Origin of the sequence: Arthrobacter sp. UNC362MFTsu5.1 (assembly GCF_000685965.1) — a bacterium.
Taxonomy (GTDB): Bacteria; Actinomycetota; Actinomycetes; order Actinomycetales; family Micrococcaceae; genus Arthrobacter.
The window spans coordinates 1-56000 of the sequence record NZ_JMLE01000028.1 but is presented as its reverse complement, the minus strand read 5'-3'; the positions used below and the strand labels follow the sequence as shown (position 1 = coordinate 56000).

Below are 56000 nucleotides of genomic sequence, written 5' to 3'. Positions count from 1 at the left end.
CCGCCACCATATTGAGGGTTTCGGACTGGTGCGCCAGGGCGTCGCGGATGTCCGCCACCACGTTTTCGAACACCTGGTTGTGGCTGGCGCGGGCAATGGCTGCGTGGAAGCTGGAGTCGAGGGCCACCCAGGCTTCGGGGTCGTCCTCCGCGGCCATGGCGGCTACGATCTCCCGCAGCCCTTCCAGTTCCTCGGCGGTCCGGCGTTGGGCGGCCAGGCCGGCTGCCGGAACCTCGATGTGCGGGCGGGCCTCGGTGAGGTCCAGCGCGGAGTACTGGCCGAGTACCAGATCTTTGGCAACCCGGCTGGCCACGACAAATGTGCCCCGGCCGGTCTTGGTGGTGGTGAGGCCGAGGGCGTTGCAGGAGCGCAGCGCCTCGCGGACCACGGAGCGGCTCACCCCGTACTGCTGGGCGAGGGTGGCTTCGGAGCTGAGTTTGGCGCCGACCTCGAGTTTGCCGGACTCGATGTCCGCGCGGAGGACGTTGAAGACGGCCTCTGCCGCGCTGAGGCGGGCCAGGGGCTGCGGGTCACGTCGTCCGGCTGTCCGGCTGTCTGACAGGTTCACGCTTCAAATATGGCACGGGTCACATGGGGTGTCAACCTGTGGCTCCAGCCCGGATTCAAGCCCTCGGCACGTTCGTTCCGATTTTCCCTTTACGCTGGCGGGTGTGCGCTCCTAGACTGGTAATCCAGCAAGAAACGGTACGTTCGTGCCTGTCGAGAGGGGTCCGGGATGACCGAAGCGTTCACCGACAGGCTCGCAGCGGAGGTCCGGGCCCGCCGGACCACCCTGCGGCTGACCCAGCACGACCTTGCCCAGCTTGCGGGAGTCTCGGAGCGGTTTGTCCGCTTTGTGGAACAGGGAAAGCGCAGCGTGCAACTGGATTCACTCCTGGCGCTGCTTGAAACGCTCGGCCTGGAGCTTCAGCTGGGCACCCGGACGCGGTCAGCGGCGCGCGCCATCGACGGGCAGCTGCCGGAGGCCCGGCCGTGAGGCACCGCGTCGCGGATGTCTACAAGGCCGGGGTGCTGGCCGCCCGGCTGGAACGGCACGACGGCGGCACCAAGTTCAGCTACCTGCCGGCCTACCTCGCGGCGGGAGGTCCCGCCGTCGCCAGTTCCCTGCCGTTGAGTACCGAGCCGGTGCTGTCCGCGGCGGGGGCGGCACCCCCGTACTTCACGGGGCTCCTGCCGGAGGGCCGGCGGCTGAATGCGCTGCGGCGCTCGGTGAAGACGAGCGTTGACGATGACCTGTCGCTCCTGATCGCGGCCGGCGCCAACCCGGTGGGTGATGTTCAGATTGTCGGCCACGGCGAGCCGCTGGACCCGGATGAGCACGCCGTCGAGCTGAACCCGAAGGCGCCGGTCGATTTCGACGCGCTGCTGGGCGATTCCGGCCTGATCGATCCCGTGGCGCTGGCCGGCGTGCAGGACAAACTGTCCGCCGGGATGATCTCCATGCCCGTTGCCAGCGCGGGCCGGCGCTATATCCTCAAGCTCAATGCGCCCGAGTTCCCGCATGTGGTGGAAAACGAGCTGGTGATGTTCCGTTACGCGGCCAAGCTGCGGATTCCGCTGAGCAGGGTGCGGCTGATCCGGGACGTCGAGGGCCGGCCGGGGCTCCTGGTGGAGCGGTTTGACCGGATCCCGTTGGCCGGCGGTGCGCACGGTGCGGTGCAGCGGCTCGCCGTCGAGGACGGTGCACAGGTGCTGGCGCTGTATCCGGCGGACAAGTACAACGTGGCGTACGGGCGGGTGTGCCATGCCCTGGCAGAGTACTGCGCGGCGCCCTTGCCGGCGTTGCGGAACCTGGCCATCCAGGCTGCCTTCGCATGGTTGAGCGGGAACGGCGATCTGCACGCGAAGAACGTGTCCATGGTGCAGCAGCCGTCGGGTGAGTGGTCCATCGCCCCGGTCTACGACATCCCCTCCACCGTGGTTTACGGGGACAAAACGCTCGCCCTCACGCTGGACGGCAAGCGGACAGGGATCTCGCGGAAGCATTTTCTCGGCTGGGCAACCGGCCTGGGGCTGGCCGAGCGCGCCGCTGTTCAGGTGCTGGAGCTGGGGTTGAAGGCGTCAGGTCCGCTGGTGGCGGACCTGGAGCGGGGCACTGCTTTTGCCGGAACGAACGACGACGGCGCCTCACCATTTTCGGCGATGGTCACCAGGTCATGGCTCAAGGAGCTCAAGCACCGGCGCAGGCTGCTCGAAGGGTAGGGGAAGCGGCGGCTAGAGGTGCTGGATGCCTGCGCGCTGCATCGCGTCCTTGTAGATTTCCACGCTCTTACTCAGCAGCTCTTCCTGCTTGTTCGCCGAGACCGCGAACGCCCGGCCACCGAGGGCGCTGGCCTTGTAGATCTTGATGCCGGAGTTCTTCAGGGACTGGTGATAGGTCTTTTCGAAGAGGGTCAGGAAGGTCTGGGCATCCGTGCCATGCGCGATGATGGCCGAGACACGCTTGTTGATCTTCAGGAACTGGCGGAAGGGACGCAGGCCGTCCGTCTTTTCCTGGACGTTAAGGGCGGAGGGCAGATCGGGGTCGCGCACCCAGGGGTAGGCGTTCCACGGCATGACGTAACGGGGGTCCAGTTCCACGATTTCGTAGATCGAGGTGGCCCTCCGGGCCGCCTCGTCGTCGTTGAAGTGCGACACGAAGCCAGATTCGGTGCCCTTGCCCGGGCTGACGTGGAGACTGACGATTCTGCATTCGTCCTCGTCATGGACGGGGTCGATGTACGGGACTATGGAGCCCGGCTTCTTTTCCATCAATTCGTCGCAAAGCTGGGTTACAGCAGCGATGTTCGGTTCCTGCAGCAGGGCCTTTTTTTCGTCCCAGTCAATCGTCACGATTTCTCCCTCAGCACACGGCGTCCAGAATCAGGCGTCTGGTTCCACTCTACGCTTTTGGCCGGGGTTGATGTTCTGCGGATTTCCAAAAGCACAAGTTACGGCGCCCCGTCCGGGCTCCACGGCAAGAGGCTCCCGGCCTATTTTCTGGCGGACCGAGCGGGCGTACGCTTAAAGCGCCTGCAGGTAACCGTTCAGATAACGCGGGCCGTTCGGGACATGTGAATGTCCGGGCCGTCTCCATAGCGAGATCGCGAAGGTACCTGCAGGTCTTTGTTGTTTAAAGCGTAGCGCCAGTGCCGCGGCGCCTACCTTGTTCACCAGGGGATGGTTATCGGTTATGCGCGGAACCAAGGGCTGTGTTCGAGTGGTTCCGGCTCCAGATGGCTGTTATTTTCGGCCACCCGGTCCGCGCCACGCCCGGTTTCCAATGCCGGACCACCACCTCGCTGGCGGGTTCATGTTCAAGGGATAGCAGTCTTTCGATTCCGCTGCGGAGATGGGATTGAGTGTCGGCGGGGGACACTGCTGGTCCGCACCAATCCTGAGGCGCGGAAGTGGCGCCCGCCTGCCAGGACCGGCGTGTGTGAAGATGTTGGCATGACCGACAATGACCGTGAACTTTCCCTGTACGTCGATGGCAGAGATGCCTTGGTGGCAGGCGACCCGACAGCAATTGCCGAGCTCTTCCGCAAGCTGGACGTCAAAGAAGAGGGCCGGTCGACCTTAGGCTCAGGGGTGGCGGATCTGCTTGCCGGCCTGGCCGGGACGGCTGCCATGGCTATGTCGGCAAATGTCCCGGGCAACTCATTCCACATGACTCCGGAGTCTTACGCTCGATTCCTGGAACTCGTCGGGTCCACCGAGGAAAAGCTTGGGATTGTCAGCGGTGTGATTCGACAGTCGGATGGCAGGATCGACACGATCATCGAATTAGTGAGTTCCTCACCAGTCAACCCTGCCGCAGTCGCGAACGTGCAGATCATGGCCGCAACTTTGGCGATCCGGGTGGCCCTCAAAGAACTCGATGATCTGGTTCAGGCTGTGGACGCGAAACTGGACACGATCGTCCGCGACAACCGTGACGAGGCACTCGGCAACGTGCAGGGCACGACCCACGTCCTGGATAAGGCATTTGGGTACTTCGAGGAAACCGGTTGGCTCAACGACGCCCTCTGGGACCAGGTCTCGGGACAGGCTGCAGCCCTGGCCCAGGCTCACGCCGTTGCCCTAAACCACCTCAACACCATTACCGATGGTCTCGACGTCAAGAACCTGGGCAAGCGAGTGAGCACCGCCGAGGCGGCGGCGAAAGGCGAACTGAAGCATTGGCTGGTCATCGCGGCTGTGGCTCTCACAAACATGGTTCGTATGGACTCCCTGGAGGCTGTCCGGAGCGCGCATGACGGATCGGATTCCACTGCTCACTCCCGACACATAGCCAAGTCGCGGGAGCGGCGCATGGCTAGCACCACCGCGGCACTTCAAAATCTGTCCGACGCCGTGTCGGCGGCAGTGGACGTTGATACGTTTACCCGCGTGACGAATCCCATGGAGATGGCCAGGCTCTACACTGCCGCGGAAGAGCTACAGCGGTTGCTGCGGATCTTTAGTTCGAACTTCGGCATGGCGGAATCCGCTGCCATCAAGCGCACCCAATGGCACGAATCAGTAGTGCGCCTTGGCCAGAAGGCGACCGGGGCCGTGGCGGGTGCAGCCATTGCCGTCGCCGAAGGAGTGGCTGCGGTTCCCAAAGCCAGTGGTGATTCCGTCGAGGACACCATCCTTCATGTTGCTAAGGGGATTGAGGCGCGACGCATTCCCGTCGACCCGCAGACCCCGGAAGTCGAGGCCCGACCGGAGGCGGTCTCGGTGACCGACCCGGAAACGCGGCTAGGCCGCTGACGCATCCCTGATCCGGCCGCGCTTCTGCGCCTTGGCCCGGTGCCGGAGTTCGCGCCGGCGGCGGGATGCTGCTGCTTCGGGAGGCTGGTGTCCGGGCAGCGGCGGGGCGGTGGACTGGTAGCTGTGCCCGGTGGGCGTGGTCAGTTGCAGGGTGTGCCGGGGCCCCGTCTTGGGACGGGACCGCCAGCCGGGGGCTTCCTTGGTGTGGTTGCAGGCTTCGCAGAGCCCAGCCCCGTTGCCCTGACTAGTGGTCCCGCCGCTGCGCCAGGGCAGGACATGGTCCAGGTGCCTGATCGGAGCGTCGCAATATGGCGTGCGGCAGGTGTGGTCGCGGATCTGGATCAAGCGGCCCAATCCGGGCGGGAAGAGTCTCGCCCTGGAGTCCATGCCCACGAGATCCCCGCTGCCAGGGGCGGTGTAGAGCCGCCGCAGCCAAACGTTCAGCGGACGGTCCCGGCCTTGGCCCTGGGCAGCGATCTCCCGGGCCCACCCGGCGGGGACCACTCCGTAACCCGGAAGCCTGGCCGGCTCGCTGTCGCCTTGGAAAAGCGTGCGGTCCGTCATGACCAGCTGGATCTCGACCCCGCTGATGCCTCCCGACGTTCCCGTGACGCGTTCTACCAGCGCATCGGCCATGATCTGGCCGCGGGAACGTGAATCGCCGCCGGATCGCAACGCGTTCGCATTCCTCGTCAGTGCCGCGTGGACGGCCACGCCCTCCGCGACTGGGAGGAATGCCGTCAGATAGCACATGGTGTCGGGCGCGGGGCGGAGGCTGACATGGCGCTCGGCGGCGGCGTGGCCGGCCCGGTCCGCAACGGACCTCGGATCACGCCGATATGCTGCGGACCGTGCCGCGGCAATCACCGCACGATCGCCTGCTCCACTGAACCTCCCGACGTCGGACGCCAATTCCTCGTCAACGGCGCTGCGGTCAGCAGGGGAGAGGCAGGCGGTTTCACGGACCAGGAGCGTTGCGCGCCATTCGCTGAGCCGGCCCGACTGCAGCCCGGCAAGGGTGTGCGGCATCTCCGTGACGAGCGCCTTCGCCAAGCCCAGCAGCCGGCTGCCCCTGGCTGGCGATTCCCGCCGGGCGAGGGCGATCTGCGCAGCGACGCCCGTGCCGAGTTCTTCGGCGGGGACTCCCGCACGAGCCTGGCAACGGCGCTGGCTGAGGTCAAAGGCAACCGCGACGCTGGCCTGCAGCGCGGCCGCCGCGGACTTCAGTTCCTCGAGTTTATGGAGCTGGTCGATCATCCCTGCACCGTCGGCCGCAGGCCGGGCACTAGCCAGGGCGGCGATCATTTCGGTGATCGACACCCCGTCCGCTGTTTTCGAAGCCCGTTCCGGCTCCTGACCGCCGTCCATGCATCAAGTGTCTCCGCGACCACCGACATTCAAGCCGGCACGGAGATGATGCGGGCACAACGAACGGCCGCCGCGCTCATCCGGCTAGAGTTTCCTTGGCGGCCGACGCCGTTCCCACGTTTACACGAGCCAAGGACCCCATCATGCTGGTCAACAAAAGGGCGCTCCGGGAGGACGGTTTCGCCGGCTTCAGGACCTTCGCGGAAGTCGACATCAACCGGATCCCGCAGGCGCCCGGAGTCTTCGCCGTTATCCAGCCTGAAGGATTCCAGGTCCAGTTCCTTGCCAAGAGCACCGCCGGGGTGTTCAAGAAAAAGGACCCCTCGCTCACCGCCGAAAAGCTCGCGGCCGAATGGGTCGACGGCGCGGAGGTCCTCTACGTCGGAAAGGCCGGGCCGGGAAGCAGAGGCAACCGCGGCCTCCGCCGGCAGATCCAGGAATTCCTGGACTTTGGCAACGGCAAGCCTCCCGGACACTGGGACGGGCGGCTCATCTGGCAACTCGCAAACACCAAGTCCCTGCTCATAGCCTGGAAAGAGTTGCCCGCCGGCGGGCTGAACCAGGCGGAGGCCGCATATCACGCAGCCTTCCGTGAGGAATTCGGCCGCCTGCCGTTCGCCAACCTGGTCCAAGCCCGGGTCAAGGGATAAGCGCCGGGCTTACGCAAGGGCCGTAGGTGTCCGTTCGCGCTGTTGTGGCACGACGGCGGGCGGTCCGTAGGGGCCGTAGGTGTCCGTTCGCGCTTGGTCAGGATCCGGACGCAACCGTCCCGCCGCCGTCGTCCGTCAAGCCGTCGGCGAACGTGAACCGGCCGGCAATGAGCGTTGCCGCCACCGGCATCGAGGCGAACACTTCGTCCGGGACGCCGAGCGGATCGGCGTCGAGCACCGCGATGTCAGCCGGGTCGCCCACCCTGATCCGGCTGCGTCCACGGGCAGACGCCGCCAGGGCCTCCTTCCGCGTGATTGCCTGTTCCGGGTGCCACGGTGCGCGTCCGTCGAGGCCTGACCTGGTGGTCGCTGCCGACATCGCGGTCCACGGATCCAGCGGTGCCACCGGGGCGTCCGAACCCAGCGCCAGCGTGGCCCCGGCGGCCAGCAGGGACCGCAACGGAAAGGCTCTGTCGGTGCGGTCACCCCAGTTGGCGTCGGCGGCGTCGCGGTCATCGAGGGCGTGTGCCGGCTGGACGCTGGCGGTCAGGCCGAGCCGGCCAAAACGCGCGAAGTCCTCCTGCCGCACAAACTGGGCATGTTCGATCCGTCCGGTGATGCTGGCCGCCTCGAAAGCGTTCAGCGCCACCTGGTTGGCGGCATCGCCGATCGCGTGGACCGCAGGAACGAAGCCGGCCTCCCTGGCCCGGGCCAGCAGCGCCAGCAGTTCCGGTTCGCTGACGGTGAGCAGGCCCCGTCCGCCGTACGGGTATGGATCCACGCAGTAGGCGGTCCGGGTGTTTAGCGAGCCGTCGATCAGCACCTTGAGCGGGCCCACCCGGAGCAGGCCGTTCCCGCCCGGAATTTCCTGCCCTGTCCGCATGGCCTCGAGCCGCGCGCGGTCCAGATGCTCCGGATAGACGCCCGCCTCCACCCGGAGGGAACCGAAGCCGCCAGTGATACGCCGGAGCCACACGTCGCGGTTCCAGGTCATCTCGAAGTCCACGATCCCCACCACGCCGCGGGCGGCGGCCTTACGGGCAGCGTCGCCCACCCAGGCGTCAACCACTGAGTCCGGCAGCCGGCCCAGCTCACGGGTCAGCGCAAACGCAGCGTCCTCCCGCAGCAGGCCGCCGGCGTCAACCTCCACCCCGTAGCGCCGGGCGGCGGCACTGTTCAGCCAGACGCAGTGGAGGTCGTGGCTGATCAGCGCTGCAGGCACTCCGTGAGTCGCGGCATCGAGCATCGCCAGGCTGGGCACGTCCGCCCAGACGGCGTCGCGGAAGCCGACGCCCACCAGCGTGGGCCCCGCCCCGCCGTCGTTCTCATCCTTGCGGCGATTGCCGCCCGGGCCTTCTTCGATCCTTGAACGAACGACGTCGACCGCGTCCCGCGCCGATGTGGCGTGCGACAGGTCGATCCGGTTGGCAGCCATGGCCCACTGGGTCATGTGCACATGTTCGTCCCACAGTCCCGGGATGATGTTCCGGCCGCCGCAGTCGACGATGCGGGCACCAGCCATGCTGGCACCACCGGTCCCGGCAGCGGCTGGCCTGGCGCCGGCCGGCTGCTGCTCCGCAGCCGAAATCCGGGTAACAACCCCATTGGCGATGTGAATGTCCGAACAGTCGGTCTCACCGGGCTGCCGGACGGAGGCCAGGACGAGTTCAGGTGCGGCGGAGACAGGCATGCGGACAGGCTACTAGGAGTTCGCCTCCGCACGGCTCCTGATCCCGTGCAGCATCCGCCGGGAGGCCAATCACGACTGCTACGGCAGGATTTTGTAGAGATCGACCGTTGTCTCTTCGGGCGGTGCTGCGAAGCCGCCCTCGATGCCCGCCTGCATGCGCGGCATGAGGATGCCGTCCCGGAACGCCTCCCAACTCTCCTTTGATTCGTGGACGGCCATGATGGTCCACCCACCCTCCGACGGGCCTGCTGCATGGAAAAGCTGGCCGTCCGGCAGGAGCCCCTCGCCCGGATGAACCGCGGCAATTGATGCGTCGTACTGGTCCTGCGTGCCCCCAGCGAAAAAATGCACAACTCCGTAGGCATTGGTAGCCATTTCTGCTCCTCAGGTGAAACTTCGGACGGCAGGATTTGCCGGGCAGGGCCCATATTTGACCTGGCAAAGTCTCCTGTCAAGGGCTCCGCATCAGGGACTTTCGTCCCTTACCCTTGCTGCGCAGAGCCGCCATCCTTGATGTGGGGCATCTCACGTCTGCGTTACTCACGCACGCACCTTGGGGAGGGGAAATGCTCCGCCGATCAGCAACCGGTCTCGCTAAAAAATTGGGGAAGGGCTGGCGCAGTGCGCCTCCCGGACATAGCAGGAGACCCGGCTTCATGAATCAGCACGCACGAACTGTCCTGGGTACCCGACCCGCCGTCCATTCCCGTCATGGAGCCCCATCCACCACCCATTACGAACATTCAGAGCACCGGCTGAAGATCGTGGTTCGCATTGAAGCGGACCTGGAGGCCGCCAGCCTGGAAGTCCGCGGCGTGGTGACAGGGGCCAGCCTCCGTGCGCTGTATGTAGTGGCGCGGCGAACAACGTCGCTGCTGCACGGCAAGGAGCTCACCATCGATCTTTCCCGTGCACGGGTTACCGACACGGTCCTTGAGCAGCTCCATGAATGTGCGCGCCTGTCCCGGCTGGCCACAGGCGTGGACAGCTCGGTTGTGCCGTGCCGCGTGAAAATCGTGGATCCCGGCTTCATCCACAGAGTGAAGGAGTACGCATGAAAGCGCTCGTGTACGGAGGCCCCGGCGAAAAGTCGTGGACCGACGTCCCGGATCCCACGATCCAGAATCCCAGTGACGTGATCGTCAAAGTGGACACCACCACTATCTGTGGAACGGACCTGCACATTCTCAAGGGAGACGTGCCGGCGGTGCAGAAGGGCCGGATCCTGGGCCACGAAGGCGTGGGAACCATCACCGAGGTGGGTTCTTCTGTTACGAGCCTGAAGGTGGGGGACCGGGTCATCATCTCCTGCATCAAGTCCTGCGGCCACTGTGCCAACTGCAAGACCGGCCTGTACTCGCACTGCATGGGCGAGGAAGGGGCGGCGGGCATCGGCTGGGTCTTCGGACACCTGATCGACGGCACGCAGGCCGAATACGTGCGCGTGCCGTACGCGGAGAACTCGCTGCACCTCCTCCCTGAAGGGGTCAGCGACGACCAGGCCGTGATGCTCTCCGACATCCTGCCCACCGGCTTTGAAATCGGTGTGCAGTACGGACGCGTCAAGCCGGGGGACACCGTGGCAGTTGTGGGCGCGGGCCCGGTCGGGTTGGCAGCCATCGCCACCGCCGGGCTGTACGGCGCGGCGACCATCATCGCCATCGACCTGGACGCCAACCGGCTGGAAAAGTCCCGCGAGTTCGGCGCCACCAACGTTGTCCTCTCCGGCGACGCCGACTGGAAGGAACAGGTGCTGGCGCTCACGGACGGGCAGGGGGTGGATGTGGCCATCGAAGCGGTGGGCATTCCGGCGACCTTCACCATGTGCGCGGACATCGTCCGTCCCGGCGGCAACGTGGCCAACGTGGGTGTGCACGGCAAGTCCGTGGAACTGCATGTGGAGAACCTCTGGATCCAGAACATCAACATCAGCATGGGCCTGGTCAATGCCAACACCACACCGATGCTCCTGAAGCTCGTGGCCCAGAAGAAGGTGCCCGCGGAGAAATTCGGCACCCACCACTTCACGTTTGACCAGTTCATGGACGCCTACGACACCTTCGCCCGCGCCGCGGAAACCAAGGCGCTCAAAGTGGTGATCAAGGCGTGAAAGCCCTGGTGGTCTACGACTCCGCCTACGGAAACACCAGGCAGGTGGCCGAGGCCATCGTGGCGGGCCTCGGGCCTCAGGCCCAGGCTGTTTCCGTGACGGACTTCCAGGCCACCGCGCTCACAGAGGGAGACCTGCTCGTGGTCGGAAGCCCCATCAACGGCTGGCGGCCGACGCCGAAGATCACCGAGCTGCTGTCCAGCCTCGGCGACGGCCGGCTTGCGGGCGTCAAAGCGGCAGCCTTCGACACCCGAGTGCGGCTGTTCATCCATGGCGACGCGGCCCGGAAGATGACCGAATCGCTGAAGGCCGGCGGCGCGGAGATCATCTCCAAGCCCATGCCCTTTTACGTCAAAGGCAGCGAGGGCCCGCTCCGCAGCGGGGAACTCGACAAAGCGGCCGCATGGGCCGCGGACCTGCTCAAAAGAGTGGGTGGATAGCCGCCGGGGGGCCAGGCAAGAGGCAAGAAAGGACTGCGGCCATGAAACCAGGCCGGATAGTCATGCTGGTGCTCGGCACCCTCGCCGCCCTGATGGGGCTTGGGCTGCTGACTGGTGCCGGCTTTGTCGGATGGGTCAACTTCCAGCAGCGCGACAACGGGTATTTGACCACGCCCACCGAACGCTACGACGTGGCCACCCGGGCCATCACCTCGCCCGGCCTGGACATCCTGGTGGACGAGGAACTGCCGGACGTCCTGCCGGCGGACAGCGCCGGCCGCCTGCTGTTGCGCGGCACGGCGGCGTCCGGAAAGCAGATCTTTATCGGCATCGGACCGCAGGAAGACGTGGCCCGGTACCTCGACAACGTCCGGCATTCCGAGATCACCAAGTTGGACTCCTACCCGTTCCGCGTGGAGTACCGTGAGGTCCCCGGCAGTGCAGAGCCCGCTGCGCCCGGGGCGCTGCCATTCTGGTCCACGTCTGCCCAGGGAACCGGGACCCAGCAGATTGAGTGGGACCTCCGCAGCGGCCGCTGGGCTGTGGTGGTCATGAACGCCGACGGCGCCGCTCCTGTTTCCGTTGACCTGCAGGCCGGCGTTCGGTCCGATCTGTTGTGGCCAGTCTTTATCGGGCTGCTGATCGGCGGCATCGCGCTGCTGGCCGTGGGCGTGCCGCTCATCGTTGCCGGCGCCGCCGGACTGGGCAGGCACGGTCCGCCGCCGCATTACCCGGCCGCCGGACACATGGAACCGGCGGGCATGCCCGGCGGCCCGGAAGCCCCGGCGCCGGGGGCCGCCGCACCGTACGCCGCAACGCCGTATCCCACAGCGCCTTATCCCACAGCGGCCGCGGCGGTCCCGCCGGCAGGAGGCCGCACGCCGCTCCCCACGGACCCGCAGCCCTCGGATACCTCCAGATACCCGGTCCGGCTCAACGGCTACCTCGATCCAGGGCTTTCCCGTGGAATGTGGCTCATCAAGTGGTTCCTGGCGATCCCGCACTACATCGTGCTGTTCTTCCTCTGGTTCGCATTCTTCGTGACCACCATCGTGGCCGGCTTCGCCATCCTGTTCACCGGCCGGTACCCGCGCTCGCTGTTCAACTTCAACGTGGGCGTCCTGCGGTGGAACTGGCGCGTGGCCTTCTACGCCTACGCAGCCATCGGGACGGACCGCTACCCGCCCTTCACGCTGGCGCGGACCGACTACCCGGCGGATTTCGACGTCGAGTACCCCGAGCAACTGTCCCGGGGACTGGTGCTGATCAAATGGTGGCTGTTGGCCCTTCCGCAACTCCTCATTGTCTCGGCATTCTCCGGCGCGGCGAGCACCTGGGGCAGCCGGCGCACGTGGGTGGATGGCAGGTGGGTGGACGGTACCTGGGTTGATGGAACCTGGGTGGGATACCAGGGCGGCGGCGGGATCTCGCTGATAGGACTGCTGGTGATCGTGGCCGGCTTCAGTCTGCTCTTCACAGGGCGCTTCGGCCGGAGGCTCTTTGACCTGCTGATCGGCCTGAACCGCTGGACGCACCGCGTCATTGCCTACGTGGCCCTGATGCGTGACGAATACCCGCCGTTCCGCCTCGACATGGGCCCGATGGATCCGGCCGACGCCCCGCCGGCCGGCTACCTGCCGCCGCCGGTCCCCGCCTCCCAAACGGGAATGCCTCCGGCCACTCCGGAGTCCCCGCGCACCGAGCCGCCGCGCACCGAACCGCCGGGCGAACCCCGCCAGCCCTAGGAGCCGGTTGCGATCACCACCAGGTTTCCGTCCGGGTCCTGCAGGTATGCCACGCGTTCGCCCCACGGCTGGTCCTGCGGATCCTTGGTGATGGTGGCTCCGCCGCTGCGCAGCGACTCCACGGTGGCGTCGCAGTCGTCAACGTAGAACCACAACGAGATCCGCTGCCCGTCCGGCCCGGTCTTCGTAGCGCTGTCCACGCCGATGCCCAGGGCCATCGAGCCAAGCTGCAGGCCGACGTACACGGGCGGGCCCTCCGCAGGGAATGAGTACGATATTTTCCCGCCCAGCAGGTCCCGGTAGAAGGCGAGCAACCGGTCCAGATCGGGCGTGACAAGAATGGGGAATCCTGACTGCACCATGGTCCGAATCTGCTCCCGGCCAGCCCTGCTGTCAAGGCACACGGAAACGCGATGCCCTTGCCACCTGCCGCCCACAGGCAGATAGTGGGAGGAATCGTCCACTTCCGGGCAGGAGGCCCGCAATGCCGCTGGAAAACGCTACCGGGCCAACCGGTCTCCTGCAGGGCCGAACAGCCCTCGTCTACGGCGCCGGCGGCCCCATCGGAGGCGCTGTCGCCCGGGCCTTCGCAGCGGAAGGCGCGGACGTCTTCCTGGCCGGCCGGACGGAATCCCGCCTCCTCAAAGTAGCCCGGGACATCCGTGAGGCAGGCGGCAGCGCGGACACCGCCGTCGTCGACGCCCTGGACGAAAGCCAAGTGAACGCCTTCGTGGACCAGGCCGCAAAAAAGACCCGGCGGATCGACATCTCCTTCAACCTCATCTCGTACGGGGACGTCCAGCAGCCGCTGATGGACATCTCCGCGGACGACTTCAGCCAGCCCATCACCGCGGCTACCCGGACGCACTTCCTCACCACCCGGGCGGCGGCGCGTCACATGGTCAAGCAGCGTTCCGGCGTCGTGTTGATGTTCGGCGGCTCCGGACCGCAGACCCTGCACGGGCTGGGCGGGTTCAAGATCGCGCTGGACGCCATGGAGGGGCAGCGCCGGCAGTGGGCGCTGGAACTCGGCAAGGACGGCATCCGGGTGGTCACGATGGTGACGGGCGGGATCGTGGAAACCATTCCCTGGCAAGCAGAGGGCCGGGAAGAGATTGTGGAGGAAATCACCCGGACCGCGCACCTGAACCGGACGGCGACGCTGGAGGACGTGGGCAACGTGGCGGTCTTTATCGCCTCGGACCGGGCAGGCGCCATCACCGACGCCACCGTGAACATTTCCTGCGGCGCGATCGTGGACTACTGAGGCCTTGCCCCGCCGTCCCGGTCGCTGTCCGCCAGGCCAACGGCTCCTAGGCCACCAGGTTATCCGCGGCGGTGTCCATGTGTTCGCGGATGGTCTTGCGTGCCAGGGAGGCATCCCCGGTTTCGATGGCGGCCACAATGTCGTGGTGCCGGTCCACGCTCATGTTCGACACGCCTTTTTCCAGCCCGGCGAACATGATGGACATCCTGATGGAGCCTTCGAGTGATTCCCAGGAGTGGAGCAGTGTCTCGTTGCCGGTGAGGCGGCACAGGGTGCGGTGGAATTCGAGGTCGGATTCGATCCGCTCCTCGAGGGTTCCCTTGGTGGCGGCATCCATGGCGCCGATGGCCGCGCGCAGCGAACCGATGACGTGCTGGCGGTCCGGAAGTTCACACAGGGTGCGGGCAGCCAGTGACTCCAGCGCGGCGCGCACGGAGTAGATGTCCCGGATCTCCTTGGCATCGAGGTGCCGGACGGACAGCCGGCCGCGCGGGCCCGCTGACAGCAGCCCTTCCTGCTCCAGCTGCCGCAGCGCTTCCCGAAGAGTCCCCCGGCTGATCTGGAGCATGTCCGAGAGTTCGGTTTCCACCAGGTGCCGCCCGGGTTCCAGCTCGCCGCTGGTGATGGCGGTGCGCAGCGCGGAAAGGGCCTGCTCGCGGAGGCTCCGCTTTTGCAGTCCCAGCAGGGGTGCTGTTGCTCCGGCCATCGTGGTACGTCCTCAATGTCAGTGTCGACTGAATGTCAGTGGTCGACTGTTTACAGTCGATGTGTTAACAGTTGATGTTACGGCAGAAGCGCGGAACCGTCTCGTGTCCGGTCCGCGCTTCCGCCGTCGGTCTGGTGACCGTCCTGCGCTAGCCCAGTTCCGCGAGGACTTTCGCCACGATCCGCTGGACGGACAGGCCGTAGCGTTCGTGGAGGGTGGGCAGGGCGCCTGCGTCGAGGAACTCGTCCGGCAACGCGACGGGAACCACTTTCTTGCCCAGCCCGGCGGTGACGACGGCGGAGGCCACGGTTTCGAACAGGCCTCCGATCACGCTGTGGTTTTCCAGCGTCACTGCCAGGCGGTCCGTGTTGATTTCGGCGAGGACGGTGGCTGCGTCGAAGGGCTTGATGGTGGGGGTGTGCACGACGGCGACGTCCACGTTGTGCTCCGCCAGTGCCTTGGCGGCCTGCAGTGCACGCATGGTCATGAGTCCGCTGGAGATGAAGACGACGTCGTTCCCGCCGCGCAGGACCTTCGCCTTGCCGAGCTCGAAGGTGTAGCCGTATTCGTCCAGGACCGTGGGCACGTTGCCGCGAAGCAGCCGCAGGTACGTGGGGCCCTCGCTGGCCGCGAGCTGGGGGACGGCCTGTTCGATGTCGATCGAGTCGCAGGGGTCAACGATGGTCAGGTTGGGCATGCCGCGGAAGATCGCCATGTCCTCGGTGGCCTGGTGGCTGGGGCCGTAGCCGGTGGTCAGGCCGGGCAGGCCGCCCACGATGTTCACGTTCAGGTTCGGTTCGGCGCTGTCCAGGCAGAGGAAGTCGTAGGCCCGCCGTGCCGCGAACACCGAGTACGTGGACGCAAACGGCACCAGGCCGGTTTCGGCCAGGCCCGCGGCCGCACCGAAGAGCAGCTGTTCGGCCATGCCCATCTGGAAGAACCGCTCCGGGAAGGCCTGCGCGAAGATGTGCATGTCCGTGTATTTGCCCAGGTCCGCGGTGAGGCCAACGATCCTGTCGTTCTCCTGCGCGGCCTTCACCAGGGCGTGCCCGAACGGTGCGGAGGCGGTTTTCTGGCCGGGATCGGCGAAGGACGCGATCATGGCCGAGGTCTTCAGCTTGGGGGCGGTACCCGTTGAAGCCGTGCCCTTCGAAGCGGTGGCGGTGCTCATCGGCTTGCCCTTCCTTCATATCCTGCGGTCAGTTGTTCGCGGCATTGCTGCCATTCGTGTTCCTCGATGCGCATGAAGTGCGCCTTTTCGCGCTCTTCCAGCAGCGGCACTCCGCGGCCCACCTTCGTGTCGCACAGGATCACCGAAGGACGTCCGACGGCGGCGGCCTGGGCGGCGGCGTTGTCGAACGCCTGCAGGAGTTCTGCCATGTTGTTGCCGTCCACCCGCTGGGTGTACCAGCCGAAGGATTCCCACTTTTCTGTCACGGGCTCGGTGCGGAGCACGGTGTCCGTTTTCCCGTCAGCCTGCAGGGCGTTGATGTCCACCATGGCGGTCAGGTTGCCCAGCTGGTGGTGGTGCGCGCCCATGGCGGCCTCCCAGGTGGAGCCTTCGTCCAGTTCGCCGTCGGAGAGGAAGTTGTACACCCTCGCCGTGGAGCCCTGGTAGCGGAGTCCGAGGGCCATGCCCACCGCGATAGTGAGGCCGTGGCCCAGGGAACCGCCGGAGATTTCCATGCCCGGGGTGTAGGTGGACATTCCGGACATCGGCAGCCGGGAGTCGTCCGAGCCGTACGTCTCGAGTTCCTCCACCGGGACGATCCCGGCTTCGGCCAGGGCGGCGTAGTGTCCGATCGCGTAGTGCCCGGTGGAGAGCAGGAACCTGTCCCGGCCTTCCCATTCGGGGTCGGCGGCCTGGAAGCGGAGCTGGTCCGCGTAGACGGCGGCCAGCATATCCGCTGCGCCGAGGGCCTGGCCCACGTAGCCCTGGCCCTGGACCTCGCCCATGTTCAGGGCGTGGTGGCGGATCCGGTAGGCCGCGGCTGAAACGTTGTGGATGCGTTCCGCGGCGGTGGCCACGGTTTCCTGCGTGGCGGTCATGCGGGCTTCTTCCGTGGCGGTCATCAGGCGTTCACTGCCTGGGGGGTGCTTTTGGTGGCCTCATCTGCCAGCTGACGTTCGCGCTTGCCCCAGGTTTCCCGGGTGACGAGGGCGGCCCAGAGGCCGATGGCGGCGTAGAAGCTGAAGAGGAGGGCGGGGCCCATCCAGCCTAGGGCCACGAACAGCAGGGTGGTGACGAAGGGCGTGAATCCGGAGACCATTGCGGAGATCTGGTAGGCCAGTGAGGCTCCGGAGGAGCGCGTCTTGGCCTGGAACAGTTCGGGGAACCACGGACCCTGCGCGCCGGCCAGCGAGTTCTGGCAGACCGCGTAGGAGATGACGATGGTGGCGATGATGAAGATAAACATTCCGGTGTTGACCAGCAGGAACATGGGGATGCCGAACAGGAGTGCGAAGGCTGTGGACCAGACGTAGAGGGGCCGGCGGCCGATCCTGTCGGTGAGCCGCGCCCACGCCATGGTGGCAAAGATGCCGATGGCGGAGGCGATGCAGAGGGCAACGAGCGTTTGGGTCTTGTCCGCCAGGTGCTGGGTGTGCAGGTAGGAGATCATGTAGGTGATCGATACGGCGTAGCCCGCGGTCTCGGCGATGCGGAGGCCGATGCCCCGGACGATGCTGCGCCAGTCCGTCTTGATGACCTCGATGATCGGGGACTTGACGATGGAGCCGCTCTCCTTGACCTCGTCGAAAACGGGGGATTCCGGAACCTTGGAGCGGATGATCAGGCCGACGGCGACCAGCACGATGCTGGCAAGGAACGGAACGCGCCAGGCGAGTTCGCCGCCCAGGTTCACGCTGACCAGGAAGACGAGGTTGGCCAGCAGCAGGCCCACGGGGAAGCCGGCCTGGACGATGCCGGTGTACTTGCCCTTGGACTTCCAGGGTGCGTGTTCGTAGCTCATCAGGATGGCACCGCCCCATTCAGCACCGAAGGCGAGGCCCTGGACAACGCGGACGAAGACCAGCAGCGCGGGTGCCAGGAGGCCAACCTGCTCGTACGTGGGCAGCAGGCCGATGAGGAACGTGGCCACGCCCATGAGGATCAGGGACGCCACCAGGACGGGCTTGCGGCCCACCTTGTCGCCGAGGTGGCCGCCGATGATGCCGCCGATGGGGCGTGCTGCGAAGCCGACGCCGAGAGTGGCGAAGGCTGCCAGCGTTCCGGTGACGGGGTCGCCGGTGGGGAAGAAGGCCGTTCCGAAGTACAGGGCAGCGGCGGTGCCGAAGCCGATGAAGTCATACGTCTCAATGACGGCGCCGACGCCGGACCCGATGGCGACGCGCTTCGCGTCCTTGGTGCCATGCACATGGCCGCGCATTTTCAGAGCTTCGTTGCTCATTGCTGAATCCCTTTCGAAGAGCGGGCAACGCTTCCGCACCGCCGCTGTCGACTGTTAACAAATGATATGCCAGTGTGACCCCGGTCATGCTCCATTGTCAACAGTCAATGTTGGAGGTTGACTGTTGACAATGAAACGCCTTACAGTGATACACATCACCCCCGCTCTTCCAGAGGATCAACGACGATGTTCAATTCCCGCCTCGGCTGCTCGTCCATCAGCTTCCGCCATCAGGACCTCAGCACTGCCCTGCGGACCATCAGCTCCCTGGGCTTCGACGAAATCGACCTGGGTGCCCTCCCCGGCGTCTGCGACCACGTCCCCTATGAACTTGACGGGGACGCCGTCGAGGCAGTTACCGCTGACGTTCTGGCCTCAGGGCTGCGGGTCCGCTCGGTCAACGGCGATATCGGGGACCTCAACGCAGTGCTCGACGCCGGCCGGCAGGCCTCGCGCGAACGGCACCTGGAAGCCCTGCTCACCCTCACGGCCACCACCGGCGCCAAGGCGCTGGTCCTTCCGTGCGGCGCCCTGGGCCACGACCCCGTCCGGAGCGTGGACGAAGACCTGGACACGATCGCCGCCCAGCTCATCCACGCCGGGCAGCGCGCCGCCGAATTCGGCGTCGAACTCTGGACCGAATCGCTGCACTTCCTGCGGTTCTGCTGGAACCTGGAGCGCGCGGAACTGCTGGCACAGCGGCTGGCAGGTTCCGGCGTCGGAATTGTCATGGACTTCAGCCACATCGTCGCCGCCGGCGAGGACCCGCTCGAATACCTTGACCGGCACGACGGCCGGATTGCCCACGTCCACCTCAGGGACGCCGTGCCGGGAAACATCAACCTCAGCATCGGCAACGGCCAGGCGGATTTCGCCGCCGGGCTCCGCGCACTGGCAGGCCGTGGCTACACCGGCCACTTCTCGCTCGAACTGGAAACCCGGGACGTCACGCACGACGAACGACCCGCCGCCGCCGCCAAAGCGGCCAGCTTCATCACCGACCTCATCTGACCCGTCGATTGCTCCGTAAGCGCCCTTTTGACCCCTCAAAACGGCGCTTATGGAGCAACCGATCCCATCACCAGGCACAACACACCAACCAAGGAGCATCATGACTACCACCATCCAGCGCACCGCCGTCCTCACCGGGTCCACCTCGGACCGCGGCATCGGCATCACCACCGCGCGCCGCTACGCCAGCCAGGGCTGGGGAGTGGTGATCCTGGACCTCGACGGCGAGAAGTCCGCCAAGGTCGCCGCCGAAATCGGCAACGAATTCAACGTCCCGGCCTACGGCCACGAGGTCGACGTCGCCAATGAGGGCTCCGTCAACGCCGCCTACGCAGCCGTCAAGGCAGAAGTGGGCGCCGGCAATCTTCCCCCGGTGGGCGCACTGGCCAACATCGCCGGCATCACCTCCCCGGTGCCGTTCCTGGAAACCACCCTGGAACTCTGGCACAAAGTCATGGACGTGAACGCCACCGGCACCTACCTCGTCACCAAGGCGTTCCTGCCGGACATGATCGAGGCCGGCTGGGGCCGGATCGTCAACATGTCCTCCGTTTCCGCGCAGCGCGGCGGCGGCGTGTTCGGCAAGGTCCCGTACTCCGCCGCCAAGGCAGCCATCCTGGGCTTCACCAAGGCCCTGGCCCGTGAAATCGGCGCCACCGGCGTGACCGTCAACGCCATCACCCCGGGCGCCGTGGACACTAACATCCGCGTGGGCAGCACCGAGGAACAGGAAGCCGCCATCAACGCCGGCATCCCCCTGGGCCGGAACGCCACCACCGAGGAAATCGCCGCCGTCATTACCTTCCTGTCCTCCGAGGAATCGGCCTACCTGACCGGTACCACCATCGACATCAACGGCGGAAGCCACATCCACTAGTAGCCGTCCCCGCCGAAGCTAGAGAGCCCACCATGACCAGAATTTTCAACGATCCCTCCGACTTCGCAGAGGAAGCCCTTGCCGGGTTCTGCGACGTCCACGCCGACCTGGTCCGCCAGGTGACCGGCGGGGCCGTGCGCCGGCGCCGCCCCGCCAAGCCCAAAGTGGCGGTCCTCGCGGGCGGCGGTTCAGGCCACTACCCGGCTTTCGCCGGCCTGATCGGCACCGGACTGGCCGACGGCGCCGTGGTGGGCAACATCTTCACCTCGCCTTCCGCACAGCAGGCCTATGCCGTGGCCAAGGCCGCGGAGTCAGGCGCCGGAGTCGTGTTCACCTACGGCAACTACGCCGGGGATGTGCTGAATTTCGGCATGGCCAGCGAGCGGCTCGCTTCGGAGGGGATCCAGGTGGAAAACGTCCTGGTGACGGACGACGTCGCCAGCGCCCCGCCGTCGGAATCGGAGAAACGCCGCGGCATCGCGGGTGACTTCACCGTCTTCAAGATCATGGGTGCGGCGGCCGAAGCCGGTGCGGACCTGGCCGACGTCGTGCGTCTTGGCCGCAAAGCCAACAGCCTGACCCGCACCATCGGCAGCGCCTTCCACGGCTGCACCTTCCCGGGCGCCGAAACCCCGCTGTTCACCCTCAAGGACCGGCAGATGGGCCTGGGCCTGGGCATCCACGGCGAGCCCGGCCTGTTCGACACCGAACTTCCTCCCGCCAAAGAGCTGGGCCAGGAATTCGTTGCCCGGCTGCTGGCCGAGACCCCGCACGGAGCCGGCGACCGCATCGCCGTCATCCTCAACGGCCTCGGTTCCACCAAGCACGAGGAACTCTTTGTCCTCTGGCTCACCATTGCCCCGCTGCTCCGCGCCGCCGGCTACACGCTGGTGATGCCGGAAGTGGGCGAACTGGTCACCAGCCTGGACATGTCCGGCGTCTCCCTGACCATCACCTGGCTGGACGACGAACTGGAGCCGCTCTGGACCGCCCCGGCGGAAACGCCCGCCTACCGCAGGGGCAATGCCGCCCTGCAGGCCGGTGCTGCCCCGGCAGAGGAAGAGTCCGACGGCGCCGCCGCACCTGATGCTTTCGACGCAACCGAAGAGTCGCGCGGCTATGCGGCAAACTGCCTCGCGGCCCTCGCTGCCGCCCGGGATTCCCTGCACGGTGCCGAAGCGCGCCTGGGGGACATGGATGCCGTGGCAGGCGACGGAGACCACGGCCGCGGCATGGTCCGCGGTATCGACGCAGCCACCACTGCGGCGCAGGACGCCGCTGCCCGCGGCGCCGGCGCGGGAGCTGTCCTGGCCGCCGCAGGGGATGCGTGGGCGGATAAAGCCGGCGGGACCTCGGGCGTGCTGTGGGGTGCCGGGCTGAGGTCCTTCGGCGAAGCACTCGGCAACGAGCTGTCTCCCGGACCTTCGGAACTGGCCGCGGCCGTCAGCGCTTTCGCTGCCAGGATCACCGGCCTCGGCAAGGCGGAAATCGGGGACAAGACCATGGTGGACTCCCTGCTGCCCTTCGCGGAAACCCTAAGCCGGCTGCTGGCTGACGGCGCCCGCCACAGCGACCACCCTGCAGCGGCATGGGCCGAAGCGGCCGCCGTCTCCACCGCCGCGGCGGAAGCCACCGCTTCGCTGCGTCCGCTCAAGGGCCGCGCCCGGCCGCTCGCCGAAAAAAGCGTAGGCACCGCGGACCCCGGGGCAACGTCCCTGGCCATGATCTTCACGGTCATGGGCCCGCACCTTGCCGCGCCGGCTGCTGCTCCGGCCACTGCACCGGCTGCTGCCGAAGCGGCCGGTCCGGCAGCCCACGGCACGGCAACCCGCCAGCCCGCAGGAACACCGTCATGACACATACCGCAACTGCAGGGGAAGGACAGGCCATGGGCATTCGACTCATCCTGGGCGCCGATGAAGCCGGCGTGGACTACAAGGACCGGATCGCGGAGGACCTTCGCAACGATCCCCGGGTCAGCGAAATCATCGATATCGGCGTCAACCGCAGCGATGCCCTCGAGCAGTTCACCAGGCCGTACCCGTATGTGGGGATCGCGGCAGGGGAGATGATCAAGGAGGGCCGCGCGGACCGGGCCATCCTGTTCTGCGGCACCGGAATCGGCGTGGCCATCGCTGCGAACAAGGTGGACGGCATCAGGGCAGCCACGGCCCACGACTCGTTCTCAGTGGAACGCTCGGTGCTCTCCAACGACTGCCAGGTGCTCACCATGGGCCAGCGTGTGGTGGGTGTGGAACTTGCCCGCAGGCTGGCCCGGGAATGGCTGGGCTACACCTTCGACCCCTCGTCCGCCTCGGCGTCCAAGGTGAAGGTCCTGACGGATTTCGAAGGCTGCTGACTCGGCAGTCCGCTACCCGGCTGTCCGCTTGACCCGGCTGCCCGCCTGACCCGGCAGTCCGGGAACGTCAAGGTCAGCAGCTATTCGACGCTGACCTTGACGCGCTGCACCACGTTGTTCCCCATGCCCTGGTAGTTCCAGGCCTGTTCCAGCGGCTGCATGGACCCGGTGGCGTCGGTGGCCCGGCAGGCGAGCTCATGCTCGCCCCGGTCCGCCACCCACGGAAGCGTCCATTCGCACCACGCAAACGGGCCGGCCGGATGCCCGAGATGCGCAGGCACCCACTTCCCGTCGATCCCTACCTCCACGCGGACCACGGACCCTTCGCCGGACCATGCCCTGCCCTGGAGCATCACCGGTCCCGGGGACAGGACCCTGCTGCGGGTGTAGAAGTCCGGGATCCCCGGCGGGATCATCAGCGAACGGACCCTGATCCGCGAAACCGGAGTGCCGGCGTCGTCCGCGTCCTGTTGGTAGCGGTAGGACACCGCCTGCTGGAATCCCTCGAAGGGGTGGGTCACCACCTGGATGGACTGCAGCCACTTCACGCTGGCCATGCCGTACCAGCCCGGCACCACAAGACGCAGCGGGTAGCCGTGCTGTGGCGGCAGCTCCCGGCCGTTCATCTCGTAGGCCAGGACGACGTCGGGTCGCATCGCTTCCTTGATCGGCAGGCTCCGTGCATACTGCTGCCGGACTCCGCCCTGGATTCCGGTGTCGGCGCCGGTGAACACCACTTCGACGGCGTCGTCGTCAACTCCGGCCTGGGCCAGCAGGTACGCGAGCGGAACCCCTGTCCACTCGGCGGTGCCCACGCCCTCGAGCCGCCACGGCTGGCTCATCGGCCGCGGATGCAGGAGCGAACGGCCGTTGCCGGCGCACTCCAGCGTGACCGGGATGCTGATGGTCGGGTCACGGCGGAGCGCCCGCAGGCTGATCTCGACGGCACGCTGCACGGCACCGCCGATCCGCAGGTGCCAGGAGTCCGCGTCGATGAACGGGATGTCGAAATGGGTCAGCACGTAGTGCAGGCCCGGCGGGGTGGTGTCCTCCCGCAAGGCCTCCAGCGGCATCGAATGGTTCCGGACCGCCAGCTGCAGTTCCTCTGCGGTGAGCGGGCCGTGCGTAGGTTCTCCTGCATGCGCCGTGGGCTTCACGGACTGACGGCGCCGGGAAATCTGCTTCGTCATGGCACTGTTCTTCTTCGGGTGGGCCGCTTCTTCGGGGCGGGCGGATTCCGCGTGGCTGGCGGTGCCCGTGTTCACAGGTCTACGCCGCCGCCGCCGGTCCGTCAAGCAGGACTCCTACAGGTGATGCGCCTCTTTGAGGAAGTCCGCGAGCCCCTGGGGTTCCCGGCCCGTGAGGCCATGAACGTCCGACGTCGGGCCGGCCAGTTCGCCGTTGGCGATGGCCGTGTAGGTGCTCACCCAGGCATCGAGCTGCCAGGCGGGAGCGCCGTAGGACGCGCGGGAGGCGTAGGCCTCCTCCACGGTTTCATGGTGGAAAGTGATGGTCCGTCCGGTGCCTGCAGTGAGGAGTTCCGCGGCCCGCTCCAGGGAAATGTCCTCGGGGCCGGTCAGGTGGTAGGTCCGGCCCGCGTGGACCGCCGGATCAGCCAGCACGGCCGCGGCGCACCGGGCGACGTCCCCGCGCGTGACGGCCGCCATCACGCCGCCGTTCGCCGGGCCGCGGATGACGCCGTCTTCGCCGGCGAGAAGGGGCAGGAAATCCAGGTAGAAGTTGTCCCGCAGGAACGTGTAGTTCATCCCCGACGCCTTGATCCGCTCTTCAGTGGCGTAGTGGTCCCTGCCCAGTGTGAACGTGCAGTCGGCAGAGGCCCCGAAAAAGGACGTGTAGACGATGTGCTCCACGCCTGCCGCGGCGGCAGCGTCCACGAACGCGAAATGCGTCTGGAGCCTGTCCTCGGCCTCGGACGCGGAAACCATAAAGAGGGTCTTCACCCCCGCCAGCGAGGACGACGCCAGTACGGGGTCGGCATACGTGGACACCACGGGTACTGCGCCCGGAAGGTCAGGCGCCCGGGCGGCGTCGCGCACCAGCAGCCGCTGCGGCCGCCCGGCGTCGGCGAGGATCCTGGCGACGAGTCCGCCGAGCTGGCCGGTGGAACCGGTGACGGCCAGGGCAGGCAGGGCGTCGGTCGTCTGCCGGGCAGTCCCCGGGTCCGCGGTGCGTTCCCCGTCAGCCATGGCTAGGCCTCCCGGGATGCAGGCGACTTGGTCTGGGCCGGGTCGCGTTCGGCCAGGGATCCGATGGCGTCATCGATCTTGTCCATGATGGCCTGATCCAGCTTCACGCCGGCGGCCGCCACGTTGCCGGCAATCTGCTCCGGACGGGACGCGCCCATGATGGCGGAAGCAACGTTCTTGTTCTGCAGCACCCACGCGATGCTCAGCTGGGCCATGGTCAGCCCGGCTTCTGCAGCGATCGGCTTGAGGTGCTGGACGCCGGTGAGGACTTCGTCGGACATCCAGCGTTCGATCATCCTGGCGCCGCCCTTGGTATCCGTGGCGCGGCTTCCCTCCGGGGCGGGCTTCCCGGGCCGGTACTTGCCGCTGAGCACACCCTGGGCGATGGGGGACCAGACAATCTGGGACAGGCCAAGCTCTTCGGACGCCGGGACCACCTCCGCTTCGATGACCCGCCACAGCATGGAGTACTGCGGCTGGTTGGAGATCAGCTGGAATCCCAGGTCCTTGGACAGCGCGTGCGCGTCCCGGATCTGGTCCGCCGTCCACTCACTGACGCCGATGTACAGTGCCTTGCCCTGCCGGACAATGTCCGCGAACGCCTGCATGGTCTCTTCCAGCGGCGTCTCATAGTCGTAGCGGTGCGCCTGGTACAGGTCCACGTAATCGGTCTGGAGGCGCGTCAGGGAACCGTTGATGGATTCCATGATGTGCTTGCGGGACAGCCCCACATCATTGTGGCCCTTGGGCCCCGTGGGTCCGAACACCTTGGTGAAAATCTCCAGGGACTCGCGGCGCTCGTCCTTCAACGCCTCGCCCAGCACTTTTTCCGCCGCCGTGTTGGCGTAGACGTCGGCGGTGTCGAAGCTGCTGATTCCTGCGTCCAGCGCCGCCCGCACGCACTGGGTGGCCACTTCGTTCTCCACCTGGGAGCCGTGCGTGAGCCAGTTGCCGAAGGTGATTTCGGAGATCTTGAAGCCGCTGTTACCGAGGTATCTGAATTCCATGGTTTTTACCGTAGTCCACTTGGTTGCTCAGGGTAAGGGCTTTCCGCCACCGACCTGCGGATTACCGCCGGCGCAGTTCCGCGTACTCCAATGAGGGGACCACGGCGCCTGCGTCGCGCTCCACGAAGTTTGTGCCGGGCGGCACCAGATCGTCAATCGCATCCAGCACGGCTTCGTCGAGTACGGTGTCGGCGGCTTTCAGGTACGCGCGCAGGTGTTCCTCGCTCCGCGGGCCAACGATCACGCTGCTGACGGCAGGATGGTTCAGCGCGAAACCGACCGCGAGGTCCACCAGCGGCAGTTCCAGCTTGTCCGCCAGCCGCGCCAGGGAATCTGCGGCGAGCAGCTTGCGCTCGCTCGCCGGGCCGGAGATGTCGTACCGGCCGGGAAGGGAGTGGACCCGTGTGGGCGGTTTCCCGGCGTCCAGGACAAAACTGCCGGACAGCCAGCCGCCGGCCAGCGGACCATAGGCCAGCACACCCAGGCCGTACTGCTGGGCGATCGGAAGGACATCGCGTTCGGTGCCGCGGACCAGCATCGAATAGGGCACCTGGTTGGCCACCGGCGGGATGAGGTGGTTGGTGGTTGCCAGCCACTGGGCCTCCACGAGCTGCGCAGGGGTGAACACGGACGTCCCGTAGTAGAGGATCTTGCCCTGCCGGATGAGGTCGTTCAGCGCCGTGATGGTTTCCAGGACATCCGTGTTGTAGTCCGGACGGTGCGCCTGGTAAAGGTCGATCCGGTCCGTCTGGAGGCGGCGGAGGCTGCCCTCCACGGCCTGCATGATCCAGCGCCTCGAGTTGCCCGAGTGGGCGGGGTTGGCGCTCATCTGGCCGTGGAATTTGGTGGCGATGAAGACGTCGTCCCGGCGGCCCTTGAGGGCGCGGCCCACGACTTGTTCGCTCTGGCCCTGCGAATACACGTCCGCTGTGTCCACCGCGGTGATGCCGGCATCCAGCGCGGCGTTAATGATGCGGATGCTTTCCTCGGCGCCGGTGGGCGCATAGCCCTGGCCGGTGCCGCCGGCGCCAACAGGGGCCGCCGGTGCGCCCTCGCCGAAGTTCATGGTGCCCAAGGTGAGCGGGCTGATCAGGGTCCCGCTGCGCCCGAACACCCTTAACTGGTTGAGGCTCATTCCCGGTTTCCTCACGTCTGACTCCCACGGCTGATTGCTGTGGATCGTCACGAGGCTACACAAAATCGGCCCGGCGGAGGCCTCCGGCGAAGCACTTCTTAGTGTTGCGTAGTCCGGAGTAACGCAGCGGGCGTCAATGACGAATTGTGAATCAGCCGGCGCGGCGGTGCTCAGCCGGCAGGGTGCCCTTCAAGGCGCCAGGATGGCCGGCCAGGGAAACCAGGGAACCGGTGTCCAGCATGGCCATCGGTCCCGGTCCCGGGGGTTTCTCGAAGGAGCGGGGTATGGGCCGGACGGTGGCGTGCTGGTCCGTGGCGGACTCCACCAGGGGCGCTACCGCACTGACCTCTTCCACCGGGGCGTCCGGGCTGGGGAGGTCGCGCACGGTCACCTTCACCTCGGGCGCCGCTGCGGCCTTGGCCCGGGCTGCCGCGCGGGCGTCTGCGCGGGCCACTGCGGCCGCCCAGTCTTCGGCCAGGGCCGGAGTCTCGCGGCGGGCGGTGCTGCCTGTGCGCGGGTGCTTTTCGGATGAGCTGCGCAGCTTCGGCTGCGGGACCGCGGTTTTCGCAGGCGCCCTGACAGGACGAGATGAGCCGGCGGGACGGGCTGACTTAGCCGGACCGGACGACGCAGCGGGACGGCGGCCGAACAGGGCCATAGCGGTGACGGCCACCAGCCGGCCCAGCCCTGCCAGCAGCAGCGTGGCAACAAAAACCAGGAAGAGGCCGATGAACATGACGAACGCCACACCGAGCGTGCCAAAAAAGGTCAGGTTCAGGGCAATGGTGGTGGGATCTTCCATTTACCTCTCCTTACGGCCTGCAGCGCCTGTGTGCCGGCTGTAACCACCCGGCGATAAGCACCCCTTAACAATACGGACTTTTGCGGGGCAACACGCCCGCAGTGAGGTCCGCCCGGGGGTTGTGTCGAAGCTGTTATCGGATATGACAAAGCAGTTTCCGGCCGGTCCCGGCATATAGTCGGAGGCAGCCACCTGGCGACCTCCAGCCACCCCCGAAAAGGACCCCCTGTGACCCCCTCAGGAAACTGCCCGTGCCTGTCCGGTGAGCAGTACGCGGACTGCTGCGGCCGCTACCACCGCGGCGACTCCGAGGCCCCGACGGCGGAACAATTGATGCGCTCCCGGTACAGCGCCTTTGTAGTGCAGGATGCTGCCTACTTGCTCCGCACCTGGCACCCGGATACCAGGCCGGCGGAACTCGACCTGGATCCGGACATGCAGTGGCGCCGGCTGGACATTGTCTCCACCCGCCGGGGCGGACCCCTGGATTCGGAAGGGATCGTCGAGTTCAAGGCCTATTTCAGGCACGACGGCGAGCGGGGGGTCCACCACGAAACCAGCCGGTTCCTGCGCGTTGACCGGCGCTGGTACTACCTCAACGAGGTGGGGCTTGACGATGTTGGGCTTGACGAGGCCAGGCCCTAACGGTCCGCGTCAGCCTCAACCGGAGTGAACCCGGCCCGGTCCACCTTGCGGTGGAACCGCATGCCTGCCAGGCCGCCTACTACGGCGCCAATCAGCGCCACCACAGCCACCACGACGGCGGCAATAATTCCGGTGGTGGTCAGTTGGCCTTCGTTGACGGGGATCCGCGGGAAGCTGTTCAGGCTGGCCAGGATGTTGAAGCGCTCGCCGGCGATCATGGCCAGCAACGCAATCAGCACCGCGAAGATCACGGCCCAGACCCACACCATGAATCCCTGCTTGGCCCCGTTGAAGCGTGCCATCCGGCCGGCCACGTAACCGCCGCAGTAGTACGCCACGAACAGGATCACCAGCAGCACGATGATTCCTGCCAGTCCCACAGTCTGGTCAGCGGCGGCCTGGTTCACGGCCTCGTTGACGTCCGTGCTGGTGGCGAGCCCCACTGCTGTTCCTGCCGCAGCCACCAGGGCGGTGAGCAGGACCGCCGTTCCCGTCGCGGCCAGCCAGCCAAAGAACGCCGAGCCGATCTTGATCCCGCCGAACTGCTCCTTCTCGCGGGCAATCACGGTCTCGCGGGTCGCGGCGTTCGGGTCGGCAGCGAAAGTGTGCTCGCTCGTGGGCGGCACCGCGTAGGCCCGGGTGTCGCCGTCGTAGTCCGTCCCGGCGTCGAAATTACGGCTGGCGCCTGGAGCGTCAGCGTAGCTGCGCCGGCCCTCCAGCCTGTCTTCGACGCGGCTGCCGTCCGTACGGTTGCCGGCGTCGATGCCGTCGGCACCCTCGCCGCGGGCGGCGCGGCGGGACTGTCTGTCTTCGGGCCCTACTGTGCTGCTCATCAGGCGTTCTCGCTTTCATCGATTGGACCGCACCCATCGTTTGGGCCGGCCACCGCTATGCGGAGACGTGCATGGTGGTCCTATGTCCACCTAACCACGGCATGCCGGCGGTAGCAAGGGTGCTTAGCATCTCCGGCGGGTCGAAAATCGGCGAAAATCAGCGGTACTTTCGGTGCAGGTCCTCCTTCACCGATGCCCGCGGAGACGCGTCGGCGATCCACGGTCCGGTGCCTTCGGACTGGTCCAGGACCCCGGCCTCCAGCCAGGTGTAGTCACCGGCGAGCACCTTTTCCGTCAGGTCGCGGTCGGCGTCGTCCGTGTTCCGCCACAGCTGGTCGAAGTACTCGTCCACGCGGACCCGCGCCTGCTCGCAGTATGCCTCGGCGAGTTCGTAGGCGGTGGCTGCCCGCTCCGGGTTGGTATGGAGCATCCCTTCGGCGCGTGAGCAGCACGCCGCCATGGCAAACAGCTCGGCGCCGATGTCCACGATCCGGCCCAGGAACGCCTGTTTGTGCTCGAGCTTGGCTTGCCACCGGCCCATCCCGTAGAAGGTCTGCCGGGCGAGGCGCCGCGAGGAGCGCTCCACAAACCGCAGCTGCTTGGCGAGCCTGCCGAACTCGGTGTAGGACCGCGGATCCATGCCGGCGCCCGCCACCAGTTTGGGCAGCCACTTCGCGTAGAACCCGGAAGCGCCGACGGCGGCCCTCGCCTTGTCGGACAGGCTGGCATCCGCGGAGGCAAGGTCCCCGGCGGCGGCGAGGTGCGCATCCACGGCCTCGCGGGCAATGAGGAGCTTCATGATTTCCGAGGAGCCCTCGAAGATGCGGTTGATCCGGAGGTCGCGGAGCTGCTGTTCGGCCGGCACGGCGCGCTCGCCGCGGGCCTCCAGCGAATCCGCCGTCTCGAAGCCGCGTCCGCCTCGGATCTGCACCAGCTCGTCGGCTATCCGGCAGCTGATCTCCGTGGACCAGAGCTTGGCGAGGGCGGCCTCGATCCGGACGTCCTTCTGGCCGGCGTCGGCCATTTCGGCGGACAGTTCGAAGACTGCGTCCAGGGCGAAGGCGCTCGCGGCGATGAAGGCGATTTTCTTGCCCACAGCTTCGTGTTTGCCCACCGGCCGGCCCCACTGGGTGCGTGCGTTGGACCATTCGCGGGCGATCTTCAGGCTCCACCGGCCGGAGGCCACACAAAGGGCCGGGATGGAGAGCCTGCCCGTGTTGAGGGTGGTGAGGGCGATCTTCAGGCCCTGGCCTTCGCGGCCAAGCCGGTTTGCCGCAGGCACCCTCACCTGGTGGAAGCGCGTCACACCGTTCTCGATGCCGCGCAGCCCCATGAAGGCGTTGCGGTTTTCCACCGTGATGCCGGGGGAGTCCATTTCCACCACGAAGGCGCTGATGCCGCCCTTGTGGACGGTGCCATCGGAATCCGTGTGTTGCGGCACCAGCGCCATGACCACCACCAGTTCGGCGATCACGCCATTGGTGGTCCACAGTTTGACGCCGTCCAAAACGTAAGCGTCGCCGTCGTCCGTGGGAACGGCGGTGCTGCCCATCCGGGCGGGGTCGCTCCCGACGTCGGGTTCGGTGAGCAGGAAAGCCGTGATGGCGCCAGCGGCGCAGCGGGGAAGGTATTCCTGTTTCTGTTCTGCGGTGCCGAACACTTTCACGGGCTCGGGGACGCCGATGGACTGGTGCGCGGAGAGCAGCGCCCCGAGGCTGGGGTGCACCGAACCCAGCAGGGCAAGAGCCCGGCCGTAGTACACGAGCGACAGGCCCAGGCCGCCGTACTCGCGCGGGATCTTCATGCCGAACACGCCCAGCTCGGCCAGGCCGGCGAGGTAGTGGTCCGGAATCCTGGCGTCCCGCTCGATCAGGCGGCCGGACATGGTCCTGCAGTAGGCGGTGAGGCGGTCCATGAACTCTTCGCCGCGTTCCACGTCCTCGGTCCTGGCCTCGGGCCAGGGGTGGATCAGCGAGAGATCGAAGCTGCCCAGGTACAGGCCTTTGGCGAAGCTGGGCCGGTCCCAGGTGGTTTCCCGGGCGGCCTCGGTGATGGCCCGGGCATCGGCTTCGGTGGCCTCGGGCCCGATCTTGTCGGGGGCGACGGGAACGTCGGCGGCTGGACTGTCAGTGGCAGAGCTCACGGGGCATCTCCTCTAACCGGGGTGGCCGGCTCGAGCCCTGGGTCCGCCTCGGGTGGGGAACCCTTCAGCTGTCCCTCAATGCTACCCGCGGGTAGGTTCCCGTGCTAGGGGCAGGCTGCCCTTGGAAGTCGCCGGGGAGCTCCACCGTGGAGGCGTGGTGCACCAGCCGGTCCCAGAGGTGGTTGATGCCGTGCACCAGGCCCAGCAGGGTGCCGGCAATGATGAACCAGGCGAACCGGCCCACCCCCACGAGCACCATGGCCAGGAAGCCGGCCGTCATCATAAAAGCCACAATCAGCAGACCAAACACGAGCGTTCCGATGAACACGAAAGTGCCTGTCTCTACTGCGCTGAGATCGAACTGCATGTTTCCCCCTGCATCATTGCCTGGCTGGATCAAGTAGCACGAGCGTAGGGTGCGGACGGCTCCGCCAACCAGAGCCGCACGGCCGTGGCGCGGGTGTTGATACGGGATCGAAATGCTACCGGCCCGTAGGTCACGGCGCGGTCACTGTAACCCCACCCGTAACACGCGTAACAGCCCGTTGCGGACGTACCGGGAGGTGCACCGGCGGCGCGCGGGGGTCCCTTTGGGTTCGGCCGGGGTGCCGGTTGCGGCGTGAAACGGCGACGGGCCGGCTTCCGGGCACACTGCGTTAACCTTGTAGTTGGCAGTTTTCGGGTTTTCCGCTGCCCGACAAGTCCTGTGGCAGCTGAAGGAGAGTGTGTGTCCCGATCCGCCCCGTCCTCCGCGGACGCGATCAATGCCCGGCTCCGGGACCTTGAACTCCTGACCAAAGGACCGGCCTGGGCGCTCACCCGGTCCGCCCCGTGGGTCATCGCAGTCCTGCAGGCTTCCTTTACCCGCACCCGTCCGCAGCTTCCGCTGGAAGAATTCCATGCCGACGTTGATGCCTTCCTTGAGCAGCTCCGCCGCCAGGACCCGGGGTTGGGCGGCGTAGCCAACGGGAAGTCCTTCGGCGATGAATGGACCCGCAGGAATTTCCTGACCCGCCGCAACCAGTCCGGGCAGATCGTCTACGAAGTCACGGAGCCCGCGGCCCGCGTCCTCGCCTTCCTGGACAGCCTCTCCAGCGAACGCTCCACCCTGAACGGTTCCCGGCTGGGGACGCTGCTGGGCGACGTCGAAAAGCTGGCCAATGAGACAAACCCGGACCAGACCGCCCGGCTGGAGTCCCTCGAGGACGAGATCGAGGAGCGGCAGCAGCTCATCGAGGACATCAGCTCCGGCGACTTCGACGGACTGCTGGACGATGACGAGGCCGTGGAGGCGGCCGGAAACATCCTGGACCTCGCGGCCAGCCTGCCGGCCGACTATAAGAAGATGCGTGACCGGATCGAGGAACTGGTGGGCGAGCTCCGCAACCAGATCATCGAGGAATCCCTCAGCAAGGGTGCCACCATGGCGCAGGTGCTGGAGGCGGACAAACGGCTCCGGCAGAGTCCTGAAGGAAGGACGTTCCGGTCCTTCACGGCGTTCCTGGAGGACCCACAGCAGCAGCTGCGGTTCCGTTCCGCGATCGGAGAAGTGCTCAGCCGCCAGTTCGCGGACGACCTCAGCCACGAGGACCGCGAAACGCTGAAGAACCTGGTGGCCGAACTCCGCACCCAGCACAGCCAGATCCAGCGGATCTACGGCAAGCTCAGCGAAAGCCTCAACACCTACGTCCAGAGCGACGATTTCCGCCAGTCCGTCCGGTTGCGGAAGGTGCTGCGCGAAGCCGAGCAGGCCATTCGCTCGCTGCCGTACGAACGGGAACGCCCCGGGCTGGTGCCCGGACCGGTACTCTTCAACGCCGGCTTCGAGTCCCTGTCCATGGTCAAGCTCTTTGACCCCGACGAGTTCGCGGCCCCGCCCAAGCTGGCCGACCCCATCGCCTTCAGCGACTCGGACCGCGTGCGCTCGCCGCGCACCGGGAAGGCCAAGCCGGCGGCCATCCGCGCCGCGCTCGCCGGGGCCGCAACCCTGCCGGAGGCGTGGGAGCAGCTTCCGCCGGAGGAACGCCACATCAACTCCATCCGCGCCCTGCTGTCCCACGCGCTGCACGACGGCGCCGGCTTCGACCGCGCCGGCTGGGACGCCATCGACTTCGAACAGATAGACGGCACCACCCGCAAGGCATTCCTGCCGGTGGTCACCCTCACAAAGGATTGACGATGACTGAAGAGATGACGACGACGGAAACCCCGGCGGTCGAACCTGCCCCGGTGGTTGAGTCCGTCGAGACCGGGATTTCGACAAGCTCAACCATCGGTGGGGTGACCCCGCGGGATACGTTCGTCGACGGCGCCGCGCTGTTCCCGGGGGACACCGGTGTGCTGCCCATGAAGGTCCGCCAGGCACTGGTGAAACTGCTGAAGGGGCCGTACATCGACGGCGGCCGGGACGAAAAACTCTGGACCACCCTGCTGGACAACCAGCTGATCCTGCGGAGCCGCCTGTCGGAGCTGTTCCTGACGCTGCAGCTCGACCACGAACGGAAAGTGGCCGTGCTGCGCCCGGTGGACCCGGAAGCGATCGGCGGCAGCACCCGCTCCAGCATCCTGCGCCAGCAGCGCGCGCTCAGCCGGGTGGAGACCATCGTGCTGCTGCGCCTGCGCCTCCTGCTGGACCGCCACGTCACGGCGCAGACGGATCCCACGATCACGAAAGAGGAAATCGCCGAGCTGGTTGCCCACTACCAGCCGTCCGGCCAGCAGGACGCCCTGCGCGACTCCGATGTGGTCAACCGCGCCATCACCAAGCTCCTGGCCCGCCAGCTCCTCATCGCCACCGGCCTCGAGGACGTCTACACCATCTCCAACGCCCTCCCGCTGGCCCTCCCCTTCGAAAACATCGGCGACATCCCCGCCCACATCGAAGCCCTGGTAGCTGCCACAGCAGACCCAGCCGGCACGGAACCGCTCCTGGAGTTCGACAGCGACGCCGGTGAGGAACCGAACGACGACGACGGCGATGCCGCCAGCGCCGCGAACACAACCACCGAGGGGGCAGAAGCATGAGCATCCCCACCATGCTGCCCATGGGCGAACTCACCAACCCGGGCCAGATGCGGCTCGCGCTGGTGCAGGTGGTCAACTGGGGCACGTTCCATGGCGCCCACACGATGCACGTGGACCGCAACGGCACCCTGCTGACAGGCAACTCGGGCGTCGGCAAGTCCACGCTGTTTGACGCCATGCTGCGCGTGTTCGACGCCCGGCCGCGTTCCAACGAGGCCGCGGCGCAGCGCTCCGGTGCCGTGGAGGACAAGCGGACCACGTTCACCTACATGCGCGGCAAGGTGGGCGACAAGGCCGTGGGCGAGGGCTCAGCCAGTGCCTTCCAGCGCCCCGGTGCCACGTGGTCCGCCGTCGCCCTGACGTTCGATAACGCGGCCGGCACGAAAGTGACGGTGTCAGCGCTCTTTGACCTGCCGAAAAACGGCACGGAATCGAGCGTCGGGCGGTACTACCTGATCGACAACAAGCCGCTGGACCTTGCCGCCATCGAGGGCATCGCGGAGAAGCGGTTCACCAAGGCTGCACTGGACACCCTCTTCCCGGACGCGCAGGTTTTCGACGTGCACAAGGCGTTTGCGGAGCGGTTCCGGCGGCTGCTGGGCATCAGTTCGGACCAGGCCCTCCCGCTGCTCCGGGTGATCCAGGCCGGCAAGGGACTCGGCGGCAGCGTCAACACCTTCTTCCGGGACCAGGTGCTCGACGCTCCCGCAACGCTGGCCGCGGCGGACGACGTCGTCGAGGAATTCAGCAACCTGATGTCCATCCGGCAGCGGCTGGAGGACGTGCGGCAGCAGCGCGACCAGCTGGCTCCGGTACCCGGACTCAACAAGGAATATGCGCAGTCCCTGCTGGACGCGAACCGCCTGCGGGAGCTGGCGGGCGAAGAGTTTGACGCCTACAAGCAACAGCTCGCGGTGACTGTCCACGAGAAGACCCTGGTCCGATTCAAGGACCTTGCCCACGCAAAAGCCAAGGAGCTCGGCGCGGAGCGTGCGGTCCGGGACGGCCTGGCCAAGGATCTGCGGCAGCTCGAAGCCGACTACAACAACCAGGGCGGCAACGCGATCTCGGCGATCGAGCAGTCGCTGGAGAATGCCCGGGTGGGACTCAAGCTCCGCCAGCAGGTGGAGGAAGCCGCGCGGCAGGCGCTGGCCGATGCCGGGCTGGACCTCGAATGGACGTCCGACGGCTGGGAGCAGGCCCACACGCATGCCGCCGATCGTTCGGCCGAACTCCGGGACGACTCCGAGGCGCTCAAGGAGCTGCGGTTCGAGGCGTTCGACGGCCACGCCACGAAGAAACGCGAGCTGGCCGCGGCCCAGCAGGAACTCGTCTCGCTGAAGACGCGCAAGTCCCTGCTCCCGCCGTCGAGCATTGAAAACCGCACGGCCATCGCGGCGGCAACCGGGGTGCCGGAGGAACGGATGCCGTTCGGCGGCGAGCTGATCGACCTCGCCGAAGGGGAGGACCGGTGGCGGCCTGCCGCCGAACGCGCGCTGCGGAACCTGGCCACCACGCTGCTGGTTCCCGGCGAGCACTTCGCGGCCGTGACCCGCTACCTGAACGACCACTCCGTCCGCGGCGCGCTCCGCGCCGTGGACGTCTCCAAGCCGCTCGCCGGCGGCGCGCTGGCCGTTGAGGACGCGGCCGACGGCGATCTCCTGACCAAGCTGGACATCCTCACCACCGGTCCCGCGGCGGACGCCGGCCAGTGGATCCGTGAGCGGATCGCCGTCGACTTCGCCTACCCGTGCGTCGAGAACCCGGACGACCTGGCTGCGCTGGACAAGGGCCTGAGCCTGGGCGGCGTGGTCAAGCGCAACCGCCACACCGTGGAGAAGGACGACCGCTTCACCAGCAGGCAGGATTACGTCCTCGGCTTCGACAACGCTTCCAAGCTGGAGCTCGTGGCCGTGCAGGTGGAGGACCTCCAGCAGGAACTGGCCAAGGCCGCCGAACTCGCCCAAAGCCGCGAAGAGTCGCACCAGGGAATGACCCGCCAGCTGGAGGCGCTGCGGCGGATCGCCGAGGACCACCGGCCCTGGGAACAGGTGTCAGCGGCCGTGGCGGAGGACGAGCTCGGCAGGATCGAGCAGCGCCTCAAGGATGCCCTTGCTGCGCAGGCCGACCTGGAGCCGCTGCGGGCCAACATCGAAGCCGCCCGGCACAAGCACCAGTCCAGCACCGAAGCCGCTGCGGTTCTGCAGAGCGAATACAAGGCGCTGGACCAGCAGCTCACGGCCGCGGATTCGCTGCTGGAAGCCGCGCGGATCCGGCTGCGCCAGGCGCCGCCGTCGGATTCCGCCGTCGCCGCACTGGAACCGTACTTCGGCGGCGTTGACGACGTCACGGAGATGCACGAGCTGGACAACCTGGCCAACCAGGTGCGGACCCGGCTGCTTGCCGAACTGCACGCGGCCGAGTCCCGCGGCCAGGCCACTTCGGAGCGCCTTACCCGCATCTTCGAGGGGTTCGTGCGTGACTGGGGGACCGCAATTTCCGCGGACCATGGCACGTCCATCGGTGCTGCCGGGGAGTTCGAGGCCCGCTATCACGCGATCGTCAGCGACGGTCTTCCCGCGCAGGAGGCCGAGTTCCGGCAGTTCTTCAACCAGCGCACCCATGAGTCGTTCAGCACGCTGCTGCACCTCCTGGATGAGGAGCGGCGGTCCATCACCAGCCGCATCCTTCCGCTGAACGGAATCCTGTCGGAGGTCAATTTCCATGAGGGCAGCTTCCTGGAACTGGACATCAAGCAGACCCTGCCGCCCACCGCGAAGCAGTTCAAGGACGCCATCCAGAACGCCCTGAAAATTCGGCACACCCGGCCCTCGCGCGCTGCGGGGGCGGCGGCTACCGGAGCTGAAACGGACGACGACGCCGAGCTCACCAACCGCTACAAGTCGCTGGAAACGCTCGTGAAGCGTTTGGGTTCGCAGGCGCCGGAGGACAGGCGCTGGCGGGCCGAAGTGCTGGACGTGCGCGGGCACCTGTTTATCCAGTGCAAGGAGCACCGGGAAGTATCTGGCCCTCGCGGCGGCAAGCGGACCGATGTGTTTATGCACGCGGACACGGGCTCCATGTCCGGCGGCGAGCGGCAGCGGTTCACGGCGTTCATCATGGCAGCGGCCCTCAGCTACCAGCTGGGCATCGCGGAACAGGGCTTCACCACCTACGGCACCGTGATGATGGACGAGGCCTTCGTCCTGGCCTCGGAGGAATTTGCGGGTGCGGGTATCAAGGCGCTGCACGAGTTCGGCTTCCAGCTCCTGCTCGCGGCCCCGGAAAACGTCATCGACCTGTCGAGGCACCTCGGCTCCGTCACGGAAATCCTGCGGGACAAGCGCACCAACCGTTCCGGCGTGCTCACGTCTCCGGTGATCGGGCCGCGGGCCGGTGCCGAGGGCCAGTGGAGGTCCGAGGCGAACCCGGTGGACATCGTCCTGCGCTGACCCCGCCCTCCCACCAGGACGCTCTCTCACTTCCTGCGGGGTTTTCACCATCGCTCTCTCCCTTTCTTCAGGAAAGGGAGAGAGCGATGGTTTTTTCTGCGTTAAGTGATGGAGCGTTCGGGAATTTCCCACATTGGGTGAGAGAGCGTTTCAGGTGGCGGCTGAGCGGCAGGCGTCGACCTGGCCCTGGACGATCGCCCCGTAGTGGGCAACCAGCTCATCGAAGTCCCAGCCCTCGAACATGCCGAGCGTGCGCACTGCCTCGCCAAAGCCGGTCATCAGCGCCACCACCGTGGACGCGTGGCGCCGGTCCGGCGTCGTGTCCTTCAGCAGGGCGGCCATGCTGGCGAGGTACCGTTCGCGTGTTTCCAGCCGGGCGGCGTCGGGCGTGGGGGAGTCCTGGATGGTGAACGGAAGCATGGCCCACGGTTCCTTCAGCCCGCGCTCCCGGCGCATCAGGACCCGGAACACCAGTGTGGCGCCCAGCTCGGCCGCCGGGACGTCGAGGTCGGACAGCAGCGACTCGTCGGGCTTGGCGGCGGCAAACAGTTTTTCCTTGGAACCGTACAGCTTCATCACCAGCGCTGCCGAAACACCGGCGTCGGAGGCGATGTCGCGGACGGTCACGCCCCGGTAGCCGCGTTCGCCGAACAGCCTCCCCGCGGCGTCCAGGATGGCGTCGCGGCTGGAAATCCCGGCGGTGCTCACGCGTCCACCAGCTGTCCGGCCGGAGCATCGATCGTCAGGTCCGCCGTCACCGAGCGGTTGTCCACGGCCAGTTTCCGGGCCATGGCCTGGTGGGTCGCCGGGTGCAGCAGGGTCACGATGTAGCGGCCGGCCAGGGGCAGCGGCAGGGAGTACCTGCCCCCGGAATCGGTCCGGGTTGTCGCCACATGTTCGCCGGAGGCCTGCAGGAGGGTCACCACCGCATCGGCCAGGACGGCACCTCCCACGGTGGCGGTTCCGGCCAGCTCCAGGCGGTCCTCCAGGTGGAAATTCTGCTGAAGCGTGCGGCCGTCGAAATCGAACACTTCCGCCATGGGCGCCCAGCCCGCGGCGTTGGCCACCATCAGGTACGTGCCCGCTCCGGGCAGCGCCACGGAGTAGTTGCCGTCGCTGTCCACGCGGCTCCAGTCCACCGGTTCGCCGCTGGTCTGGAGGACGGTGACGACGGCGGGAGTGACGGGGCGCCGGTCGGCCGTCAGGACGCGTCCCTGCACCACAAGCTCGTTGGCTGCCCGTGCGGGGAGCGCTGCCGTGGGGGCGGCCGCGGCCCGGGGAATGAACACCGCGGCCACCATGGAGGCGGCGGATGCGAGGGCGGCCATCCAGAAGACGTCCTTGAAGGCCTCGAAGGACGGCAGCCGGGCGGACCCCACGGTGAGGGTCACGGAGGTGAGGACAGCGGCGACGGCCGCACTCGACGTGGAGGTTCCGATGGACCGCACCAGGCTGTTGAGTCCGTTGGCCGAGGCTGTCTCGGTGATGGGCACGGCGCCCATGATCAGGGTGGGCATCGCCGCGTAGGCGATCGCCGTACCGATGCTGACCACCGTGGAGCCGATGATCACCGAGGCGATGGAGTCCCAGAAGAAGACGCGGCCCACGTAGCCCACCACCATGACCGCAGCGCCCGCGATCAGTGCGGACTTCCCGCCGAACCGGCGGATGATGCCGCCGGAAACGGGAGCGAAAACCACCATGGCCAGGCCGGACGGAACCATGCAGAGGCCCGCGGTGATCACGCTCAGCTGGAAACCGTAGCCGGTGGAGGCGGGCAGCTGGAGCTGCTGGGTGGTCAGGAGCATGTTGGCGAACATCGCGAAACCCACCAGCAGGGACGCCAGGTTGGTCAGGAGGACGGGGCGCCTGGCGGAGGTGCGGAGGTCCACCATCGGCTGGCTGACCTTCAGTTCGTACGGGAGCCAGGCGGCCAGGAGAACGGCCGCGGCAAGGAACAGCAGCAGTACCGGCTCGGAACCCCAGCCCCACGAACCGCCCTTGGAAATGGCCAGCAGCAGTGCCGCCAGCGCCGCCGAAAGAATCACGGCGCCGAGGTAATCGAACCGGCCCGGCGTGCGCACTTTGGATTCGGGGACCACCAGGACGACGGCGGTGAGCAGCAGGCTGCCGGCTGCGGCGGAGACCCAGAAAATGGATTCCCAGCCCAGGCTTTCGTAGAGCAGCCCGGCGAGCGGGAGGCCCAGGGCGCTGCCGATGCCCAGTGTGGCGCTCATCAGGGCGACGGCGGACCCCATCTTTTCCTTGGGCAGCTCATCGCGCATGATGCTGATGCCCACGGGGATCAGGGCCGAGGAGAACCCCTGCAGTGCCCGGCCGACGATGAGCCAGAGGAAACTTCCCCCGACCGCAGCCACGATGGAGCCGGCAACCATGATGGCAAGGCAGATCACCATCATCTTCCGTTTCCCGTACATGTCCGCGCTTCGGGAAACGATCGGGGTGGCCACGGCGCTGGACAGGAGTGTGGCGGTGACCAGCCAGGAGGCGTCGTCGGCGGTCACGCCGAGGATGCCGGGGAAGTCCGGAAGGAGCGGCACCACGAGGGTCTGCATCAGCGCCACCACGGTTCCGCTCAGCGCGAGGACGGCCGTGATGGCGCCGGGGGACAGGGATTTGCTGCGTGTTTGGGGCATGGGGGCGGAACCTTCGGGGCGTCAGGCGGCCACAAGGGGTGAACGCGCGTTTACTCTCTAACGAGTGAACCACTGTTCACCCCCTCGGTTCAAGAAGATTCAGGGTGCGACGCCTCACATTGCGCCGCACCGCCCTCGCGTAATCTCCTCAACCTGGCAATCATTGAGACAATTACGTTACGCAAAGCTTGCTTAATTCACAGAAGGGTAGGCTAGCCTTACTTAGGTTCGCATCATTGACCTAAGGAGTTCCGTGACTTCCCCCCTCTTCTCCGGCCTCGGCGCCGGCCGCAGCGGCATGGCCGCCGGCCCGTCCCGCCGGGTGCTGCTCAAGACCGCTGGCAAGGCAACCGCTGTTCTGGCCGCGGCCGCGCTCTCGCTCACCGCCTGCTCCACCGGTCCGGCGGCATCCGGCACCGGTACTGCAGCGGCCAGCCAGTCCGCGAGCTCGCAGTTCCCCGTCACCATCAAGCACGTCTTCGGTGAAACGACCATCGAGTCGCAGCCGCAGCGCGTCGTCACGGTTTCCTGGGTCAATGACGACGTCGCACTCGCCCTCGGCGTTGTGCCCGTGGGCGTCCCCAAGAATGAATGGGGCGGCAACGACAAGGGCTCCACGCCGTGGAAGGACGCCAAGCTCGAAGAGCTGGGGGCGGGCTTCGGCACCGAGAAGGCTCCGGTCCAGTTCTCCGAGGCCGACGGCATCAACTTCACCGAGATCGCCAAGCTCAACCCGGACATCATCCTGGGCGCCTACTCCGGCCTGACGGAAGAGGACTACAAAAAGCTGAGCGAAATCGCTCCGGTCGTCGCCCACCCCGAGATCGCCTACGGCACCTCCTGGCAGGATTCCACCAGCATCATCGGCAAGGCCCTGGGTAAGGAAGCGGAGGCCATCAAGCTCGTCTCGGACACCGAAGCCACCATCAAGGACAAGGTCTCCAAGTACCCGCAGCTTGCCGACAAGAGCTTCATCTACGGCAACCTGGAGCCGGCCAAGAGCGAAGGCGTCAATGTCTACACGGCCAACGACAACCGCCCCCGCTTCCTCAGCGAGATCGGCATGAAGCTGGCCCCCGTTGTGGAGGCGAACTCGAAGGGCTCCCAGGAGTTCTTCATCCCGTGGTCCGCCGAGAAGGCCAACGAGCTGGAATCGGACATCTTCGTGACCTGGGTTCCCGACTCCGCCACCACCGATTCCATCAAGGCCGACCCGCTGCTGGGCCAGATCCCGGCCATCAAGAACGGCGCCCTGGTTGCCGACTCGGACAACACGCTCACGCTGTCCATCTCCGCTTCTTCGCCCCTGAGCCTGCCGTGGTCGCTGGACACGTTCCTGCCGCAGCTGGCCGGCGCAGCGGACAAAGTGAAGTAAGCACTCCGCCATGACATCAGGTACGACGACGGCGCCCGCCGGCTGTGAGGCCATCTCACCTTCGGCTTCCGGCACCACGCGCGAACGGACACTTGAGGCCCCGCTAGCCGCCGAAGCTGCGGCCGGCAAAGGGCCGCAGGTGCCCGTTCGGGCTGCAGGCAAGCAGGCCGCGTGGCTGCTGGCCGCCGTCGTCGTCCTTGTTCTTGTCGCTGCCGTCTCGCTGGCCGTCGGCGCCCGCGGGCTTCCCCTGGAAACCGTGTGGCAGGCGCTCACGCAATTCAATCCCGGCAACGGCGACCACGCCGTAGTCCATGCACGGATCCCGCGCACCGTCCTGGGCCTGCTCGCCGGCGGTGCCCTCGGACTGGCGGGGGCGGCCATGCAGGGCGTGGCCCGCAACCCGCTGGCCGACCCCGGGATCATGGGGGTCAACGCCGGCGCCGCACTGGCCGTGGTCACCGGCATTTATGTTTTCGGGATCTCCTCCCTGACCGGCTACATCTGGTTCGCGTTCATCGGCGCCGCGGCAGCTGCCGCCGTCGTCTACCTGGTCGCCTCACTGGGCAGGGACGGTGCGACGCCGGTGAAGCTCGCCCTGGCGGGCGCCGCCCTGAGCGCCGGCCTGTACTCGCTCATGAACGTCATCCTGGTCTCGAGCCAGGACACCCTGGACCGGTTCCGGTTCTGGCAGGTGGGCGGGATTGCCGGACGCGACTGGTCCGTGGTCCTGCCCGGGGTGCCCTTCCTCATCCTCGGCGCCGGCATTGTGCTGGCCACGGGGCGCATCCTCAACAGCCTGGCCCTGGGCGATGACATCGCGCGCGGACTCGGCCAGCGGGTAGGCCTTGTCCGCGGCGTCACCGCCCTGGGCATTGTGCTGCTCTGCGGAGGCGCCACCGCCCTCGCAGGGCCCATCGGCTTCGTGGGACTCGTCATTCCGCACGCCGTCCGCTTCCTCACCGGGCCCGACTACCGCTGGATCCTGCCCTTTTCCCTCGTCCTTGCTCCGGTGCTCCTGCTCTCCGCCGACATCCTGGGCCGCGTGGTGCTGCTGCCCGGCGAAGTCCCGGCGGGCATCATGACGGCCCTCGTGGGCGCCCCCGTCTTCGTGTGGCTTGTCCGCCGCGGGAAGGGGGCCGGACTGTGAGTAGGTCGGACCTCGCCTCCGTTGGGCGCGAACTGGGCGAAAACGCGCCCGGCACCGAGCGCGAACGGGCAGATAATGCCCTCAAAACCGCGAAAACAGGGCATTATCTGCCCGTTCGCGCTACCGCCGTGAACCGGACCGCCGTGCTGGCGTTCGCCGTCGTGGTCCTGTTCGCCGTCAGTGTGCTGCTGGGAAGCTACACCGTGACCATCCCCGACTTCGTCAAAATCCTGCTCGCCCACCTCACGGGCGGCCAGAAGATCCCCGGCGCAAGCTTCATCGTGATGGAAAACAAGCTTCCCCGCGCGGTAATCGGCACCATGATCGGGGCCGGGTTCGGCCTGGCCGGCGCCCTCTTCCAGACCATGCTCCGCAATCCGCTGGCCAGTCCGGACGTCATCGGCATCAGCTACGGGGCCAGCGCCGCAGCCGTCACGGCCATCGTTGTTTTCGGCGCGTCCGGGGCCGTTGTCTCCGGCGCCGCCCTCGCCGGCGCGCTGGGTGTGGCCGCGCTCATCTATGCCATCTCCCGCGGCGGCTCACTGAGGTCCGGCGGCGGAAACCGCGGCAATGCGGCCGGCAGCCGTCTGATCCTGGCGGGCGTGGGCATCGCGGCCGCCCTTCACGCCGTGGTGAGCTTCCTCATGACGCGTGCAGACATCCGCACCGCCGCCGACGCCCTCGTGTGGCTGAACGGCTCCCTCAATTCCGCGAGCTGGGACCGCGCCGGAGTCCTGGCCCTTGCCTTGCTGGTCCTCATCCCCGCCGCGGCAGCGCTGTCGGGGCCCCTGCGCATCCTGGAACTCGGCGACGACGCCGCCGCCGGACTCGGCATCAGGGTCGGCGTCACCCGGCTGGCCGTGGTGGTTGTCGCCGTGGCACTCGCTGCGGTGGCGACGGCGGCGGCCGGGCCGGTTGCCTTCGTCGCGTTCCTGGCCGGTCCCATCGCCCGACGCTTCACTGCCAAAGCCAGCCTCCCGGCGTCGGCCTTCGTCGGGGCACTGATTGTGCTGGCCGCGGACTACTTCGCGGCGAATATCGCACCCCTGCTGCTGGACGGCACCGTGCTGCCGGTAGGCGTGGTCACCGGTGCCCTGGGCGCCCCGTTCCTGCTGTGGCTGCTGGTCACTTCCAATCGAAAGGATGCCTGAGATGGCTGTTCTGCGCGCCACGGACCTCACCCTCAAGTACGCCCAACGCACGGTGGTTGACGGGCTGCAGGCGGAGATCCCCGAAGGCAAAGTGACCATGATCGTGGGCGCCAACGCCTGCGGCAAGTCCACCCTGCTCCGCGGACTCTCCCGGTTGCTGAAGCCCGCGGCGGGCGCAGTGACCCTGGACGGCAAGGACATCCACAGCCGCTCCGCCCGCGACGTCGCCCGGACCCTTGGCCTCCTGCCCCAGCACCCCACAGCACCGGACGGCATCACCGTCCGCGACCTGGTGGGACGCGGACGGTACCCGCATCAGGGCTTCTTCCGCAGCTGGTCAGATCATGACGACGCCGCGGTGCAGCGCGCGCTGGAGGCCACCGAAACGCTGGAACTCGCCGGGCGCAACGTGGACGAGCTGTCCGGCGGCCAGCGCCAGCGGGTCTGGATCGCGATGGCGCTCGCCCAGGAAACCGACGTGCTGCTGCTGGACGAGCCCACCACGTACCTGGACCTGGCACACCAGGTGGAAGTGCTGGACCTTGTCACCGACCTCAACCGCACGCGCGGCACCACCGTGGCCATCGTCCTGCACGACCTGAACCTCGCCGCGCGGTACGCGGACCACGTGATCGCCATGAAGGGCGGCCGGATCGTCGCCGAAGGTGCATCCACTGACGTGGTCACGGAGGACCTGGTCCGGGACGTCTTCGGCCTGGAATCGAGGGTGCTTCCCGATCCCGTTTCCGGCACTCCTCTGATCATTCCGCTCGGCCGGCACCACACCACTGCAACTGAACTGGAGCTCGTTTCATGAAAACCCGCGACATTGCCACCACCGAATCCATGACCCTGGCGTTCGAGGTGACGGTCACCGCCGTCCAGGAACTGAGCCCCAACTTCCGCCGCATCACCTTCGGCGGGTATTCCCTGCGCGACTTCGGTGTCCACGGCGGCACCCTGGACCTGCGCGTGAAGCTGATGATCCCGTCGCTTGCCGCCGACGGCACCCGGCTGCCGCTGGCTGTTTTCCAGATGGAGCAGACCGGCTGGTACCGGGAATGGCTGGCCATGGATCCGGCCACCCGCGGCTCCATGCGAACCTACACCGTCAGGCAGGAACGGCTCGACGCCGTCTACCCCGAAATCGACGTGGACTTCGTGATGCACTTCGACGCCGCGGGCAACGGCGGCCCCGCAGCCAACTGGGCCCTGAACGCCAACCCCGGGGACACGCTCACCATCATCGGCCCCAACAACCGTGCCGCGCACTGCGTCACGGCGGAGATCTACTCCGGCATCGAATGGCGGCCGGGCCTGGCCCAGCGCGTCCTGCTGGCAGGAGACGAGACCGCTGTTCCCGCCATCAGCGCCATCCTCGAAAGCCTTCCGGCATATATGAGCGGGCACGCGTTCCTTGAGGTCCCCGAGGCCGGCGATTTCCTGGACCTGAAGTCGGACGCCGACGTCGAAATCACCTGGCTGGCACGCGGCGCCTCGATCGGACGCTCACGTCCGCACGGCGAACTCCTGCAGGAAGCCGTCCGCGCCGCCGTTCCCGAGCCGGGCTGGGTGGGCATCAAGGCCGCGTCCGGCGGGGCCGGTCCGGAACCGGAAGACGTGGACGTGGACCAGGACATCCTCTGGGAAACGCCCGCGAGGATGGAAACCGCGGCCATCGCTGCTACGAAGAACCCCGGGATGCCCGCGGGCGCCATGCCGTTCTACGCCTGGATTGCCGGCGAGGCGGGCGTCATTAAGGACATGCGCCGCTACCTGGTCCGCGACGTCGGCATCGACCGCAAACAGGTCGCGTTCATGGGCTACTGGCGTCAGGGGAAAGCGGAGCTCTAAGCGTTGGTGCGGCCGCGCTGAGTCCGCCTCCACTGCTGACCTTGCCGTCGCTTAGACACCTCCCGCCGCTGCGCTCGGCCGCGGACGGCCTTGCTCCGCTCTGGTCGGCGATGCGCTCCTTAGCAAGCCAACAGTTGCGGCTCGAGGGTCGGTCACCTCAGATTCACCCCGTCTTTCCCTGACGGCTTTTTGGGTTGGGTATCGTGCCGGGATGGGTTCATTTCCATTGCTTCCGGACAGGAACGGGCGACGGCGGTTTGTTGCCTTGGGGGATTCGTTCACCGAGGGCGTGGGGGACCGGAGCAAGCGGCTGCCCAACGGCGTGCGCGGCTGGGCCGACCGGGTGGCGGAGAAGCTGGCCAAGGCCGAACCCGGGTGGGAGTACGCCAACCTCGCTATCCGCAGCAAGAGGCTCCGGCACGTCATCGACGAGCAGCTGGAGCCGGCGCTCGCCATGGAGCCCACCCTGGTGACCCTGTACGCCGGGGGCAATGACATCCTGGATTTCGGTACCGATGTGGATGCGCTCATGGCCGAGTACGAATCGCTCGTGGCCCGGCTGGCAGCCACGGGTGCCACCGTGGTGCTGTTTACCGGTTTCGACGTCAAGGTGTCCGCTGTCCTGGAGCCCCTCAAGAAGCGCAACACCGCCTACAACCGCCACGTCCGGGAAATCGCCGCCAGGTACAACGCGGTGCTGGTGGATTACTGGTGCTTCGATGCGTTCCACGATCGGCGGATGTGGGACTCAGACCGGCTGCACATGTCCAAAGCGGGCCACAAATACCTGGCCGGTCAAGTCCTGGACCAGCTGGGCGTGCCGCACAAGATCAGCCCGCTGGAGTGGGAACCGCCGTCGAAACTGAGCCTGCGGGAGTGGGAACAGGCGCAGCGGCGCTGGGTGCACGACTGGGTGTTGCCTCTTTTTGGCCGCAAGCTGCGCGGCGTCACCCTCGGGGACAGGCTCAGCCCGCGCTGGCCGCAACCGGTGAAGGTCCCGCGGAAGGGCGGGCTCAAGAAACTCCTCGAGAAGGAACCGTCAGCTGCGTCTGAGGGGAACTAGCTGTCCAGGAGGTTTTCGTAGCCCGGAGCAACCCTGCCGGCGTGGAATTCCTCGACGTCGAACTCCGCCACCCCGTTCGTGTAGAAGGGGTCCTTGACCAGCGTGGCGTCCAGGCTGGCGCGGTCCGCGTTGGACAGCAGCAATGCGCCGGTCCGGGGGATCTTCCGGCCGGCGACAATAAAGATCCCCTGGTCGAAAGCGTCCTGCAGCCACGCGACGTGCGCCTTGAGGTGGAAATCGACGATCTCTTCGGGAACCTTGTAAGTCAGGGAGACTACGTACATGCGGCCAGCCTACCGGTTTCACCGCCGGCCCGGCGAGGAGTCCCCGGCACCGGCCGGGAGGGCCTATGGAAGCAGTTTCAGTGCGCTGTTCCAGTTGTACCCAGGGTGGGCGTTGCCACCCTGCAGCCCTATGATCAGCAGCTGAAAGGCTTCCAGCTCCCGGGCGCGGCGCAACGGCCCCACATCGACGGCACGCAAACCGGAATCATTGATGAAGCTGGCCACTGCAGCCTTGGCGTCGGCGGAATCGCCGGCCAGCAGGACGTCCAGCGTCTGTCCGGCCACTTCACCGGCAGCCAGCGTGGAGGCGAAGACCGTGTTGAAGCCCTTAACCACGGTCGCGCCGGGAACCAGCGCCTGGAGTTCCTCTGCCGCGGAGCTCCCGGCGGGCACGGTCAGGGAGTCGAAGGTTTCCGTGTCCACAGGGTTGCAGACGTCCACGATCGTCTTGCCATTGAGCGCCTCGCCGTAGTGGCCGACGATGTCCCTGGACACCTCGAAGTGGGTTGCAAGGACAACAATGCTGCCCTCAATTTCCTGGCCGGTTGTTCCGGCGGAGGCGTTCGTCCCGGACGCCAGGGCGGACGCGGCCACTGCATCCCGGCTAAGGATCTGGATGCTGCGGCCGGCGCTGGCTGCGCGGGCGGCGATCGCTGCCGCCATGTTGCCGGTGCCGATGATCGTGATGTCAGTCATGACGCTTCCTTAGATCGGAACCGCTGCTCGGACAGCGGGGCTTGAACTGTCAATGATTTTTTCTCCTAGGATGTATCCATGACCGAACCCCGCTGGCTCAACGCTGACGAACGCCGCGCCTGGCTGGCCCAGCTGAGCATCAACACCTTGCTGCCGGCAGCGCTGGACACCAAAATGCACGCCGCGGGCAAGCTTTCGCTCTTCGACTACAACGTACTCGCCATGCTCTCCGAAGCGGAAGGCCGCTTCCTCCCGATGAGCGAACTCGCCGCCCGGACCAGCGCCTCGCTGTCGCGGCTGTCCCATGTGGTCACCAAGCTGCAGAACCGCGGGTGGGTGGAACGCCGTCCGCATCCGCGCGATGCGCGCGTCACCACCGCCCATCTGACCGACGACGGCATGGCGACGATCGTGGAGTTGGCGCCCGGCCACGTGGAAGCTGTCCGCTCGCTGTTCCTCGATGCACTCTCCGAGCGGGACGTCGCCGACCTGGCCCGCATTGGCGAGAAGATCGTGGGCCGCCTGGACGCCGACCACTGGATCCTGCGCGAGTCCTGACCCGCGAGTCCTGACGAGCGCCGCGGCCCGGCGCGGTCCGCGGCCGTAGTGTTGGGTCCATGGAATCGCCCATCCAGAGCTACCTGCAGCAGATCCACACCGAGATCGCCCGGCTCAAGGGTGGCAAGCCTTACAGCACCATCCCGGCAATGGCCAACGTGGATCCGGAGCGCTTCGGCATTGCGCTGGCCACCGTCGACGGCCAGGTCTATGAGGTGGGGGACACCCGCGCGGAATTCACCATCCAGTCCATCTCGAAGCCGTTCACCTACGGGCTGGCCCTTGAGGACCTCGGCAACGACGCCGTGGATGCGAAGGTGGATGTCGAACCCTCCGGCGACTCCTTCAACGAGATCTCCTTGGCGGAGGGGACGGGCCGCCCGGCGAACGCCATGATCAACGCGGGAGCACTCACCGCTACATCGCTGATCCGGGGATCCGGCGGCCAGTCCAGCTTCAAACGGATTCTCAGCACCTATTCGGCATTCGCGGGCCGTCAGCTTTCCGTGGACCGGAAGGTCTTCGAGTCTGAGCTGAAACACGGGCACCGCAACACGGCGCTGGCCCACCTGCTGCGCTCCTTCAACATCATCGAGGACGACCCCGCGCCTGTCCTGGAGGACTATTTCCGCCAGTGCTCGGTCCTGGTGAACAGCTTCGACCTCGCCATTATGGCCTCCACCCTCGCCAACGGCGGGAAGAATCCGCTGACCCACAGGCAGGTGCTGGGGATCGGTCCGGTGGAACGGGTGTTGTCGGTGATGATGACATCCGGCATGTACGACGACGCCGGTGCCTGGATCAGCAGCGTGGGCATGCCCGGCAAGAGCGGTGTTGCCGGCGGCATCATCGCCGTCCTGCCGGGCCAGGTGGGGCTGGCGGTCTACTCTCCGCCGCTCGATGAACACGGCGGCAGCGTCCGGGGCCTGGCCACTGCCCAGAGGCTCTCCCGGGACATGGAGCTGCACTTCGTCAGGGCTGCGCGCGCGGGGCGTTCGGCCATCCTTGCCTCGTACGACGTCACCGAAACGCCCTCGGGCATCCGGCGCAATGCTGAAGCGGCCGACGTCCTCCGTGCCCACGGACACCGGGCACGCGTCGTTGAACTCAACGGTGACCTTCTCTTCGCCGGGACCGAATCAATGGTGCGCGAGCTCAGCAGCCTGGACGACGACGTCGAGCTGGTTGTTCTGGACCTTCGCCGGACCGATCAGGTCAGCGGCGTCGCGGTGCGCATGCTCGATGAAGCGCGAGCGGGGCTGTCCAGCGCGGGCCGCGAGCTGGTGCTGATCGAAGCGGACGGCGCGGTGTCGGAGTCCCTTGGCGAACGGAACGGGCACCCCGACGAGGCCGTCCCGTCGTTTTCCTCCCGCAGCGCCGCCGTCGAATTTTGCGAAAACCGGCTGCTGGCAAAGTACGGGGACAGGCTGCTGCTCCGGGACCACGTTCCGGTCACGGATTCGCCCGCGCTGGCGCCGCTGGACGAGGCAGACGCGCTGGCCCTGCAAAGCCTTATGACAGCGAAGAAGTACGACGACGGCGACGTCATCCGCCGCATCGGGCTGCGGTTCGGCGGGGTCTACTTCATTACCTCCGGCAAGGTCAGCAGTACGTCGTCCGGAGCCAACTCCGATCCCGTCAAGCTCAACACCCTCAGCGCCGGCATGACATTCGGCGAGCTGGCACTGGGCAGCGGCAACCGGCAGGAAACGACGGTCCGGGCGGACGGTCCCGTGGAGGTGATGGTGCTCAGTGCCGAGGCGATCTCCGAACTTGAGTCCAGCGATCCGAGGCTTGCCATCGTCCTTTGGAAAGCCCTGACCCGGGATGCCTACACGCGGGTGGAACAATACCTGCGTGAATCAGCCGTCCGGATCCGCGGATAGCCGCCGCTTTGTTGCTCGCGGCAACGGGTGGCAGACTATCGATATGGATTTTTCCGCCCGATATGTTGCCCTGGGAGATTCGTTTACGGAGGGTGTCGGCGATGACGATCCGGCCCGCCCGAACGGAGTGCGTGGCTGGGCGGACCGCGTAGCGGAGCAGCTCGGCGCCACGGACCCCTCCTTCGGCTACGCCAACCTCGCCATCCGGGGCCGGAAGCTCCGGCAGATCATGGCAGAGCAGGTGGATGCCGCCGTCGAACTCAAACCCACGCTGGTGACCATTTACGCGGGGGCCAACGATATCCTCCGTCCCAGGATCGACATCGACGACCTTTTGGCCGAGTACGACGCCGGCATCCGCAAGTTGAGCGCGACAGGTGCCACCGTGGTGATGTTCACGGGCTTCGACGCCCGCGGTTCCAAGGTATTCGGCACGATGCGCGGCCGCACCGCCATTTACAACGAGCTGGTGCGCGGCATCGCGGGTGACCACGGCGCCCTGCTGGTCGATTACTGGCGCTTCAGCGAGTACTACGACTGGGGCATGTGGGCCAAGGATCGGATGCACATGTCCGCCGCCGGCCACGCCAATATGGCCAAGAGGGTGCTGACGGTCCTCGAGCACGATCACTCCATCGATGTCCCGCCCATGACGCCCGTGCCGGAGCTGAGCCGGGCCGACGCCATCCGGGCGAATGCGCGCTGGGTGCGGGAGTTTGCGGGACCCTGGGTGGTCCGCCGGGTCACGGGCAAGTCCTCGGGCGACGGACTCCAGCCGCGGTACAGCCAGCTCACGCGCCTGTGACTTTCGCGCCCTGACGTACGCCGCGGGCCGCCGCTGAAAATTACCGCCTGAAGCCGGGCGTCGCGAGGAGTTCGCCGCCTGCCTGCACGGCCAGTACTTCGATGTTCCACCCGTCCGTGGCGCGGTCCAGCATGGGCATCCCGCCGGCCACGATCGCCGTCGCCAGCACGTCGGCCGTCACGATGTCTGCCGCCGCAACGGAAACCTGGCGGAATGCCGGGGCTCCACGGACGCCGCTGGCGGCGCGGGCCCCTGCGCCGGCCCCTGCCCCGGCCGCCCAGATGTGGTCTCCGCGTTCCGCGGAGCCGGACGTGGCCAGCGCCAGGTTCGCGCCGTTCGCGCCGTTCGCGCTGTTCGCGCCGCCCAGCGGATAGCCGGCAATCAGGGTCCGGCGGTCCTGCGGATCAACAATTCCGGCCCGCCACGGCTCGTCGGAGCCGGAACCCGGACTCCCGGCTCCCGGCGATCCGCTGACCAAAACGTCGCCGCCGGCGTTAAGGCACCAGTCGCGAAGGCCCAGCGCGAGCAAGGATGTGCCCGCCTCCTGGATCGCGTATCCCTTGACGATCCCTGACAGGTCGAGGACGCCGTCGGGCCGTTCCGGTGTGAAGGCCCCCTCGGTCAGCAGCCGCCAGCCGACGGCGTCGGCGTAGAGCCGCCGCATTTCCCCGGACGCGTCCGGAAGCTTGATCTCGGCACGCGCCAGCCTGCTGGCTTCCGAATCGGCACGGTACAGGCTGAACGTCTCGTCCAGCCCGGCAAAAAGCCGTTCGACGACGGCGGTGGCCGCTACCAGCTCGTCCGCACCTGACGCCGAGGGCAGGGTCAGGCTGACCACCGTTCCCATGCAGCTGAAGGTCCTGGCCCGCAACGACGGCGGCTGCGGCGGGGCTTCAGCGCCGGTTCGCGGATCAGAGATTCGCTGCATCGAGGGCCGCCTGGAGGGAGTTCAGATAGGCCACGCTGGTCACGGTGGCGCCTCCGATGGTCTGGACGTCGGCCGACTGGGCGGCGAGGACTTCGGACCTGAGGAGGGGAGCTGCCCGGTTGCTGATCTGGATGGATTTGCGGTCGTCATCGGTCAGTTGCAGGGCCTCCACATCAGTGATGGCGCCGGCCTTGACCGTGATCTGGACCTGGACTGCGCCGAAGCGCGTCTGCACCACACTGCCGGCATAGGTTCCCCCGGCCTTTGCAGCGGCTCCGGTGGTGGGCTCTGCGGCCGCGCCCGAATCCGTTCCGGCGGCCGCGGACGATCCCTTATCGCTGGCCCCCGTATCAGTGGACCCCGAGCCGGAGCTGGAGGAACCCGTGGCGCCGGTTGACCCGGTGGCCCCGGTTGTCCCTGTGGCTCCGGTAGTGCCGGTGGCGCCGTTGGTGCCTGCCGAGGTGCTGGCCGCGGCGCTCCGCGTGTCCTCCAGGTGGATGCCTGATTGCCATCCCGCAAGCAGGATGCCTGCGGACGCAAGTGCTGCCGATACTGCTGCGCGTATTCTCACCAGTCAAACCTTTCGTAGTGGAGTTGGTCTTCCCTGACGCCGGCGGCGCGGGCATCCTCGAGGACGTTCCTTGCCCACGCCCCCGGCCCGCAGACATAGACATCCGCGTCTGCGATTCCGGGCGCGTAGTCCGCCAGCCGATGCCCGGCGTCGGTGGCGCTGTCCGGGAGCCAGCTTCCTGTGTGCCGGGCCGAACGGGGGCCGGTCAGGTGGAACACTGTGGCGCCACGGTTCCGTGCCAATTCCAGAATCTCGTCGCCGAGATAGAGTTCCTGCTCGCTGCGGCCCCGAAGGATCACGGTGGCCTGCCCCGGAGCGAAGGGCGTTGATTCCAGGAGGGCCCGCAGCGGCGTGATGCCGATGCCCGCCCCGATCATCACCACACGGTCCCGGCTCCGCGCCGCGGTGCTGAAGATTCCGTAGGGCCCCTCCACGGCAACTTTCGTCCCGGGCTTCACGCCTGCCAACTGGGCCGATCCCCGGCCAAGGTTCCGGACAGTGATCCTCAACAAGCCGCGGCCGGAGGCGTCGAACTGCAAGGGCTCGGCCGAGAGGCTGAACGGATGCGGGTGCCACCACAAGCCCGGTGCCAGGAAGCGCCAGATGAAGAACCGTCCGCCTGCCCCGGCCAGTTCGTTGAGCCGTAGCCCGTGCATTTCGATGCTGACCACGCCCGGCGCCACCTGCACTACCCGGCTGACGGTGAGCTGATGGCGGAACGTCGCAATGACCGGTTCGAGGACGCGGTAATGCAGGAGGGCCGCGCCGGTGGCGATACACACCGCCAGCCAGTACCAGCGCTGCCACGTACCTTCGGCGAACAGTCCGCCCACGCTGAACTGATGGGGCAAAGAGGTTGCCACCGCGGCATAGGTCAGCAGGTGCACCGCGTACCAGAACTCGTAGGGAAAACGCCGGCGGACCGCCACCAGGGACGTCACCACCACGGCGATGAAGAGCGCCATGGAAATGAAGGCCAGCCACATGTCCGGCACCAGCACCCAGAGGGACACCGCTTCGCTGACGGGATCGAGGCCCTCGGCCATCCCGTAGCCGATGGCGATCAGGAGTCCGTGGGCCAGCAGGAGGTAGAGCGATGGTTTGCCGAGCTTCCGGTGGAACTCCAGGGCGCGGTCGTGGCCTACGGTCTGGTCGATGAGCGGAATCCTTGCTGCCAGCAGCAGCATCAACAGGACCAGGTCCATGCCGGCGAGCCCGGTCACGATGCCCAAGGCAGTGACGGCGCCGGCGAGTGTCGAGAATTCCGAGGTGCCGCCGTCGGCCAGCCACAACGCCACGGCAGCGGCAATGGAAGCCCAGGCGGCCGTTGTCAGCAGGTCCGTACGGAACAGGCGACGGCGGTGCCGGGCCCTGAAACTGCCCGGCCCCTTACGGTCCCGGGAACCGGCGGGCAGAGCCGGCAGGAGTTGTGTGTTCATGCTTCAACGGTGCGGGCGGTACCTTTCATTCTGCTGTGAAAAGACTGCGGCGCCGATGTGACTTGGGAACGGTGAGGCAGCCGGGCTTATACACCCGCGGAGGGCAACGGCGGCTACCCGATTCGCCTTTAATTAGTCAAGCTCGTAGACTTGGTAGGCGCTAGGTGGCGCGGAGCGTGTGCAATTGCTCCGGTTGGCGGGATCTGTCCTCAATATCGACAGTCCTCAAGGCCGGTAGTTAGGGGCTCAAGTTGCGTGCACTCCTGTATTCGCCCAGCATCCCGGTACTTCGCGGAGGATTCTTCTGCCCGGTATTCGTGGCCCATCATGTTCCCCGCAGTGCGGAAAACGCCGGTTATACCGGCTGCCGACGCCTGCGGACCGCGTGATATGAGCTGGATGCGGACGCCGCCCGTCGCACGGTACGCGGAACTCTGCGGACCGTTTCATTTATTTTCATGAGGAGAGTCGTCATGGCAGCACACTGCCAGGTGACCGGAGCCGAGCCGGGCTTTGGACACAGCATTTCGCACTCGCACCGTCGCAACAAGCGTCGGTTCGACCCGAACATCCAGAAGAAGCGCTACTGGGTTCCGTCCCTGCGCCGTAATGTCACCCTGCAGGTCTCTGCACGTGGCATCAAGACCATCGACGTACGTGGCATCGACGTTGTCGTAGCCGCCATCCTGGCACGAGGAGTGAAGCTCTAGTGGCAAAGGACAAGGACGTACGTCCGATCATCAAGCTCAAGTCGACCGCTGGCACGGGTTACACCTACGTCACGCGCAAGAACCGTCGTAACGACCCGGACCGCATGGTTCTGAAGAAGTACGACCCCCGCATCCGTAAGCACGTCGAATTCCGAGAGGAGCGCTAAGCACTATGGCTAAGAAGTCAATGATCGCTAAGAACGAACAGCGTAAAGTCATCGTCGAGCGCTATGCTGCAAAGCGCCTCGAACTGAAGAAGGCCCTGGTTGACCCCGCGTCAACCGACGAAGCACGCGAAGCTGCACGCCTCGGCCTGCAGAAGCTGCCCCGCAACGCCTCACCGGTACGTCTGCGTAACCGCGACATCATCGATGGCCGTCCCCGCGGTACCTTCCAGAAGTTCGGTATCTCCCGTGTTCGCTTCCGCGACATGGCTCACCGCGGTGAGCTCCCGGGCATCACCAAGTCTTCCTGGTAATTCAGTACAGCTGTTAGCTCAGCACTGCTGATTCCAGTGGTCTGGAAAGGGCCGGCAACCTCAGGGTTGCCGGCCCTTTCTGCGCTTAACCAGTTCCGCGTTCCGCCGGCGCAAGGCGTGGTGACGCAGCACACAGAGCCCAAGTACGACGGCGGCGCCCTGGAATGTGCCTGCAGCACCCGTTTTGCCCCGGATTGGCGCGGTTCTGGAGCCATACGGGGGAGGGTTTGCGGTGGGGGCAAAGTAGGTGTATTGTTTTCTAAGTCGCCGAGAGGGGGCCGGCGAGGAGCTGGTTACCGAAGGCGGCCAAACCCCTTCTAAACAGCCTGAAAAACGGTTCGTCACTTGGCGTGCTGCAAGACGGCGGGGTTGGTCTCGATGACCGGCAGATCGCAGAAATGCTGATTTGCTTTGATTCTTGAGATCGGGTAAGTTTGGAAAGTTGCTCCGGAGCGATCCGCGACCGAAATATGGTTGTGGTGGTGCCGGGTGTGTCTGTTGTTTGAGAACTCAATAGTGTGCCAAGTTTGTTGATACCAATTTTTTGTATTGAATTGGTTGAATTGACTGGATTGTCCATCCCGTGGATGGTCTGGTTTTTACAGCTGGTTTCAAATTTTGTGCATTGTGTGTATCCCGTTTTCCCGGGGGCGCATGGTGTGTCTGTTTTTGTTTTACTTCAACGGAGAGTTTGATCCTGGCTCAGGATGAACGCTGGCGGCGTGCTTAACACATGCAAGTCGAACGATGACCTCCAGC

The 56000-nt window shown here is 66.7% G+C and carries 54 protein-coding genes and 1 rRNA gene (1 of these 55 running past the window's edge); 30 read left to right on the top strand and 25 right to left on the bottom strand.

Features of this window, described 5'->3' with window-relative positions:
* Nucleotides 1-568, bottom strand: the 5' portion of a protein-coding gene (locus BS38_RS0120080) for a FadR/GntR family transcriptional regulator (RefSeq protein WP_028272417.1). The gene continues 140 nt to the left of window position 1, outside the view; 568 of the gene's 708 nt are visible here — the first part of the coding sequence; it begins with the start codon at nt 566-568; its stop codon lies beyond the left edge, outside the window.
* Nucleotides 569-736: 168 nt separating this feature from the next.
* Here BS38_RS0120080 and BS38_RS25770 point away from each other — a divergent pair, with 168 nt between their 5' ends.
* Entirely contained in the window at nt 737-997 is a 261-nt protein-coding gene (locus tag BS38_RS25770; RefSeq protein ID WP_051629047.1) for a type II toxin-antitoxin system Y4mF family antitoxin, read from the top strand.
* The gene (locus BS38_RS0120070; RefSeq protein ID WP_028272416.1) at nt 994-2223 is read left to right on the top strand and encodes a type II toxin-antitoxin system HipA family toxin; all 1230 of its coding nucleotides are present in this window, start codon (nt 994-996) and stop codon (nt 2221-2223) included. Before BS38_RS25770 ends, BS38_RS0120070 begins: the two co-directional genes overlap by 4 nt.
* Before the next feature lie 12 nt (nt 2224-2235).
* Here the strand turns inward: BS38_RS0120070 and BS38_RS0120065 are convergent, their stop codons facing one another.
* The gene (locus tag BS38_RS0120065; protein WP_028272415.1) at nt 2236-2853 is read right to left on the bottom strand and encodes a uracil-DNA glycosylase; all 618 of its coding nucleotides are present in this window, start codon (nt 2851-2853) and stop codon (nt 2236-2238) included.
* Nucleotides 2854-3453: 600 nt separating this feature from the next.
* Here BS38_RS0120065 and BS38_RS0120060 point away from each other — a divergent pair.
* Complete coding sequence (locus BS38_RS0120060; RefSeq protein ID WP_028272414.1) at nt 3454-4758, top strand: hypothetical protein; 1305 nt, start codon at nt 3454-3456, stop codon at nt 4756-4758.
* On the opposite strand, the gene BS38_RS0120055 is transcribed toward BS38_RS0120060, so the two are convergent.
* Nucleotides 4747-6126, bottom strand: a complete 1380-nt coding sequence (locus tag BS38_RS0120055) for an HNH endonuclease signature motif containing protein (RefSeq protein WP_028272413.1) — start codon at nt 6124-6126, stop codon at nt 4747-4749. The genes BS38_RS0120060 and BS38_RS0120055 overlap by 12 nt on opposite strands.
* Before the next feature lie 143 nt (nt 6127-6269).
* Between BS38_RS0120055 and BS38_RS0120050 the strand changes: the two genes are divergently transcribed.
* On the top strand, nt 6270-6776 hold the full coding sequence (locus BS38_RS0120050; RefSeq protein WP_028272412.1) for a hypothetical protein: 507 nt from the start codon (nt 6270-6272) through the stop codon (nt 6774-6776).
* A gap of 97 nt (nt 6777-6873) precedes the next feature.
* Here the strand turns inward: BS38_RS0120050 and BS38_RS0120045 are convergent, their stop codons facing one another.
* Together BS38_RS0120045 and BS38_RS0120040 are read right to left on the bottom strand one after the other, a co-directional pair.
* Entirely contained in the window at nt 6874-8466 is a 1593-nt protein-coding gene (locus BS38_RS0120045; protein WP_028272411.1) for an amidohydrolase, read from the bottom strand.
* A gap of 78 nt (nt 8467-8544) precedes the next feature.
* Entirely contained in the window at nt 8545-8841 is a 297-nt protein-coding gene (locus tag BS38_RS0120040) for a hypothetical protein (protein WP_028272410.1), read from the bottom strand.
* A 281-nt stretch (nt 8842-9122) separates the two neighbouring features.
* On the opposite strand from BS38_RS0120040, the gene BS38_RS0120035 reads away from it, so the two are divergent.
* From BS38_RS0120035 to BS38_RS0120020, 4 genes are read left to right on the top strand one after another with little or no spacing between them, the layout of a single operon-like run.
* Nucleotides 9123-9524 (top strand): hypothetical protein, encoded by a 402-nt coding sequence (locus BS38_RS0120035; protein WP_156037192.1) that lies wholly within the window; start codon nt 9123-9125, stop codon nt 9522-9524.
* On the top strand, nt 9521-10576 hold the full coding sequence (locus tag BS38_RS0120030; RefSeq protein WP_028272408.1) for a zinc-dependent alcohol dehydrogenase family protein: 1056 nt from the start codon (nt 9521-9523) through the stop codon (nt 10574-10576). The genes BS38_RS0120035 and BS38_RS0120030 overlap by 4 nt, the downstream gene beginning before the upstream one ends.
* Nucleotides 10573-11016: a flavodoxin family protein gene (locus tag BS38_RS0120025; protein ID WP_028272407.1), complete on the top strand. Its 444-nt coding sequence runs from the start codon at nt 10573-10575 to the stop codon at nt 11014-11016. Before BS38_RS0120030 ends, BS38_RS0120025 begins: the two co-directional genes overlap by 4 nt.
* Before the next feature lie 41 nt (nt 11017-11057).
* Entirely contained in the window at nt 11058-12761 is a 1704-nt protein-coding gene (locus tag BS38_RS0120020; protein WP_028272406.1) for a DUF4389 domain-containing protein, read from the top strand.
* On the opposite strand, the gene BS38_RS0120015 is transcribed toward BS38_RS0120020, so the two are convergent.
* Nucleotides 12758-13123, bottom strand: coding sequence for a VOC family protein (locus BS38_RS0120015; protein WP_028272405.1), 366 nt, complete (start codon nt 13121-13123; stop codon nt 12758-12760). The genes BS38_RS0120020 and BS38_RS0120015 overlap by 4 nt on opposite strands.
* 122 nt (nt 13124-13245) lie before the next feature.
* Between BS38_RS0120015 and BS38_RS0120010 the strand changes: the two genes are divergently transcribed.
* Nucleotides 13246-14028, top strand: a complete 783-nt coding sequence (locus BS38_RS0120010; protein ID WP_028272404.1) for an SDR family NAD(P)-dependent oxidoreductase — start codon at nt 13246-13248, stop codon at nt 14026-14028.
* 46 nt (nt 14029-14074) lie between these two features.
* On the opposite strand, the gene BS38_RS0120005 is transcribed toward BS38_RS0120010, so the two are convergent.
* The 4 genes from BS38_RS0120005 to BS38_RS0119990 form a co-directional block, all read right to left on the bottom strand.
* Nucleotides 14075-14734, bottom strand: a complete 660-nt coding sequence (locus BS38_RS0120005) for a GntR family transcriptional regulator (protein WP_028272403.1) — start codon at nt 14732-14734, stop codon at nt 14075-14077.
* Nucleotides 14735-14882: 148 nt separating this feature from the next.
* Nucleotides 14883-15905, bottom strand: coding sequence for a transketolase family protein (locus BS38_RS0120000; RefSeq protein WP_028272402.1), 1023 nt, complete (start codon nt 15903-15905; stop codon nt 14883-14885).
* Nucleotides 15902-16783, bottom strand: a complete 882-nt coding sequence (locus tag BS38_RS0119995) for a transketolase (RefSeq protein WP_197025001.1) — start codon at nt 16781-16783, stop codon at nt 15902-15904. The genes BS38_RS0120000 and BS38_RS0119995 overlap by 4 nt, the downstream gene beginning before the upstream one ends.
* A 23-nt stretch (nt 16784-16806) precedes the next feature.
* Complete coding sequence (locus BS38_RS0119990) at nt 16807-18144, bottom strand: MFS transporter (protein WP_028272400.1); 1338 nt, start codon at nt 18142-18144, stop codon at nt 16807-16809.
* Nucleotides 18145-18330: 186 nt separating this feature from the next.
* Between BS38_RS0119990 and BS38_RS0119985 the strand changes: the two genes are divergently transcribed.
* From BS38_RS0119985 to BS38_RS0119970, 4 genes are all read left to right on the top strand, one after another.
* A complete protein-coding gene (locus BS38_RS0119985; RefSeq protein WP_028272399.1) occupies nt 18331-19155 on the top strand; it encodes a sugar phosphate isomerase/epimerase family protein in 825 nt (274 codons plus the stop codon).
* Between the two features lie 100 nt (nt 19156-19255).
* Nucleotides 19256-20032: an SDR family NAD(P)-dependent oxidoreductase gene (locus BS38_RS0119980; protein WP_028272398.1), complete on the top strand. Its 777-nt coding sequence runs from the start codon at nt 19256-19258 to the stop codon at nt 20030-20032.
* Nucleotides 20033-20064: 32 nt separating this feature from the next.
* Nucleotides 20065-21888 carry a dihydroxyacetone kinase family protein gene (locus BS38_RS25765; protein WP_231511349.1) on the top strand — a complete coding sequence of 608 codons (1824 nt, stop codon included), beginning with the start codon at nt 20065-20067 and terminating at the stop codon, nt 21886-21888.
* Nucleotides 21885-22391 carry a ribose-5-phosphate isomerase gene (locus BS38_RS0119970; RefSeq protein ID WP_269319515.1) on the top strand — a complete coding sequence of 169 codons (507 nt, stop codon included), beginning with the start codon at nt 21885-21887 and terminating at the stop codon, nt 22389-22391. The genes BS38_RS25765 and BS38_RS0119970 overlap by 4 nt, the downstream gene beginning before the upstream one ends.
* An 80-nt stretch (nt 22392-22471) precedes the next feature.
* On the opposite strand, the gene BS38_RS0119965 is transcribed toward BS38_RS0119970, so the two are convergent.
* From BS38_RS0119965 to BS38_RS0119945, 5 genes are all read right to left on the bottom strand, one after another.
* Complete coding sequence (locus tag BS38_RS0119965; protein ID WP_028272396.1) at nt 22472-23581, bottom strand: sulfite oxidase; 1110 nt, start codon at nt 23579-23581, stop codon at nt 22472-22474.
* Between the two features lie 114 nt (nt 23582-23695).
* The gene (locus BS38_RS0119960; RefSeq protein ID WP_051629046.1) at nt 23696-24598 is read right to left on the bottom strand and encodes an SDR family oxidoreductase; all 903 of its coding nucleotides are present in this window, start codon (nt 24596-24598) and stop codon (nt 23696-23698) included.
* A 2-nt stretch (nt 24599-24600) separates the two neighbouring features.
* A complete protein-coding gene (locus tag BS38_RS0119955) occupies nt 24601-25605 on the bottom strand; it encodes an aldo/keto reductase family protein (RefSeq protein WP_028272394.1) in 1005 nt (334 codons plus the stop codon).
* Nucleotides 25606-25666: 61 nt separating this feature from the next.
* Entirely contained in the window at nt 25667-26740 is a 1074-nt protein-coding gene (locus BS38_RS0119950; protein ID WP_028272393.1) for an aldo/keto reductase, read from the bottom strand.
* A gap of 151 nt (nt 26741-26891) precedes the next feature.
* On the bottom strand, nt 26892-27542 hold the full coding sequence (locus BS38_RS0119945; RefSeq protein ID WP_028272392.1) for a hypothetical protein: 651 nt from the start codon (nt 27540-27542) through the stop codon (nt 26892-26894).
* A gap of 228 nt (nt 27543-27770) precedes the next feature.
* Between BS38_RS0119945 and BS38_RS25760 the strand changes: the two genes are divergently transcribed.
* Nucleotides 27771-28187 carry a YchJ family protein gene (locus BS38_RS25760; RefSeq protein WP_043439380.1) on the top strand — a complete coding sequence of 139 codons (417 nt, stop codon included), beginning with the start codon at nt 27771-27773 and terminating at the stop codon, nt 28185-28187.
* Here the strand turns inward: BS38_RS25760 and BS38_RS0119935 are convergent.
* The 3 genes from BS38_RS0119935 to BS38_RS0119925 form a co-directional block, all read right to left on the bottom strand.
* On the bottom strand, nt 28184-29020 hold the full coding sequence (locus tag BS38_RS0119935) for a TIGR04086 family membrane protein (protein ID WP_028272391.1): 837 nt from the start codon (nt 29018-29020) through the stop codon (nt 28184-28186). The genes BS38_RS25760 and BS38_RS0119935 overlap by 4 nt on opposite strands.
* 157 nt (nt 29021-29177) lie before the next feature.
* The gene (locus tag BS38_RS0119930; protein ID WP_028272390.1) at nt 29178-31163 is read right to left on the bottom strand and encodes an acyl-CoA dehydrogenase family protein; all 1986 of its coding nucleotides are present in this window, start codon (nt 31161-31163) and stop codon (nt 29178-29180) included.
* A 64-nt stretch (nt 31164-31227) separates the two neighbouring features.
* Nucleotides 31228-31530, bottom strand: coding sequence for a hypothetical protein (locus BS38_RS0119925; protein WP_028272389.1), 303 nt, complete (start codon nt 31528-31530; stop codon nt 31228-31230).
* A gap of 360 nt (nt 31531-31890) precedes the next feature.
* Here BS38_RS0119925 and BS38_RS0119920 point away from each other — a divergent pair, with 360 nt between their 5' ends.
* From BS38_RS0119920 to BS38_RS0119910, 3 genes are read left to right on the top strand one after another with little or no spacing between them, the layout of a single operon-like run.
* Nucleotides 31891-33339, top strand: a complete 1449-nt coding sequence (locus tag BS38_RS0119920; RefSeq protein WP_028272388.1) for a DUF3375 family protein — start codon at nt 31891-31893, stop codon at nt 33337-33339.
* A gap of 2 nt (nt 33340-33341) precedes the next feature.
* Entirely contained in the window at nt 33342-34187 is an 846-nt protein-coding gene (locus BS38_RS0119915; RefSeq protein ID WP_028272387.1) for a DUF4194 domain-containing protein, read from the top strand.
* Nucleotides 34184-37639, top strand: coding sequence for an ATP-binding protein (locus BS38_RS0119910; protein ID WP_028272386.1), 3456 nt, complete (start codon nt 34184-34186; stop codon nt 37637-37639). Before BS38_RS0119915 ends, BS38_RS0119910 begins: the two co-directional genes overlap by 4 nt.
* 150 nt (nt 37640-37789) lie before the next feature.
* On the opposite strand, the gene BS38_RS0119905 is transcribed toward BS38_RS0119910, so the two are convergent.
* On the bottom strand, nt 37790-38347 hold the full coding sequence (locus BS38_RS0119905; RefSeq protein WP_028272385.1) for a TetR/AcrR family transcriptional regulator: 558 nt from the start codon (nt 38345-38347) through the stop codon (nt 37790-37792).
* On the bottom strand, nt 38344-40296 hold the full coding sequence (locus BS38_RS25755; RefSeq protein ID WP_043439377.1) for an MFS transporter: 1953 nt from the start codon (nt 40294-40296) through the stop codon (nt 38344-38346). The genes BS38_RS0119905 and BS38_RS25755 overlap by 4 nt, the downstream gene beginning before the upstream one ends.
* 253 nt (nt 40297-40549) lie before the next feature.
* On the opposite strand from BS38_RS25755, the gene BS38_RS0119895 reads away from it, so the two are divergent.
* The 6 genes from BS38_RS0119895 (at nt 40550) to BS38_RS0119870 (ending at nt 46886) form a co-directional block, all read left to right on the top strand.
* Nucleotides 40550-41671 (top strand): iron-siderophore ABC transporter substrate-binding protein, encoded by a 1122-nt coding sequence (locus tag BS38_RS0119895; protein WP_028272384.1) that lies wholly within the window; start codon nt 40550-40552, stop codon nt 41669-41671.
* Nucleotides 41672-41681: 10 nt separating this feature from the next.
* On the top strand, nt 41682-42818 hold the full coding sequence (locus BS38_RS0119890; RefSeq protein WP_028272383.1) for a FecCD family ABC transporter permease: 1137 nt from the start codon (nt 41682-41684) through the stop codon (nt 42816-42818).
* 107 nt (nt 42819-42925) lie between these two features.
* Nucleotides 42926-43969 carry a FecCD family ABC transporter permease gene (locus BS38_RS0119885; protein ID WP_028272382.1) on the top strand — a complete coding sequence of 348 codons (1044 nt, stop codon included), beginning with the start codon at nt 42926-42928 and terminating at the stop codon, nt 43967-43969.
* Nucleotide 43970: 1 nt separating this feature from the next.
* Complete coding sequence (locus tag BS38_RS0119880) at nt 43971-44786, top strand: ABC transporter ATP-binding protein (protein WP_028272381.1); 816 nt, start codon at nt 43971-43973, stop codon at nt 44784-44786.
* Nucleotides 44783-45823, top strand: a complete 1041-nt coding sequence (locus BS38_RS0119875) for a siderophore-interacting protein (protein WP_028272380.1) — start codon at nt 44783-44785, stop codon at nt 45821-45823. The genes BS38_RS0119880 and BS38_RS0119875 overlap by 4 nt, the downstream gene beginning before the upstream one ends.
* A 211-nt stretch (nt 45824-46034) precedes the next feature.
* Nucleotides 46035-46886 (top strand): SGNH/GDSL hydrolase family protein, encoded by an 852-nt coding sequence (locus BS38_RS0119870; protein ID WP_051629044.1) that lies wholly within the window; start codon nt 46035-46037, stop codon nt 46884-46886.
* Here the strand turns inward: BS38_RS0119870 and BS38_RS0119865 are convergent.
* Together BS38_RS0119865 and BS38_RS0119860 are read right to left on the bottom strand one after the other, a co-directional pair.
* On the bottom strand, nt 46883-47170 hold the full coding sequence (locus tag BS38_RS0119865) for a YciI family protein (protein ID WP_028272378.1): 288 nt from the start codon (nt 47168-47170) through the stop codon (nt 46883-46885). The genes BS38_RS0119870 and BS38_RS0119865 overlap by 4 nt on opposite strands.
* A 63-nt stretch (nt 47171-47233) precedes the next feature.
* On the bottom strand, nt 47234-47866 hold the full coding sequence (locus BS38_RS0119860; RefSeq protein WP_028272377.1) for an NADPH-dependent F420 reductase: 633 nt from the start codon (nt 47864-47866) through the stop codon (nt 47234-47236).
* Nucleotides 47867-47944: 78 nt separating this feature from the next.
* On the opposite strand from BS38_RS0119860, the gene BS38_RS0119855 reads away from it, so the two are divergent.
* The 3 genes from BS38_RS0119855 to BS38_RS0119845 are packed head-to-tail and all read left to right on the top strand — an operon-like array spanning nt 47945 to nt 51115.
* A complete protein-coding gene (locus BS38_RS0119855) occupies nt 47945-48424 on the top strand; it encodes a MarR family winged helix-turn-helix transcriptional regulator (protein ID WP_028272376.1) in 480 nt (159 codons plus the stop codon).
* A 59-nt stretch (nt 48425-48483) separates the two neighbouring features.
* Nucleotides 48484-50310 carry a glutaminase A gene (gene glsA, locus BS38_RS0119850; RefSeq protein ID WP_028272375.1) on the top strand — a complete coding sequence of 609 codons (1827 nt, stop codon included), beginning with the start codon at nt 48484-48486 and terminating at the stop codon, nt 50308-50310.
* 43 nt (nt 50311-50353) lie between these two features.
* The gene (locus BS38_RS0119845) at nt 50354-51115 is read left to right on the top strand and encodes an SGNH/GDSL hydrolase family protein (protein WP_028272374.1); all 762 of its coding nucleotides are present in this window, start codon (nt 50354-50356) and stop codon (nt 51113-51115) included.
* A gap of 40 nt (nt 51116-51155) precedes the next feature.
* On the opposite strand, the gene BS38_RS0119840 is transcribed toward BS38_RS0119845, so the two are convergent.
* From BS38_RS0119840 to BS38_RS0119830, 3 genes are all read right to left on the bottom strand, one after another.
* Nucleotides 51156-51962, bottom strand: a complete 807-nt coding sequence (locus BS38_RS0119840; RefSeq protein WP_028272373.1) for an FAD:protein FMN transferase — start codon at nt 51960-51962, stop codon at nt 51156-51158.
* Nucleotides 51963-52026: 64 nt separating this feature from the next.
* On the bottom strand, nt 52027-52614 hold the full coding sequence (locus BS38_RS0119835) for an FMN-binding protein (RefSeq protein WP_028272372.1): 588 nt from the start codon (nt 52612-52614) through the stop codon (nt 52027-52029).
* Nucleotides 52611-54053 carry a ferredoxin reductase family protein gene (locus BS38_RS0119830; RefSeq protein WP_028272371.1) on the bottom strand — a complete coding sequence of 481 codons (1443 nt, stop codon included), beginning with the start codon at nt 54051-54053 and terminating at the stop codon, nt 52611-52613. Before BS38_RS0119830 ends, BS38_RS0119835 begins: the two co-directional genes overlap by 4 nt.
* A gap of 473 nt (nt 54054-54526) precedes the next feature.
* On the opposite strand from BS38_RS0119830, the gene rpmB reads away from it, so the two are divergent.
* The 4 genes from rpmB to BS38_RS0119810 all read left to right on the top strand — a co-directional run.
* Entirely contained in the window at nt 54527-54763 is a 237-nt protein-coding gene (rpmB, locus tag BS38_RS0119825; protein ID WP_011693744.1) for a 50S ribosomal protein L28, read from the top strand.
* Nucleotides 54763-54930, top strand: coding sequence for a 50S ribosomal protein L33 (gene rpmG, locus BS38_RS0119820; protein WP_011693743.1), 168 nt, complete (start codon nt 54763-54765; stop codon nt 54928-54930). The genes rpmB and rpmG overlap by 1 nt, the downstream gene beginning before the upstream one ends.
* A gap of 5 nt (nt 54931-54935) precedes the next feature.
* Nucleotides 54936-55241, top strand: coding sequence for a 30S ribosomal protein S14 (gene rpsN, locus BS38_RS0119815; protein ID WP_011693742.1), 306 nt, complete (start codon nt 54936-54938; stop codon nt 55239-55241).
* 679 nt (nt 55242-55920) lie between these two features.
* Nucleotides 55921-56000, top strand: a 16S ribosomal RNA gene (locus BS38_RS0119810); the annotation flags it as partial.

Coding starts and splice junctions, on each gene's coding strand:
- BS38_RS25770 (WP_051629047.1), top strand. CDS start 737: ATGACCGAAGCGTTCACCGACAGGCTCGCAGCGGAGGTCCGGGCCCGC.
- BS38_RS0120060 (WP_028272414.1), top strand. CDS start 3,454: ATGACCGACAATGACCGTGAACTTTCCCTGTACGTCGATGGCAGAGAT.
- BS38_RS0120055 (WP_028272413.1), bottom strand. CDS start 6,126: ATGGACGGCGGTCAGGAGCCGGAACGGGCTTCGAAAACAGCGGACGGG.
- BS38_RS0120050 (WP_028272412.1), top strand. CDS start 6,270: ATGCTGGTCAACAAAAGGGCGCTCCGGGAGGACGGTTTCGCCGGCTTC.
- BS38_RS0120045 (WP_028272411.1), bottom strand. CDS start 8,466: ATGCCTGTCTCCGCCGCACCTGAACTCGTCCTGGCCTCCGTCCGGCAG.
- BS38_RS0120040 (WP_028272410.1), bottom strand. CDS start 8,841: ATGGCTACCAATGCCTACGGAGTTGTGCATTTTTTCGCTGGGGGCACG.
- BS38_RS0120035 (WP_156037192.1), top strand. CDS start 9,123: ATGAATCAGCACGCACGAACTGTCCTGGGTACCCGACCCGCCGTCCAT.
- BS38_RS0120030 (WP_028272408.1), top strand. CDS start 9,521: ATGAAAGCGCTCGTGTACGGAGGCCCCGGCGAAAAGTCGTGGACCGAC.
- BS38_RS0120020 (WP_028272406.1), top strand. CDS start 11,058: ATGAAACCAGGCCGGATAGTCATGCTGGTGCTCGGCACCCTCGCCGCC.
- BS38_RS0120015 (WP_028272405.1), bottom strand. CDS start 13,123: ATGGTGCAGTCAGGATTCCCCATTCTTGTCACGCCCGATCTGGACCGG.
- BS38_RS0120010 (WP_028272404.1), top strand. CDS start 13,246: ATGCCGCTGGAAAACGCTACCGGGCCAACCGGTCTCCTGCAGGGCCGA.
- BS38_RS0120005 (WP_028272403.1), bottom strand. CDS start 14,734: ATGGCCGGAGCAACAGCACCCCTGCTGGGACTGCAAAAGCGGAGCCTC.
- BS38_RS0120000 (WP_028272402.1), bottom strand. CDS start 15,905: ATGAGCACCGCCACCGCTTCGAAGGGCACGGCTTCAACGGGTACCGCC.
- BS38_RS0119995 (WP_197025001.1), bottom strand. CDS start 16,783: ATGACCGCCACGCAGGAAACCGTGGCCACCGCCGCGGAACGCATCCAC.
- BS38_RS0119990 (WP_028272400.1), bottom strand. CDS start 18,144: ATGAGCAACGAAGCTCTGAAAATGCGCGGCCATGTGCATGGCACCAAG.
- BS38_RS0119985 (WP_028272399.1), top strand. CDS start 18,331: ATGTTCAATTCCCGCCTCGGCTGCTCGTCCATCAGCTTCCGCCATCAG.
- BS38_RS0119980 (WP_028272398.1), top strand. CDS start 19,256: ATGACTACCACCATCCAGCGCACCGCCGTCCTCACCGGGTCCACCTCG.
- BS38_RS25765 (WP_231511349.1), top strand. CDS start 20,065: ATGACCAGAATTTTCAACGATCCCTCCGACTTCGCAGAGGAAGCCCTT.
- BS38_RS0119970 (WP_269319515.1), top strand. CDS start 21,885: ATGACACATACCGCAACTGCAGGGGAAGGACAGGCCATGGGCATTCGA.
- BS38_RS0119965 (WP_028272396.1), bottom strand. CDS start 23,581: ATGACGAAGCAGATTTCCCGGCGCCGTCAGTCCGTGAAGCCCACGGCG.
- BS38_RS0119960 (WP_051629046.1), bottom strand. CDS start 24,598: ATGGCTGACGGGGAACGCACCGCGGACCCGGGGACTGCCCGGCAGACG.
- BS38_RS0119955 (WP_028272394.1), bottom strand. CDS start 25,605: ATGGAATTCAGATACCTCGGTAACAGCGGCTTCAAGATCTCCGAAATC.
- BS38_RS0119950 (WP_028272393.1), bottom strand. CDS start 26,740: ATGAGCCTCAACCAGTTAAGGGTGTTCGGGCGCAGCGGGACCCTGATC.
- BS38_RS0119945 (WP_028272392.1), bottom strand. CDS start 27,542: ATGGAAGATCCCACCACCATTGCCCTGAACCTGACCTTTTTTGGCACG.
- BS38_RS0119935 (WP_028272391.1), bottom strand. CDS start 29,020: ATGAGCAGCACAGTAGGGCCCGAAGACAGACAGTCCCGCCGCGCCGCC.
- BS38_RS0119925 (WP_028272389.1), bottom strand. CDS start 31,530: ATGCAGTTCGATCTCAGCGCAGTAGAGACAGGCACTTTCGTGTTCATC.
- BS38_RS0119915 (WP_028272387.1), top strand. CDS start 33,342: ATGACTGAAGAGATGACGACGACGGAAACCCCGGCGGTCGAACCTGCC.
- BS38_RS0119910 (WP_028272386.1), top strand. CDS start 34,184: ATGAGCATCCCCACCATGCTGCCCATGGGCGAACTCACCAACCCGGGC.
- BS38_RS25755 (WP_043439377.1), bottom strand. CDS start 40,296: ATGCCCCAAACACGCAGCAAATCCCTGTCCCCCGGCGCCATCACGGCC.
- BS38_RS0119890 (WP_028272383.1), top strand. CDS start 41,682: ATGACATCAGGTACGACGACGGCGCCCGCCGGCTGTGAGGCCATCTCA.
- BS38_RS0119880 (WP_028272381.1), top strand. CDS start 43,971: ATGGCTGTTCTGCGCGCCACGGACCTCACCCTCAAGTACGCCCAACGC.
- BS38_RS0119875 (WP_028272380.1), top strand. CDS start 44,783: ATGAAAACCCGCGACATTGCCACCACCGAATCCATGACCCTGGCGTTC.
- BS38_RS0119870 (WP_051629044.1), top strand. CDS start 46,035: ATGGGTTCATTTCCATTGCTTCCGGACAGGAACGGGCGACGGCGGTTT.
- BS38_RS0119865 (WP_028272378.1), bottom strand. CDS start 47,170: ATGTACGTAGTCTCCCTGACTTACAAGGTTCCCGAAGAGATCGTCGAT.
- BS38_RS0119860 (WP_028272377.1), bottom strand. CDS start 47,866: ATGACTGACATCACGATCATCGGCACCGGCAACATGGCGGCAGCGATC.
- BS38_RS0119855 (WP_028272376.1), top strand. CDS start 47,945: ATGACCGAACCCCGCTGGCTCAACGCTGACGAACGCCGCGCCTGGCTG.
- glsA (WP_028272375.1), top strand. CDS start 48,484: ATGGAATCGCCCATCCAGAGCTACCTGCAGCAGATCCACACCGAGATC.
- BS38_RS0119845 (WP_028272374.1), top strand. CDS start 50,354: ATGGATTTTTCCGCCCGATATGTTGCCCTGGGAGATTCGTTTACGGAG.
- BS38_RS0119840 (WP_028272373.1), bottom strand. CDS start 51,962: ATGGGAACGGTGGTCAGCCTGACCCTGCCCTCGGCGTCAGGTGCGGAC.
- BS38_RS0119830 (WP_028272371.1), bottom strand. CDS start 54,053: ATGAACACACAACTCCTGCCGGCTCTGCCCGCCGGTTCCCGGGACCGT.
- rpmB (WP_011693744.1), top strand. CDS start 54,527: ATGGCAGCACACTGCCAGGTGACCGGAGCCGAGCCGGGCTTTGGACAC.
- rpsN (WP_011693742.1), top strand. CDS start 54,936: ATGGCTAAGAAGTCAATGATCGCTAAGAACGAACAGCGTAAAGTCATC.